Below are 57,671 nucleotides of genomic sequence, written 5' to 3'. Positions count from 1 at the left end.
CGCGGAGCGATTCCCATGAAGATACAGGCAACAGGAGGCCATCCTGCCAAGCGTACTTTCCAGGCGATTCGTATAGAACTGAATAAAGAACTGGATGTATTGAGAGATTCTCTGGATGGTATGATCGATCTTCTGAATGATGGAGGAAGGATCTGCATTATCACCTTCCATTCTCTGGAAGACAGGATCGTTAAGACCATATTCAGAAAGAATGAAAATCCATGTACATGTCCACCGGATTTTCCGGTATGTGTATGTGGAAAAAAATCAAAGGGACAAGTGATCACAAGAAAGCCTATTCTTCCAAGTGAGGAAGAGATGGAAGAGAATCCACGTTCCAAAAGTGCAAAGCTGCGGATTTTTGAGCGAAGCAGAAGTTAGTCAGACAGTAAGTTAGAGGGGAAATAAAATGGCGGCAAACAGACCTACTACAGCAAGAAGAAATATGAATAGCGCCAGAAATCCCAGAGGGGTATATATAGACGGAAGTGCAGCACGCAAGCTTCAGGAAGTGCCAGAGCGGAGATATTATCCTCCGGCACAGTGTCCTGCAAGGCAGCCTGCCAAAGTGGCAGCAAGCCCCCGAACTCAGGAAAGGCAGCGTACACTTAGTAAAGAGGCAAAGAAGAACAGGGCAAAAGCAATGAGCATGAACCGGAAGTTTGTTGTTTTCATTGCGGTTGTATCCACAGCAGTCCTGTTTTGCTGTATCAATTATCTGAGGCTGAAGTCAGATTATACAAGGAAGATCAGTCAGGTAGCATCTCTGGAATCAGAACTGGCTCAGTTGAAAGAGGATAATGATGCTTACTACAGTGAGGTTACTTCCAATGTAGACCTGGATAAGATCAAGAAGATTGCCATCGGACGACTTGGAATGAAAAATCCGTCTGATGATCAGGTGATGACTTATAGTGTTGAGGGGGGAAGCTATGTACGGCAATATCAGGATGTGCCTTAACAGGCGCTTCCTAGTACAGTGAAAATTAAGACAAGTCAATATGGTGGTTACTTAATATTCGCTGTACTGGTATCCAACTGATTAGAAAGCAAGGCAGGTGATCTATTGAGCAGCATGGACAAAAGAAGGAAAAAAAGGCCAGAGAAAAAAATTAATTATGTTATGCGGAAGAAGCTGATATTACTGTTTGCAATAGTGATAGGAGCTTTTTTTGCATTAGCAATGAGAATCACATACATTAATGCAACAAGCGGGAACAAATACAAAAAACAGGTACTAAGCCAGGCACAGCAAAAATATGAAAGCAGGGTGATGCCTGCAAAGCGAGGAGATATCTACGACCGGAACGGGAATATCCTGGCTACCAGTAATAAGGTTTACAATGTGATCCTGGATTGCAAGGCAGTAAATGAAAATGAGGATTATGTGGAACCCACCGTTCGTGCACTGACCAGCGTGCTTGGGATTGAAGAGGGAGAGATCCGTACCCGTCTTACAGCAGAAAGTACCAAGAACAGCCAGTATCAGATCATTAAGAAGCAGATTTCCATGGATGATAAAAAGGCTTTTGAGGACTACAAATCCATTCCTGAGGAAAGTGATCTTTCGAAAGAGCAGATCCAGGAAAAAAATAATGTACAGGGCGTATGGTTTGAAGAGGATTATCTGAGAATTTATCCATATAATGAATCTGCCTGCGATACTATTGGATTTACATTGGAAAGGGATGTGGCAGACAGCGGCATCGAGGGCTACTACAACAGTACCCTGAATGGGGTAGACGGCCGTCAATATGGCTATTTTAATAGCAGCTCCGATGTGGAACAAACCATTATTGAGCCTAGCAATGGCAACAGTTTGGATCTTAGTCTGGACATGGGAGCACAGCAGATCGTGGAAAAATATGTGAATGCTTTCAATGAACGGATGGGAGCAAAGAATGTAGGCGTGATCGTGGAAGATCCTTCCAACGGAGAAATCCTTGCCATGGACGGTGGAGACCGGTATGATCTGAACGAGCCCAGAGATCTTTCCCAGCTTTATACCAAGGACGAGATCAAAGGAATGAATGATGAAGAGACGGTAGAGGCATTAAATGCCATGTGGAGTAATTTCTGCGTAACAGATGCTTATGAGCCCGGTTCTGTTATAAAGCCTATAGTTATGGCTTCAGCACTGGAAAAAGGCAAGATCAGCACTTCGGATACTTTTATATGTGATGGAGGCCAGGCCTTTGGTACAGATACTTTTATTAAGTGTGCGGTATGGCCGAATGCCCACGGTACAGAGACGCTGGCAGATGTTATTGCAAACTCCTGTAATGACGGTATGATGCAGATCGCTGCAGCTATGGGCAGTGAGCAGTTTATCAAAGCACAAAGTGTATTTAATTTTGGATCCAGGACAGGCATTGACCTGCCAAACGAAGGAACAGGTATTATCCATACTACAGATACGATGGGCGAGACTGAACTTGCCTGCTCTGCATTCGGACAAGGATTTACCTGTACCATGCTTCAGGAGATCAATGCTATGTGCTCCGTTGTGAATGGTGGATATTATTATCAGCCTCATCTTGTGACAAAGATCAAGGACAGCAATGGAAGTGTGATAAAAACCGTGAACCCGGTTCTAATGAAACAGACCATTTCCTCTAATATTTCTACAGATATCCGCAGCTATATGCACCAGAGTGTGCTTCGTGGTACCAGTCAGACATCAAGGGTTCAGGGCTACAGTTCCGGTGGTAAGACAGGTACAGCAGAGAAGTTTCCCCGTGGAAATAAGAAGTACCTGGTTTCCTTTATAGGATTCGCCCCTGTGGATGATCCTGCGGTTGTGATCTACGTGGTTGTGGATGAGCCAAACGCAGAGGATCAGGCAACCAGTACCTATGCACAGTATATTGCACAGGGAATTCTTTCCGAGCTTCTTCCTTATCTGAACGTAGCACCGGATGAGACTTCTGATGGAGAAACACCGGTTACAGAACTGTGGGAAGGCTTTCAGGGATATCTTTCAAATAATACAGAAAGTTCTCTGGATGAAAATGGCAATCTTGTGGACGGTAATGGTAATCTGATCGACTGGGATGGCAACCGTATCGATGAAAATGGTTATCTTCTCAATGCAGATGGAAGCTATCAGATTGATGAGAATGGAGAATACATTAAGTCAGATAATCTTGATGGAGCAGGTGATGGCAGTGGTTTGCAGGAAGCTGTATCAGATACAAGCATTCCGGCGCCTCTTGACGGAGATTCTAAGACTGCACAGGACAATGACATGGAAAGCGAAGGACTGACCAACGAAGAGGCTGGTCTGGAATAAGAAAAGTGATAACCCTGCAAGGACAGTTCATATATTAATATGACAGTTCTGGCAGGGTTTTTCTATGTGCGGATATAGTGGTTACAATAGAACAGGGAAAACCCGGAAAGGATATTTGTGAAAAAAAGTCTGACTTTTCACAGGAAAAAAGTGTGGATGATCCTTGCCATCTGCAGTATTCTGTTGCTTGGACTGATGATACGTCTGGTGTGTCTAATGGGCTTTCAGTCAGATCATTATTACAGGAAAGCAGAGGAGCTTCATGAAAGAGAACGGGATATTAAGACAGAAAGGGGAAAGATCCTGGATGCAGCTGGAAAGGTACTGGCAGATAACCGGACAGTGTGTACCATTTCTGTGATCCACAGTCAGATCAAAGAACCGGAAAAGGTGATCCGGGTACTGGCAGAAAAGCTTTCCATGGATCCTGGTCAGGTACGGAAACAAGTGGAAAAGGTTTCTTCTATAGAAAGGATCCGTACAAATGTTGACAAGGAAACAGGGGATCAGATCCGTGAGTGCCAGCTGGAAGGAGTGAAGGTGGATGAGGATTACAAACGGTGGTACCCCTATGGAGATCTGGCTTCCAAAGTACTTGGCTTTACAGGTGGGGACAATCAGGGAATCATCGGGCTGGAAGTAAAATATGAGGATGTATTAAGGGGAGAAAATGGGAAAATTCTGACGGTTACAGATGCCAGGGGAGTGGAACTTACAGATAAAGGAGAAAAAAGAAAGGAACCGGTGGCAGGGCAGGATCTTCGGATCAGTCTGGATGCCAGCATCCAGGAATATGTGCAGCAGGCGGCACAAAAGGTGATGGAGGAAAAAAAGGCGGACAGGGTCTCCATCCTTTTGATGAATCCTCAGAACGGTGAAATCTATGCCTGTGTAAATGTGCCGGAATTTGATTTGAACCAGCCTTTTGAACTGAATACGGAACAGGATGCATCTGACCTTAGCCAGCAGGAAAAGCAGGATCTGTTGAACCAGATGTGGAGAAATCCATGCATGAATGATACTTATGAACCTGGTTCTACCTTTAAGATCATTACAATGGCAGCCGGACTGGAGGAAGGAGTCGTTACAGAAGAAGATTCCTTTTATTGCCCGGGATATAAGCTGGTAGATGACCGAAGGATCCACTGTGCCAACCGTAGAGGACATGGCTCACAGAATTTTGTTCAGGGAGCAGAAAATTCCTGCAACCCAGTTTTTATTGAAGTAGGCCTGCGGCTGGGAGTGGATAATTATTACAAATATTTCAAACAGTTTGGACTTTTGAAAAAAACAGGGATCGATCTGCCTGGTGAAGCAGGAACCATCATGCATCAGAAAAATAAAATGGGAAATGTGGAACTGGCTACAGTGTCCTTTGGACAGTCTTTTCAGATCACGCCCATTCAGCTGGCAGCAACGGTAAGTGGGATCATCAACGGTGGGAAAAGAGTGACTCCTCATTTTGCAGTGGCAGTACAAAGTCCGGATGGGAGAAATATCAAAGAGCTTTCTTATCCAGTGGAGCAGGGGATCCTGTCAGAGGAAACCTCCAAGCGGGTGCGGAACATTCTGGAAAAGGTGGTATCAGAAGGCTCCGGAAAAAATGCAAAGATTGAGGGCTATTCTATTGGAGGGAAAACAGCTACTTCACAGACTCTTCCAAGAAGTGCTAACCGATATATTTCTTCTTTTCTTGGCTTTGCACCAGCAGAAGAGCCTATTGTTCTGGGACTTTGCATTATTCACAATCCCCAGGGAATGTATTACGGAGGCACCATAGCCGCACCTGTGATCCGACGGATTTTTGAGAATGTTCTGCCCTATCTGGGTATAGAATGCAGCTACAGTCTTGATAAATAGGTGAAAAAGCCGTATACTATAAGTTGCTTTAAAAAAGACGAAAGAAATAAGAGGTGTGAAATGGATTTTCAAGTTGTGATTCCCGTGCTGATTTCTTTTGGAATCAGTGCAATATTAGGCCCTGTTGTGATCCCTTTTCTTAAAAAGCTGAAAATGGGTCAGACAGAAAGAGTAGAAGGCGTACAGTCCCATCTGAAGAAAGCAGGGACACCTACCATGGGAGGCGTGATGTTTCTTGTATCCACAGTGATCACGGCTCTGTTTTATGTAAAGGATTATCCCAAGATCATTCCTGTGCTGTTTCTTACATTAGGCTTTGGACTGATTGGATTTCTGGACGATTATCTGAAGGTTGTGCTCCGCAGGTCAGATGGACTTCTGGCATGGCAGAAGCTGCTTTTGCAGGTAGTTGTTACAGGGATATTTACATTCTATATTTTAAATTATACAGATATTTCACTGACTATGCGGATTCCGTTCTGGAGCGGACATTACCTGGACTTAGGCTGGCTGGCAGTGCCTCTTCTGTTCTTTGCAGTGATCGGTACTGTAAACGGGGTGAATTTTACAGACGGTGTTGACGGTCTGGCTTCCAGCGTTACACTGATCGTTGCAGTGTTTTTTACCGTTGTTTCCATTGGGCTGAAGTCCGGGATCGAGCCCTTTACCTGTGCGGTAGTGGGCGGCCTGATGGGATTTCTGCTTTACAATGTGTATCCTGCGAAGGTGTTTATGGGAGATACAGGTTCCCTTGCACTGGGCGGATTTGTGGCAGGCTGTGCTTACATGATGCAGATGCCTTTGTTTATTCTGATTGTAGGCCTGATCTATCTGGTAGAGGTTCTTTCAGTTATGATCCAGGTTACTTATTTTAAGGCAACTCACGGGAAGAGAATCTTCAGGATGACCCCGATCCACCATCATTTTGAACTTGGCGGATGGTCTGAAACCAGAGTTGTAGCAGTTTTTTCAATTATTACGGCAATTATGTGCCTGATCGGACTGCTGGCGCTTTAAGGAGGAGAAAGTCGTGGATTTAAAAGGAAAAAAAGTTCTTGTTTTCGGTACAGGAAAAAGCGGGATAGGAGCTGCGCAGCTTCTTGTAAAAGCAGGTGCTCTCCCAGTTATTTTTGATGGAAAAGCAGATATTGACAAAGAAGAGATCATACATAAAGTCGGAGCAGATACACCGGTGCAGGTGTATGCAGGAGAACTGCCTGGTGAAGTACAAAAGAGTCTGGATCTGGCTGTACTTAGTCCTGGGGTTCCTACTGACCTTCCCCTTGTAAAAAGCTTTTATGCACAGGGGCTGCCGGTATGGGGCGAGGTAGAACTGGCGTACCAGACAGGAAAAGGGCAGGTTCTTGCGATTACTGGCACTAATGGCAAAACCACTACCACTGCACTTCTGGGCAAGATTATGGCAGATGCCCGTCCTTCTGTTTTTGTTGTTGGAAATATTGGTACACCTTATACATTAAAAGCGCCAATGATGAAGGAAGATAGCATTACTGTAGCTGAGATCAGCAGCTTCCAGCTGGAGACGATCCAGGATTTTGCCCCTCATGTAAGTGCGATTCTGAATATTACTGAGGATCATCTGAACCGTCATCACACTATGGAAGAATATATCCGGGTGAAGGAGCTGATCACTAAGAATCAGGGACCAAAGGATGTATGCGTACTGAATTATGAGGATCCGGTCCTTCGTAAGTTTGGCGAAAACATTGTACCGGAGGTGGTTTATTTCTCCAGTGTGAGAAAGCTTTCAAAGGGTATCTACCTGGATGGGGATATGATCACACTTCGTACAGACAAAGAAGAGATCCAGGTTGTAAAAACAGGAGACCTGAAGCTTTTGGGACAACATAATTTTGAAAATGTGATGGCAGCAGTTGCTATGGCATGGTATGACGGCGTAGATATTGACAGTATCCGTAAGAGTGTGTGTGAGTTTACTGCAGTTCCTCACAGGATTGAATATGTGACTGAGAAAAACGGTGTTGCATATTATAATGATTCCAAGGGAACTAATCCGGACGCTGCCATTCGTGGGATCAGGGCGATGAACCGTCCAACATTGCTGATCGGCGGCGGCTATGATAAAGGTTCTACGTATGATGAATGGATCCAGGCGTTTGATGGTAAAGTGAAGTACCTGGTACTGATCGGACAGACAAAGGAGAAGATCAAAGAGGCTGCAAACAAGAATGGTTTCCATCAGATCATCCTGTGTGAAGACCTGAAGGAAGCGGTTCAGGTATGTGCACAAAAGGCAGAGCCAGGTGATGCAGTGCTTCTTTCACCTGCCTGTGCAAGCTGGGGGCAGTTTGATAATTATGAGCAGAGAGGTGACATATTTAAGGAGCTTGTTTCATATCTTTAAATAAAAGAATGATCCAGGAGATTTTATGGCATCCGGAAAGAAACAGGGCTATTTAGAAGCAGACGGGATTTTACTTACGTTGGTGCTGATCCTTGCGGTCTTTGGATTGACCATGCTTTTCTCAACCAGTGAATATAATGGCAGAGTACGTTTCGGCGACTCTGCCTATTATTTTAAGAAACAGTTATTTGCTATGTTCCTGGGGCTTCTGACTATGTTTCTGGTTGCAGGAATGGACTATCACTTTTTTGTCCGCCTGGCACCGGCAGCCTATGGAGCCTCCTTAGGTCTGTCAGCTGCAGTGTTGGTGGTGGGACAAGAGATCAATGGTTCCAGGCGGTGGCTGAATCTGGGACCATTGTCTTTTCAGCCTTCAGAGTTTGCAAAAGTGGCAGTGATCCTTTTTTTGGTTTGGCAGATCCAGCAAACCAAAAGCAGCACTTCTGGTTTGTGGTTTATGGGACGGACCCTTGTATCACTTCTTCCGGTGATAGGACTTGTGGGCTCCAATAATCTGAGCACAGCCATTATTATCCTTGGAATCGGAGTGGCGCTGATTTTTGCGTCAAACTCCAGATATGCCTGCTTTCTTGGTATAGGTGCTGCAGGCGTGGCAGTTGCCGTGTTGTTTCTGGCAGCAGAAAGCTATCGGCTGGAACGTCTGGCTATCTGGCGGGATCCGGAAAAATACGAAAAAGGTTTTCAGACTATTCAGGGGCTGTATGCTATTGGAAGCGGAGGACTGTTTGGCAGAGGGCTGGGAAGCAGTATACAAAAACTGGGATTTGTGCCGGAAGCCCAGAATGATATGATTTTTTCTATTATTTGCGAAGAACTGGGGCTTACCGGGGCATTGATATTGATTTTGATTTTCGGATTGCTGATCTGGAGACTATGTGTGATCGCCACTCGGTGTACGGATCTGGCAGGAACTTTGATCTGCACCGGGATTATGGCCCATATGGCTATTCAGGTGATCCTGAATATTGCTGTAGTAACAAATACCATTCCAAACACAGGCATTACACTGCCCTTTGTCAGCTATGGAGGAACCTCTGTGGTTTTTCTGATGGGAGAAATGGGGCTGGCTCTTAGCGTAAGCAGTCACAAACAGCAGTTCTTTACATATACTAAAGGGTAAGAGGCTCTTTAGGAGTGAAAAGTTTGGATGACTACATCTGTATCGTGGGTGGTAAGCCATTAAAAGGAACCATTTCTGTACAGGGATCAAAGAATGCGGCGCTTCCCATGATGGCAGCGTCCCTGCTGCACAGAGGCGTAAGTGTTCTTAAGACATGTCCCAGGATCGCAGATGTTTTTTGTATGGAGAAGATCCTTCAGGCATTGGGAGCAGCTACCTGGTGGGAGGATCATGATCTATATATGGACTGCACAAATGCAGACAAAGAAGAAATACCGGAAATGTATACAGGACGTATGCGGTCATCAGTTATTCTGCTTGGAGCCATGCTTGCCAGGAATGGTAAAGGAAAGCTTGGGTATCCGGGAGGCTGCGTAATTGGCAGCAGGCCTATAGACCTGCATTTTTATGCACTAAGACAGCTTGGGGCTGTGATCCAAAAAGATCAGGTGATCCAGGGAACTGCTCCGTCAGGCCTTTGGGGAAATCAGATATTGTTCCCAAAAAGAAGTGTGGGTGCTACACAACAGGCTATTCTGGCTGCTGTGCTTGCAAAGGGAAATACAATTATAAAAAATTCTGCCAGGGAACCGGAAATTCTTTGGCTTTGCAGATATTTAAAAACAATGGGAGCGCAGATCACAGGAGAGGGAACAGACTGTATTTTTATAGAGGGAAGGGATGAATTAGGAGCCGGATGTATGAAGATTCCTCCGGACCGGATCGTTGCAGGAACTTATATTTGTGCCGCAGCAGCCACAAGAAGTGAGATCACACTGGAAAATGTACCGGAAGGTGAGCTGGATGCCTTTCTGGATGTATATTGCAAAATGGGTGGACAATATAAAGGGAAGAGTGGTAAACTAATAGTCAATGGACAGAACATCCACTGTCCGGTAAAGCTTCTTAAGACAGATGTTTATCCTGGATTTCCTACAGACCTGCAATCACAGGTTATGTCAGTTCTGACTACAGTGACCGGGAAAAGCCTGATCCGGGAACAGATTTTTGAGGATCGTTATAAGGCTGCAGGAGAACTGGTGAAGATGGGAGCACATATAAACATCTGCGGCAGGGAAGCTTATATAGAAGGTGGATATCCATTATATGGCAGGCAGGTAACTGCCAGGGAGCTTCGGGGCGGTGCCGCTTTGGTGATTGCTGCCTTGTGTGCCAAAGGTACTACAAAGATCAGTGGATATTCATTCATCAGCAGAGGCTATGAGCATATCTGTCAGGATCTTGCTGGCGCAGGTGCCAGGATCAGCCTGGGCAGAGCTACAGACAGCCAAGGCATTCTTGAATATTAAAGGATGGATTATGGGAACTGGAGATAACGGAGAAACGTTTGTGTTTGATAAAAAAACAAAAAAAATAATCTGGGGAACCCTGGCGGCAGTGCTGCTGACAGGCATTATCTTTTTCTTTTCCTTTTTCCGGGTCAGGACCATTGAAGTTATGGGCAGTACTCATTATACCCAGGATCAGGTAAAGGAGATGGCTCTGCAGGGTTCCTTCATGAGCAATACGGTGCTGGCTTCTTTTTTTCATAAAAATGAGCAGGTCAGCGATATGCCTTTTGTAGAAGGATACAGTGTTTCTATGACTGGCAGGGATACCATCTGTATCAGTGTAAAAGAAAAGAAAGTAGTAGGCTGCATCCCTTATCTGGATAATTATATTTACTTTGACAGAAACGGAGTCTTTGTTGAAGGCCTGAAGACCAGAGATGAGAAGGTACCTTTTTTTGATGGGATCCAGGTAGATAAGGTAGTTTTGAATGAAAAGCTTCCACTGAAAGGGAAAACAATTCTGAATACTGCTGTAGCACTTGCAACTATTTTTCAGAAGAATGACACAGTGCCGGATCACATCCAGATTGATGATAAGTCCAGGATCAGTCTGATTTATGGGGATGTTACCGTCATACTTGGGGAGGACAGGCTGCTAGAGGACAAGATGACAAGGGCGATTGCCATCCTGCCAAAGCTTTCCGGACAAAAAGGGATCCTTCATATGGAGAATATTACCGAGACTGAAAAGAATTGTACCTTCGAAGCAGAGGTAGAACCGGTAACTGCTGAGAACTGGACCGGCGGTTATAATGAAAATGGAGAATATACCGGTGATGGGGAATATGACGAAAATGGCAAGTATGTAGGGGCAAAGCCCAAAAGTGAACTGGATTATGCCCTTGAAAACTGGCATGGCGGATATGACGGAGAGGGAGATTATACTGGCGAGGGCGAGTATGATGCCAACTGGAATTATGTGGGGTCTAAGCCTACCGAAGAAAGTATAGCAGCCAATGGAGACTGGCATGGTGGGTATCTGGAAGACGGAAGTTATACAGGAACTGGTGAATATGACCATGACGGCAACTATGTAGGTTCTAATCCCAATGCAGGGAATGACGAATATTCGTGAAAAAAGTATAAAAAAACAAAATTAGTAGTTGATTAATTCAAAAAAAAAATATATGATATATCTATATGTAGCTTGATACAAATAAACTTGACTTGAATATCAGGTATAGAAATAAAGGAGGAAGTACATTGTTAGAGATTATGTCAAATGAGGCAGAGTCATCTGCGAAGATTATTGTAATCGGCGTAGGTGGAGCTGGTAATAATGCAGTGAACAGAATGGTGGAAGAAGCCATTGGCGGGGTAGAGTTTGTAGGTGTGAATACCGATAAACAGGCTTTAACTCTGTGCAAAGCTCCAACTGTACTTCAGATTGGCGAGAAGATTACCAAAGGTCTTGGTGCAGGTGCACAGCCAGAGGTTGGACAGAAGGCAGCAGAGGAAAGTATAGAAGAAGTGAAGCAGATCATGGAAGGAGCAGATATGGTTTTCGTTACCTGCGGTATGGGTGGCGGTACCGGTACAGGAGCTGCTCCGGTTATTGCAGCAGCAGCAAAGGAGATGGGTATCCTTACCGTTGGTGTTGTTACAAAGCCTTTCCGCTTTGAAGCAAAGACCCGTATGAACAATGCACTTGCAGGTATTGAGAATCTGAAGAAAGCAGTGGATACACTGATCGTGATCCCGAATGATAAATTACTGGAGATCGTTGACCGTCGGACTACTATGCCGGAGGCACTGCGTAAAGCTGATGAAGTACTTCAGCAGGCAGTTCAGGGTATTACAGACCTGATCAATCTGCCGGCACTGATCAATCTTGACTTTGCAGATGTACAGACCGTTATGACAGATAAGGGTATTGCACACATCGGTATTGGTGAGGCCAGAGGCGATGATAAGGCTATGGAGGCTGTACAGCAGGCTGTTTCTTCTCCTCTGCTTGAGACTACCATTAAAGGTGCTACACACGTTATCATTAATATTTCCGGTGATATTTCCCTTATGGATGCCAATGATGCAGCTAGCTATGTACAGGAGCTTACAGGAGAGGATGCAAATATCATCTTTGGTGCAATGTATGATGATTCAGTTGCTGATTATGCAAGAATCACTGTTATTGCTACAGGCCTTAGTGATGCAGCACAGAATACCAGTCCTTTTGGTAACAGAAGCAGTAATGCATCTTTTAATGCAAAAAGACCGGCAGCACAGACAAGCACAACATCTTCTTTTAAGATGCCAAGCTTTAGTATGCCTACTATGAATGCTACACCATTTACTGCGAAGACACCTTCCAGTACAGTGCAGAAGAAGGATATCCAGATTCCGGATTTCCTTAAGAACCGTTAATCAATTTTTTGTGAAATATCAGGGCTGCGACACAGCAGGAAATTACTCTCTGCTGTGCTGCAGCCTTTTTACTTTACATCTTAACATTTACAGGCAAAGGTTCCGCATTTGGTTTCATGGCAGCACTGTGCCCTGGAACCATCTACATCAATGGCTGCTGCTGTACATTTGCAATTGTCGTTGTATGCGCAGTTGTGGGCTTTACATTCAATCTGGATCTTTTCGCAGCCACGGTGGCATTCCATACCATTTGTTGCTGCATCAGATTTTTCCTGAAAGCTTCCACAGCAGGTTTCATCTGCAATGCGGGCGCTTTCGCCCATAACATTGATCTCACCTCTGGAACACTGATGGGCATCATTATAAACACAGTTGGCAGCTGAACATTTCAAAATAGTCATGATCATTCCTCCTTTTATTAGATGCAGGGCATCTTTGTATATACAATGATAGTGTCTGCGTTTTGCTATGTAATATGTATGGGAAATTATGGTAAAATTATTGCAAAGCCATCTATGCTGCGCTATAATATGAGCATGAAAAAGGGGAGCTGGTGAAAACCGGCTGAGAGGAAACGTGATTCCGTTTTGACCCGTAACCTGATTTGGATAATGCCAACGTAGGGAAGAGGATGAGTAGTCTCTGCTTTTAGTATGGCAGAGGCTTTTTTTATGGAGGAAAAGAGATTGAAAAATTATACCACACAGATGGACGCGGCAAGGAAAGGCATTGTCACAAAAGAAATGGAGATTGTGGCAAAAAAGGAACATATGACAACAGATGCATTAAGAAAGCTGGTTGGGGAAGGCAAGGTTGCGATCTGTGCAAATAAGAATCACAAATGTCTTGATCCGGAAGGCGTGGGAAGCATGCTCCGCACAAAGATCAATGTCAATCTGGGAGTGTCCCGCGACTGTAAAGACTATGATATTGAGATGGAAAAGGTAATGAGTGCTGTAAAGCTGGGGGCAGAGGCAATTATGGATCTGTCAAGCCATGGTAATACTCAGCCATTCCGTCAGAAACTGACTCAGGAATGTCCTGTTATGATCGGAACTGTTCCTGTATATGACAGCGTGATCCATTACCAAAGGGATCTGGCGACTTTGACAGCCAAGGATTTTATTGATGTGGTAAGGCTTCATGCCCAGGACGGTGTGGATTTTGTAACGCTGCACTGCGGGATTACCAGGAAAACTATTGAGCAGATACGGAATCACAAAAGAAAAATGAATATTGTAAGCCGTGGCGGAAGCTTGGTTTTTGCATGGATGAGCATGACAGGAGAAGAGAATCCATTTTATGAGTATTTTGATGAAATTCTTGATATCTGTGAGGAATATGATGTTACCATTTCCCTTGGGGATGCCTGTCGTCCAGGATGTCTGGCAGATGCAACCGACGTATGTCAGATCGAGGAACTTGTCCGCCTTGGAGAATTGACCAAGCGTGCATGGGCGCATAATGTACAGGTTATGGTGGAAGGACCTGGACATGTACCGCTGGATCAGGTGGCAGCCAATATGAAAGTACAGCAGACCATTTGTATGGGCGCTCCTTTTTATGTACTTGGACCTCTTGTAACAGATATTGCACCTGGATATGACCATATTACTGCAGCTATCGGCGGAGCAGTGGCAGCTATGAGCGGAGCTGCTTTCCTTTGCTACGTAACGCCTGCAGAGCATCTGGCTCTTCCTAACGTGGATGATGTTAAGCAGGGGATCATTGCTTCCAAGATTGCAGCCCATGCAGCTGATATTGCCAAGGGTATTCCGGGAGCAAGAGATATTGATGACCGTATGGCAGATGCACGGCAGAAACTTGATTGGGAAGCTCAGTATGCATGTGCCCTTGATCCTGAGACTGCAAGGCAGATCCGTGACAGTCGTAAGCCGGAAGATGACCACAGTGATACCTGCAGTATGTGCGGTAAATTCTGTGCAGTCCGCAGCATGAATAAGGCCCTGGCAGGGGAGTATATTGATATATTATAAAATAATTATTAAAAAGTCCTTGACTTCTAAGGGAAAACATGGTATTCTGTCTGAGTACGTGAGAAAACAAAGCAGAGTTACACTCTCACCTTAGCGCAGTCAGGCGACTTGGGTTAATATTGCACAGCTTATATTTAAAGATGTGATTTGTGTAATAGGTGAAGTGTGGATTCTGTCCGCACTTTTTTCATGTTTAAGGCAGAAGGTTTCCCGGAGAGAAATTGGGAAGCTGGCGGGTGATTTAGTATTTATCTATCAGGTATGGAGGTGCACTACAATTAGCAGTTTAATGATTAACGAACAAATCAGGGACAGAGAAGTACGCTTGATTGGCCCGGACGGAGCACAGCTCGGTATTATGTCCGCAAAGGAAGCAATGTTCAAGGCTCAGGAGGCAGGGCTTGATCTGGTAAAGATTGCCCCCCAGGCTAAACCGCCGGTATGCAAGATCATTGATTACGGTAAATACCGTTACGAACTTGCTAGAAAAGAAAAAGAAGCCAAGAAAAAACAGAAAACGATTGATGTTAAAGAAGTGCGGCTTTCACCGAATATCGATACAAACGACCTTATGACAAAAGTCAATGCAGCAAAGAAGTTTCTTTCAAAGGGCGATAGGGTGAAGGTAACTCTCAGATTTCGCGGAAGAGAGATGGCTCATATGTCAGCCAGCAAGCATGTGCTTGATGATTTCGCAGATATGTTGAAAGAAGTGGCTAATGTGGAGAAAGCACCTAAAGTGGAAGGCAGAAGCATGACCATGTTCTTAGCTCAGAAAAAATAAATTCAGCAGCATTTATGCCGCAGGGCAGTTCATAATACGAAAATTAAGGAGGAAACTATAATGCCAAAAATTAAAACATGTAGAGCAGCAGCAAAGCGCTTCAAAAAGACAGGTACAGGAAAATTAATGAGAAATAAAGCTTACAAGAGTCATATCTTAACCAAAAAATCTCAGAAGAGAAAAAGAAATCTGAGAAAATCTACTGTTGTTGATTCTACAAATGTTAAGAGCATGAAGAAAGCATTACCATATTTATAAGATACAGATAGAAGACGACGAACAGGAGGAAAATAAGAGATGGCAAGAATTAAAGGCGGATTAAACGCAAAGAAGAAACATAACCGTGTATTAAAACTGGCAAAAGGCTACAGAGGAGCCCGTTCCAAACAGTATAGAATTGCAAAACAGTCTGTAATGAGAGCACTTACAAGCTCTTATGCAGGAAGAAAACAGAAAAAACGTCAGTTCAGAAGTCTGTGGATCGCTCGTATCAACGCTGCAGCAAGAATGAACGGATTATCCTACAGCAAGATGATGCATGGCCTGAAGGTTGCTAATGTTGACATCAACAGAAAGATGCTTGCAGATCTGGCTGTTAATGATGCTGAAGGCTTCAAAGCATTAGCTGAAGTTGCAAAAGCTGCAATCGCATAAGTAGTATCAATTCTGGAATCCAGGGAAAATAATTTCCCTGGATTCTTTTGATTTTTGTATAAAATATCACTTGCAATCAAAATAATGTGATGCTATAATTACTACATTGAAGTAGTAAAGAGGAAAAGTCATTAGGGAGCCAAAGCCGGCTGGATGGACCAGTGGGCTTTTTGACTATATATGAGATATACATGATCCGGTTTTCCCGCTGGCTTCTTCCTTAAAATCTAAGGAGGAGATTTTATTATGAGAAATCTGAAAAAAGTACTCAGTATCACAGCAGCTGCAGCGATGGCAGTTACATCCATTGCACCTGTATCTGTATTTGCAGATGACGAGGAGACTTTTAAGATTGGTGTGATCGGACCTATGACCGGTGATTACGCACAGTATGGTACCGGTGTTTACAACGCAGCTAAGATCGCAGCGGATGAGATCAATGAGAATGGTGGATTCAATGGATATAAGGTAGAGATCCTGGACGCAGGTGATGATCAGGGTGATCCTGATAAAGCCATCCATGCATATGATGATCTTCTTGACAAGGGTATGCAGATGCTTTGCGGAACAGTTACATCCGGTGCTTGTATCGCTGTTGCCAGTGAAGCAGCTGACAGCACATTCCTGTTTACACCTTCTGCTACAGCAGTAGAGAGTATTGAGGGAGGCGACAATGAATTCCGTATGTGCTTTACCGATCCTATGCAGGGTACCAAATCAGCAGAGTACATTTCTGAGAAAGGTCTTGCTACAAAGGTAGCTACACTGTATGATTCAGCAGCAGATTACAATGTAGGTGTTCACGATGCATTTGTTGAAGCTTGTGATGAATACGGTCTTGAGCTTGTAGATGATCAGAAATACACCACAGATAGTAATCAGGACTTCTCAGCACAGCTTCAGAGCATTAAGAAGAGCGGTGCAGAGCTTCTGTTCCTTCCTAATTATTACTCTGACAATGCACTGATTCTTCAGCAGGCAAGCGATATCGGTCTTGATATCAAATTCTTCGGAGTTGACGGTATGGACGGTATCCTGAATGTTGAGAACTTTGATACATCCCTTGCAGAGGGCGTTATGCTTCTGACACCTTTCGCTGCTACAGGTGAGGATGAGGCTACCAAGAACTTTGTAAAAGCATATGGTGATGCTAATAACGGTGAGGTTCCGAACCAGTTCGCAGCTGATGCATATGATGTGATCTATGCTATGAAGGCAGCAGCAGATGATGCAAGTATCACACCGGATATGTCCAATGAGGATATCAGTGCAGCAATGTCTGAGTCCATGCTGAACATCACAATTGATGGTCTTACAGGAGAAGCAAAATGGACAGAGGATGGCGAATGCGATAAAGCACCAAAAGCATATGTGATCAAAGATGGTGTTTACGCATCCATGGATGAATAATCCTTTGAACAAAATACAGGGACATTTTCCTGGATATACAGGGAATGGCCGTTAAGCAAACGGGGAGACGGTTAAGATGATTGCCGTCTCCCTCTTGTTTAAGAAGATCCTGGTGATTTTCTTTAAAGTGACCTGGAGCGTGTCTGAAAATTTACTTCCGAAAAGACTAAGACTTTAGACTATTTACATTCGGGAATGAATTTTCAAGCACGCTCATAAAATACAAATCATTCATATTACGAGGTGGGTTATGAGTTTTTTGGTATATTTAAAAGACGGGATAAACCTTGGAAGTATCTACGCAATGATCGCACTTGGTTATACTATGGTGTATGGAATTGCAAAGATGCTGAATTTTGCCCATGGCGATGTAATCATGGTTGGTGCTTTTGTGATCCTTACCGCTATCACAAAAGCCGGACTGTCACCTGCAGTGGCAATTCTTTTATCTGTTGTGATCTGTACATTGATGGGTGTTGTGATCGAGGCAGTTGCATATCGTCCTCTCCGTAAAGCATCATCTAATCTGGCAGTTCTGATTACTGCCATTGGTGTCAGCTATCTTCTGCAGAACCTGGCCCTTTTGGTTTTTGGTGCTGATGCGAAGAGCTTTGTTACAGTGATCGATCTTCCGTCTCTGTCTTTGTTTGGTGGAGAACTGGTGATCAAGGGGATGACGATCCTGACCATTGTTGCATGCATTGTGATCATGGTTGGATTACAGCTTTTTGTTAAGAAGACGAAGCCTGGACGTGCCATGCAGGCAGTTTCCGAGGATCGGGATGCTGCACAGCTGATGGGTGTTAATGTAAATGCAACCATCTCCCTTACTTTTGCTATTGGTTCTGGGCTGGCTGCGATTGCAGGTCTTTTCATGTGCTCTGCATACCCAACTCTTTCTCCTTACACAGGTGCTATGCCTGGTATCAAGGCTTTTGTAGCTGCTGTATTTGGAGGCATAGGATCCATTCCAGGTGCGATGATCGGCGGACTTCTCCTTGGTGTGATTGAGATCTTCAGTAAAGCATATATTTCTTCTCAGGTTGCAGACGCTATTGTGTTTGGAGTCCTGATTATTGTACTCCTTGTAAAACCGGCAGGATTATTCGGTAAGAATATCCAGGAGAAAGTGTGAGGTGGACAAGATGAAGAAAGGTATGAACAAAACATCAAAAAACAATTTTATTACATATGGCATGGTGCTTGTGATCTTTGCTGTTGCACAGACGCTTTCTTCCACAGGAAATCTGTCCAGGCTTCTGACAGGTCTTCTTGTTCCAATCTGTGTATATGTAATTGCAGCCATTTCCCTGAACCTGGTTGTAGGTTATTCTGGTGAATTGAGCCTTGGACATGCAGGCTTTATGTGCGTGGGCGCATATGCAAGTGCAGTATTTTCTCATGTTGCAAGCGATGCGATCCCCTCTGTACCAAGACTGATCATTGCGATTCTCATCGGGGCAGCAGTAGCTGCACTCCTTGGTTTCCTGATCGGCATTCCGGTACTTCGTCTTCGGGGGGACTATCTTGCTATCGTAACACTTGCTTTTGGCGAGATCATTAAGAATCTGATCAATATTTTGTATGTGGGTGTGGACAGCAAAGGCCTTCATGTTGCTACAAGCTCCGGTGCGCTTCAGCTGGAGCCGGGCGGAAAGCAGATCATTAAGGGGGCGCTTGGTATTTCCAAGACAGCTACACTTTATAAAGACATTAAAGATTACTTTTTCCTGATCGGTGTGATTCTGGTACTGGTGTCTCTGTTTGTTGTACAGAACCTGGTAAATTCCAGAAGCGGACGTGCCATTACGGCTACCAGGGATAATCGTATTGCTGCAGAATCCATTGGCATCAATGTAACCAAGAACAAATTGCTTGCTTTTACCATTTCAGCAGCGATTGCAGGTGTGGCAGGTGTGCTTTATGCACATAACCTTTCCATGCTGAAGGTTTCCGTTTTTGACTATAACCTGTCTATTACATTCCTGGTTTACGTGATCCTTGGCGGTATTGGTAATCTTCGTGGTTCCATCATTGCTACTATTATCCTGTATGCCCTTCCGGAGCTGCTTCGTGGATTCTCCACATACCGTATGCTGATCTATGCAATTATTATGATCGTTATGATGCTGTTTAACTGGGCTCCTGCAGCAAGGGATTTCAGAAGCAGAGTAGCTGATAAATTTAAAAAACATGGAAAAGAAAAGGAGGCGGCTTGATCATGGCTATTTTAGAGGTAAAAAACCTGTCCATTCAGTTTGGCGGCCTTCATGCAGTTGATAATTTTAATATTCAGATCAACCAGGGGGAATTATACGGCCTGATCGGACCTAACGGAGCAGGAAAAACAACTGTATTCAATCTTCTTACCGGTGTATATAAGCCTACTGAGGGGATCATCAAGCTGGACGGTGTTGATATTACAGGTAAAAATCCTATAGAGATCAATAAAGCAGGTGTTGCAAGAACTTTCCAGAATATCCGTCTGTTTAAGGATATGACAGTGCTGGACAATGTAAAAGCAGGTCTGCACAACAATTATAAGTATTCTACCTTTACAGGTGTATTCAGACTTCCAAAATATTTTAAAGTTGAGAAGCAGATGAATGAAAAAGCTATGGAGCTTCTGAAAGTGTTCGGCCTTGATGCTTTTGCAGATTATCTTGCAAGCAACCTGCCTTACGGTGAACAGCGTAAGCTGGAGATTGCCAGAGCACTTGCTACAGAACCCAAGCTGCTGCTTCTGGATGAGCCTGCAGCAGGTATGAACCCTAATGAGACTCAGGAACTGATGGATATGATCCGTTTTGTACGTGACCATTTCAATATGACGATCCTGCTGATCGAGCATGATATGAAGCTGGTAGGCGGTATCTGTGAGGAACTGACTGTTCTGAACTTTGGTCAGGTCCTTTGCCAGGGCAAGACAGCACAGGTGCTGAAAGACCCGGCCGTTATCACAGCATATCTGGGAGAGTAAGGAGGAAACGAAAATGGCAATGTTAGAAGTAAAAGATTTGCACGTATATTATGGTGTGATCCATGCATTGAAGGGGATTTCCTTTGAAGTAAACCAGGGAGAGGTTATTGCACTGATCGGCGCCAATGGCGCAGGAAAAACCACCACCCTTCAGACATTGACAGGTCTTCTTAGCGCAAAAGAAGGATCCATCACTTTTGAGGGCAAGGATATTACAAAGATTCCAGCCCATAAGATCGTGGAACTTGGAATTGCCCATGTACCGGAAGGGCGAAGGGTGTTTTCTGATCTGAGTGTTTATGAGAATCTGATCATGGGAGCTTACACAAGAAAGGATAAGGCTGAGATCCAGGAAAGCCTTGCCGGTATTTATAAGCGCTTCCCCAGACTGGAAGAGCGTAAAGGGCAAAGAGCAGGTACCTTATCAGGTGGTGAGCAGCAGATGCTTGCCATGGGTCGTGCACTGATGAGCAAACCAAAGCTGATCGTTATGGATGAGCCCTCTATGGGTCTTTCTCCTATATTTGTTAATGAGATCTTCGATATTATACGTGTAGTAAGTGAGAGCGGTACAACCGTTCTTCTTGTAGAACAGAATGCTAAGAAGGCTCTTACCATTGCAGACCGTGCATACGTGCTGGAAACCGGAAGAATCAGCATGAGCGGCAAAGCCAGTGATCTGCTTAATGATAAGGCTGTGCAGAAGGCATATCTGGGAGAATAAGGAGGGACGACATGAGTAATTATGTGATTACCATTGCAAGACAGTATGGCAGTGGCGGCCGTACAGTAGGCGAAATGCTTTCCAAGAAGCTGGGGATTTCCTATTATGATAAGGACATTATCCGTATGGCTTCTGATGACAGTGGGATCCATGAAACACTTTTTGGAAGAGTGGATGAGTACAGTAGTGCCAAGCCGCCTCTTTTCAAAAAAGAAAGCATTTATACAGGAGATCTGATCCCACCACACAGCAAAGAATTTACATCCGATGAGAATCTTTTTAATTATCAGGCCAAAACGATCCGTCATCTGGCAGAGACGGAGTCCTGTGTGATCATTGGACGTTGTTCCAATTATGTGCTGAAGGATTATCCCAATGTTTTAAGTGTGTTTATTCATGCATCCTGGGAATTCCGTATGGAGAAGGCAGCAGAGAAGCTGAGCAAAACACCAAGGGAGATTGAGAAATTCCTTCAGAAGGATGATAAACGCAAGTTTGAATATTGCCGCAGATTTACAGGCAAAGAGTGGACAGATGCTACTAATTACGATCTGTGTCTTGACAGCAGCAAGCTTGGCTACGATAAGTGCGTAGAGGAAATCGAACACAGGCTGGCACTTCTTCGGGAGAAGCTTAACTAAATCTGTGAGCACAAAATTACAATAATAAGGTATGCAGGCAGCGGGGACTTCAGGGTTCCCGCTGTCGTTTTATATCAGCTGTGAGAAGATATACCGGTGTTTCCAATAGTCTATTCAGAGGAAATCTGCATATAGTATAGGAAAAGGCGGAGTGGATTTCAAAATGGGGAAGAACTGGATCAAAAAGATCAGAACGATAGCAGCTGCACTTACATGGAGTCTGTTCCTGGCAGCAGTAGGAGTGGGGGCTGGAGCTTTCAATCGGGAAAAAAGGCAGATCATCCAGGTGATACAGATAGAGAAGCCAAAAGTTGCCCTTACCTTTGACGACGGTCCAAACAAAAAGTATACACCGGCTCTATTAAATGAATTAGGAAAAAGAGGAATCCATGCCTCTTTTTTTCTTATGGGTAAAAACATCCCGGGAAATGAAAAGCTGGTGCAACAGATGCAAAAGGAAGGACATCTGTTGGGAAACCATACTTATAATCATGTAGAACTGGATAAAATCCCTGTTGCCCAGGCTAGAACTGAGGTAGAAAGAACCAGTAATGAGATATACAAGATCACTGGAGTGTATCCTCAGTATGTACGTCCTCCCTTTGGAGCCTGGCCGAAAAATTTTGACCTTTTGGTGACTATGTTCCCGGTTCTTTGGGATGTGGACACATTGGACTGGAAAAGTAAAAATGTGGATTGCATTATGAGACTGGTACGATCTCAGGTAAAAGACGGCTCAATCATCCTGATGCATGACGGCTACCAGACTTCTGTGGATGCAGCCGTGCAGATCATGGATGAACTGCTGGAGCGAGGCTATGAATTTGTGACTGTGGATCAGCTGCTGATCATGTAAAAACTGGGAACATATGTACTTTTACTAATTTTTCTGTTATAATTCCAATCATGAGGCAGATGAAATGTGAACAACAAGGACATAGTTCTTCAGATGGGAGTTACAGATATATGGATTTATTTGAATATGCGAAATCAAAAACAATGGAAAGAGAGTCCCCGCTTGCGTCTAGACTTCGCCCAAGGACTCTGGATGAGGTGGTGGGGCAGCAGCATATTGTGGGTAAGGACAAGCTGCTTTACCGGGCAATCAAGGCTGACAAGCTGACTTCAGTTATATTCTACGGACCGCCGGGAACAGGTAAAACCACGTTAGCAAAGGTGATTGCCAATACTACAAGTGCCAACTTTACACAGATCAATGCCACAGTGGCAGGGAAGAAAGATATGGAAGAGGTTGTCAAGCAGGCACAGGATACTCTTGGTATGTACGGTAAGAAAACGATCCTGTTCATTGACGAGATTCATCGTTTTAACAAAAGTCAGCAGGACTATCTGCTTCCTTTTGTGGAGGATGGAACAGTCATTCTGATCGGTGCCACTACAGAGAATCCCTATTTTGAGGTGAACGGTGCTCTTTTATCCAGATCTATTGTATTTGAACTGAAGGCCTTGGAAATACCGGAGATCAAGGAACTGATCCTAAGGGCTGTCCAGGATACAGAAAGAGGAATGGGCAGCTACCAGGCTATGATCGATGAGGATGCCCTGGATTTCCTGGCTGATATGGCAGGGGGAGATGCAAGAAGTGCATTGAACGCCATTGAATTGGGGATCCTTACTACACCAAGGGGAGAGGATGGGAAGATCCATATTACTCTTGAAGTGGCTTCTGAGTGCATCCAGAAGCGGGTGGTACGTTATGACAAGGACGGGGATAATCATTATGATATTATTTCTGCTTTCATTAAAAGTATGCGGGGATCAGATCCAGATGCTGCCGTTTATTATCTTGCAAAAATGCTGTATGCAGGAGAAGATGTGAAATTTATTGCAAGAAGGATTATGATCCTGGCTTCGGAGGATATTGGAAATGCAGATCCCCAGGCGATTCAGGTAGCTGTGGCAGCAGCCCAGGCTGTGGAGCGTGTAGGCATGCCGGAGTCACAGATCATTCTGGCCCAGGCAGCAGCTTACATGGCATGCGCCCCCAAAAGTAATTCAGCAGTGAATGCAATTTTTGCAGCTATGGATTCTGTAAAACATAAGCGCACAACAGTGCCTGCCCATTTGCAGGATGCCCATTATGGCGGTCATGAGAAGCTTGGCCATGGCATCGGCTATAAGTATGCACACGATTTTCCCAATCATTATGTGGAGCAGCAGTATCTGCCTTCTGAGATCCTTGGGGAAACTTTTTATGAATTAAGTGATATGGGATATGAGAAAAAACTGAAAGAACATATGGAGAAGATCCGGGAGCAGGCTTAAGAAGACCATATTCTGCCGGAGTATAGAGAAACAGATATAAAAGTGGAGGGGCTTATAACAGCTCCTCCATTAATTTATCATAGATTTTCTGATATTTTAAAGGCCAGGCCTTACATACCGCTTCCGCAGCTTCCAGTGTGGGAACGGAAATATTCAGGTCGATCAGGGATACGTTTTTCTCAAGAAGCTGACAGCGTACAGAGTAGTTTCCCTGGGATGTGATATAATAATCAGCAGGGGTAACAATGGAATTCTGTACTTCATAACCGGCTGTTTTTAGAAATTCGGATACATCTTTACGAATCTCAGGTGAAAGGTCAGATTCAAAAAAAGAAAGGGTGCTTGCACCATCAGAGGTGATCTGGTAATAAGAGGAATTGGACTTTACCCGCTTGTAGACCAGTCCTGCCTCCACAAGCTCGGAGATAGCCTGCTGAAGATGAAAATAATTGGTATAATCCCGGTCAAGGATAAATTCAGAAAGCTGAGAATTGGTAAGTTCCGTGTCTGAATGGGACAGCATGTACAAAATAATAAGCTTATATACTGTAAATGGTGTTTCCATACGATCAACCTCCTAAAATTGTATTTATACTTGGGTAAAGGCTTTGCCCTGATAGCTGCCCTGCTCTTTCATCTGGTGATGGAGAAGATTCAGCACTTCCCGTTTCCTGGAAGCCCACAAAGGAGCAATCAGCAGATCTTTGGGACCATCTCCTGTTACCCTGTGAATCACTATGGAAGGATCCAGATGTTCCAGACAGCGGATCACCAGATCAATGTATTCTTCACGGTCCAGTACGGAAAACTTCCCAGCCTGGTAATCAGCAGCCAAATCTGTACCGGAAAGTACATGGAGAAGCTGAAGCTTGATCCCCTGGATCTGACAAGCGTTCAGGTACTTCATGGTGTCAAGCACATCCCTGGAGGTCTCCCCCGGAAGTCCCAGAATGGTATGTACGATCACATCCAGGCCTGCCTGATGAAGGCTTTGCATGGCCTGGTCAAAACAGGAAAGAGGATAACCTCTGCGGATATATCTGGCAGTGTGCTCGTGGATGGTCTGAAGACCAAGTTCTACCCACACAGGCTTGATCTGATTCAGCCTGGAAAGCAGCCGAATCACAGGCTCTTCCAGACAGTCCGGTCTGGTGCCGATGGATATGGCACAGATATCCGGGTTTTGGATGGCTTCGGTGAATATTCTCTCCAAATATTCTACAGGAGCATAGGTATTGGTGTAAGCCTGAAAATAGGCAATGTATTTATGAATCGGGCGTTTGTCAGACAACATCTGGATCTGTTGCCGGATCTGCTCCGTAATGGAAAGGGAAGCACTGGCAGCAAAATCACCACTGCCTCCTGCACTGCAGAAAATACAGCCTCTTTCCCCAATCTTACCGTCACGGTTGGGACAGGTCATGCCGCCATTCAGTGTAACCTTGTATATCTTTTCTCCGAACATCTGCCGAAGCATATAGTCAAGGGAATGATAAGGCTTACCGTTCCAACTGGTCATGAACCGGATACCTGGGAGTCATTTCCCTGTTCCTGTTGGCCTTCCTCTGCCAGTGTGTTTTCCTTTGGAATATAGTTATCAAAAATCTTCACAAAAAAGTGTGAATTGATATAAGCAATAGTGGCAAAACCAATAAGAACAAAAAGCATAAGCACCAGGGATTGAACCTTAAATGTAGGAATATACAGGATGGCAACCGGCAGTGCTGTGATTAGAAGCATCAAAAGAGTATATGGAAGATGACGGATCGCCATCAGGAATGCGTTGATAAAGGTATTCTTAGTGGTGTTGTAAAACTTGGCAAGTACTGGGTAAATATAAATAAATACCATTACGTAAAGCAGCAGGATCATCATGAAGATTACAGAAAGTGCCTTACCAGGAAGGCCGCTCATGCTTTTTGCAATGGTCAGGTCAAAATACAGAAGTGCGCCTGTTACCAGCATGATCAGGTTGATGATAATAGACTGTTTTAAATTCTGTTTGAATGACTTGAAGAAACTTTTGGCAATGTAGGCTTCTTCATTGCGTACCATCTTCAGGGTAACGTAGAACATAGCGGTAATGGATGCACCTGCTGTGACAATAGGGAGACAGCAGAGTATGCATAGCAGGTTCAGGATGATCAGGTCGCTGACTCTGCTCATAAAAGTAAAAAACCTATTATCCATATCAAAAAAACGTCCCATATAAACAAACCTCCTAAAATATCAATATGGTATAGTATGATTGACAGTGTCAAAACACAAAAATTATGATTACACGGATAGTTTCGTGTTTTGTACTCCGCATTGTAATCATAGTATAACGAATCTGTGGGTAAAAAGCAATTGGAAGATTGGATGTGTTTTAGGTCAAAAATGTCTTTGATGAATGGGAGAATTTTGGTATAATATGAAAAAAAGGTTTGCCAGGTGTGGATGAGGGGAGTTTTGCGTATGGAAAACAGACACAGGATAGGCAGACAGGTGTGTCTGATGGTGGCTGCAGTACTGGTTGCTATTCTTTTTATTTTTTTTATCTCTTCTTATTATAATACAATCATGGAAAATGCAGGAGCCATGTCAGAAGAACTGAATCAGATTTATAAATATCAGTATGAAATGATCGTTGACAGTCGAAATGAAACCTTCTGGCAGGACGTATACAAGAATGCAAGAAAAGAAGCACTGGCTAACAGCGCAGTGCTGGAACTGAAAAGTGCTGAGAACGGCGGCGATTATACCAAAATGGACTATATGGATATGAGTATTGCCGCACAGGTAGACGGGATCATCCTGGAGTACAATGGAGAAAAGGGTATGCAGGAAAAGATCGATGAGGCAGTGGAAAAGGGAATCCCTGTGGTGATTATTGCCAATGATGCCACAAAGAGTACCAGACAGTCCTTTGTAGGGATCAATGATTATCAGCTGGGGCAGGTATATGGAGAACAGGTGGCAAAGCTGATAGATTCTTCCACTTCCAGGGTGATGCTTCTTTTGAACCGGGAACAGGAGCTTGGACAGAATCAGATTTATGCTCAGATCTACAGTGCCATTGAGAAGAAGGCAGGCAATGACCAGCGGATCAAAATACAGACCCGCAATATTTTGTCTTATAGTCGGTTTGATACGGAAGAAGAAATTCGCAGTATTTTCCAGGCACCAGAAGGACCGCCTCAGATCCTGCTTTGTCTGGATGAGGTGACGACCAAATGTGCGTATCAGGCCATGATCGATTACAACATGGTAGGAGATGTGAAGATCATTGGATATTATACATCCAGAAGTATTATGGAGGCTGTTAAGAAAGGACTGATCCCTGTGACCATTAGCATGAATGTGGAGCAGATCGGAAAATACAGTATTGAAGCTCTCACAGAATATTGGGAAGAAGGCAGAACAAATGCCTATTATAATGTGGATCTGGATGTGATTGCCAGTACAAAGGACGAAACGATGTACTAGCTTAAGGACAGGGGAATAGTAATGAATAAAACAAGAAAAAAACTAAGATGGAAGGATCTTTCCCTTGCAGTAAAGGTTTTGATACAGGTAATAATTGTGGCTGTGATTCTTTTTGGTACAAACACACTTCTATATTGGCAGATGAACCGTACCATGCAGACACTGGATGCTGTATATGCCAGTAATGTGGATATTACAGAGCTTGCCCAGTCCCTGGAAAAGGTTCAGATCGGCATGTACGATTATCTTACAGTGAAGTCTTCAGATACATTGGAGGATTATTACCGTTATGAGGAGAATTATAGGAAGCTTCTGGAGAAGCTGAATGAACAGGTAATGGAGAATCCGGTAAAGCTTCTGGAACGTAATATACGGAATATGTCAGAAACCTATCTGGCTTATACGGCAGAGACAGTACAGGCAAAGCGTGGGCGGAATGTGGAGAAGTATAAGGACTCTTATGGGGAAGCCCTGCAGGTATATCATTATCTGAATACTTACATCGGAGAACTGAATGGACAGCAGTTTCTGAATAACTCTTCAAGCTACCAGGCTCTCCAAAGCGCTATTTGGTATCTGGAGATCGTAAGTTCTGTGCTTCTTATTATGGTTATGGGGATCTGCATGCTGATGCTGTATCTGATGGTAAAGAGTGTATCTGCTCCCCTTACAAGACTGGCAGCTACGGTAAAGCTGGTAGGACAGGCCAATTTTAATGTAAAAATGCCTTCCACAGATGCAGGAGATGAGGTTGGTGTACTGACAAGAACTTTTAATTCTATGGTATCAAGTCTGGAAGAATATGTGAATCTTACCAAGGAAAATATGGTAAAAGAACAGAAAATGATGGAGCGGGAACTTCTTATGACGAATCACCTGAAGGAAGCTCAGTTAAAGTATCTGCAGTCACAGATCAATCCTCATTTTCTTTTCAACTCCCTGAATGCAGGGGCGCAGCTGGCTATGATGGAGGATGCAGAGAAAACCAGTGTTTTTGTGGAGAAGATGGCAGATTTTTTTCGCTACAATGTAAAAAAAGGCAGTGAAGATGCTACACTTCGGGAGGAAGTGGAGGCTGTGGAGAACTATATCTACATTTTGAATGTACGCTTTTCTGGGGAAATTCATTATACAACAGATGTGGATGAATCTGTGCTTGACTGCAGGATCCCCAGCATGATCTTACAGCCGATCGTGGAAAATGCTGTGAATCATGGTATCCGGAATATTGACTGGGAGGGCCGGATCCATCTGTGTATCAGACGAAAAGAAGAGTATATACAGATCAGTGTAAAAGATAACGGAAAAGGTATTTCCAGGGAACGGATCCGGCAGATATTGAACGGAGAGATCACCAGCGAGGAGGAAGCAGGGGATTCCACAGGTGTAGGTATGAACAATGTGATCAGCAGGCTGGAATTGTATTATGGAGAAAAAGGACTGTTGTCCGTCCAAAGCCAGGGAGAAGATCTGGGAACTGAAGTGATCATACAGATTCCGGACAGTACCAGATGCTAAAGCGCTTCATGGAAGCAGGGAAGGGAAAAGAAAATGTATAGGATATTAATCGCAGATGATGAAGGGATCATGGTGGAATCCCTTAAAACTATTATTACCAGCAGTTTTGGGGATGAATGTGAGATTGCCTGCGCAAAAACCGGAAGGGCAGTGGTAGAACAGGCAGAAAGCTTTCGGCCGGATATTGCGCTTGTGGATATTCAGATGCCGGGTCTGAACGGGATCCAGGCTATTAAAGAGGTTCGAAAGTTTAACCAGAACACTATTTTTATTATTATTTCGGCATATGACAAATTTCATTATGCACAGGAAGCCATTAATCTTGGGGTTCTGGAATATCTGATGAAGCCTGTGAATAAGAAGAAGATCCTGGAAGTCTGCACAAAGGCTATGCAGCTGGTGGATGAGACAAGGAAGAAGCGGAGTGATGACCTAAAGATCCGTGAAAAGCTGGAGATCGTAGTGCCTGTGATCGAGTCTGGTTATATATACAATCTTCTGCTTCTTGACGAATTCCATACATATCAGAGCAATTATCAGGTTCTGCTGAATATTACACAGGAATATGCTTTTATGGTGGTAGTGGAATTTGGCGACAGTGTGGAGAATGGCGTGCTTACCAATGCAGTAGGAGCCAGTGTAAAGGCCAATAAATTCTATACAGAGTTTCGGGAGATCGCCAAAAGCTTTCTGGATTGTCTGGTAGGGCCTGTGATGGGAAACCGCATCATCCTTCTTGTGCCATATCAGACGGGGAGCGTAGAGTATGAAGAACGTGTGGAGATCCTTACCCGGATGCGCAATATGCTCCATCGTCTGGAAAACAGGATCGATTGTAAGTTCAGAGGTGGGATTGGCAGAGTTAAGTCCTGGGAAAATGTGAAAGATTCTTACACTGAGGCTTTACGTGCACTGCGTGAAGGAGACAGCCATGTGGTACATATTAATGATATTCCCATTGTAAAGGATTATGACGGAGAATACCCACTGGAATTGGAAAATCGTTTTCTTCAAAGAGCAATGGAACCGGATTATGCAGGGGCAATGGATACAGCCAACCGGTTTTTTGAGTGGATGCTGGAGCATTACCAGGAGTACAGGGAAGACATTGAGATCAAAGTGCTGGAGCTGGTAATGAGGATTGAGCATACAGCGTTTTTTAAGGGCGGAGTGAAGTATGGTTTTCGCTACAGGGAGAACTACCTGAAAGAGATTCATGGATGCAGGGACTATGAAGAATTACGGAACTGGTTTTTGGAGAAAACAGCCCACGTATGCCAGGGCATGGCAACTACAAAGGAAAAGGAATCCGAGTCTGTAGTTGCAAAAGCCAGGAACTATATTGATGAAAATTATAATAAGGATATTTCTCTTGATGAGGTTTCCAGAATGGTGGATATCAGTCCATATTATTTCAGTAAGTTATTTAAGCAGGAACAAGGCGAGGGCTTTGTGGAGTATCTGACCAGGATCAGGATGACAAATGCCAGACAGCTTCTAAAGAACCAGAAGTACAGTATTAAAGAAATCTGCAGCATGTGCGGGTACAGTGATCCCAATTATTTCAGCAGGATCTTTAAACGTTATGAAGGGGTAACCCCCAGTGAATTCAGAGAAAGATTAGGATAGTGTTAAACGATCTGGGAAAGATTCGGCAAAACAAAACACTCAGATGAAGATGAGGGTAGGAGAAGCAATATGAAGAAACGGAAAAAAGTAATATGCCTGTTTTTGTGTATATGTGTTCTTGGAGTTGGATGTGGAAGTAAAACTTCAGAAAGAACACAGGACAGTGGGAGTGGGCAGCAGGCAGAAGAAAATAATAACAAAGATAATCAGGAAGTAAAGATAGGGTTTAGTTTTGATTCCTTTGTGATCGAACGTTGGATCCGTGACAGGGATGTATTTGTTTCCACAGCTAAAAAGCTGGGAGCTTCTGTGAACGTGCAGAATGCAAATGGCAGTGTGCAGGAACAGATTTCCCAGATCCAGTATCTGATCGATAAAAATGTGGATGTTCTTGCAGTGGTGGCTGCAGACTGTGCGGCTTTGTCTGATGTGATGCATGCGGCAAAGGAAAAAGGGATCAAAACTATCAGCTATGACCGTCTGATCCTGAATGGAGATTCAGATCTGTATGTTTCTTTTAATAACAAAGCAGTAGGCACTTTAATGGGAAAGGAACTGAAACGTGATCTGCCGGATGGGGGACAGATCATTATGATTCAGGGAGCTGAAGAAGATAATAATGTGAAGCTGGTGTATCAGGGCTTTATGGAGGAATTGGAAGGCAGCAATCTGGAAGTGGTTTATGAAGCACATTGTAAAGGATGGAGAGCAGAGCTGGCTGTGGATTATCTGGATGAAGCATTGGAAAAATATCCGGATGTAAGCGGGATCATGTGTGGGAATGATGATATAGCAGCTCAGGTAGTACGTGTTCTGGCAGAACACAGACTTGCCGGAAAAGTACAGGTGGTAGGACAGGACGGAGATCTGGCTGCCTGCCAGAGGATCGTGGAAGGCACCCAGACAATGACAGCTTTTAAATCAGTTGAGCTTCTGGCAAAGGTTGCAGCCAGGTATGCAGTCAGTATGGCAAAGGGAGAAAAGCTGTCCAGGATTAACAGCAGTATAAATGATGGCTCTGGGGATATTCCATTTTGTATGCTTCAGCCTATTTCCGTTACCAGCCGGAATATGGATGAGATCATTATTGACGGTGGCTATCATTCCGTAGAAGATGTGTATCTGAATGTTCCCAGGGAGGACTGACTGAAATAAAAAGTCAATAGGATTTTTTTGTAGCAAAAATGTCTTGCTTATGGCAGGACATTTTTTGTTTTCCGTAAATAATCCGATATTTTGACAACTATGTCCTGTATTGCCCGTGCTAAGATAACATCATCAAAAATGAATGTACCGAGAAGGTATGAGATTAAAGGGAGGATTTACAAAATGAAAAGAAAATTATTTGCTGCAACTCTTTGTGCATCAATGGTAGCTGGTCTGGTAGTAGTTCCTACAGTTGCACACGCTGATGAAAGCAAGGGACTGATCGGTGTTGCAATGCCTACCCAGGATCTTCAGAGATGGAACCAGGACGGCGAGAACATGAAGAAAGAGCTGGAAGCAAAAGGCTATGAGGTAGATCTGCAGTATGCAGGAAATGAAGTCAGCACACAGGTTTCCCAGGTTGAGAATATGATCGCTAACGGAGATGAGCTCCTTGTGGTTGCTTCCATCGAAGGTGATTCTCTTGGAACCGTTCTTGCTCAGGCAAAAGAAAATAATATCCCGGTTATCTCCTATGACCGTCTGATCATGAACACAGATGCAATTTCCTACTATGCAACATTTGATAACTATCTTGTTGGTAAGACACAGGGCCAGTTCCTGGTAGATGCTCTGGATCTGGACAATACAGATGGACCTTACAACATTGAGTTCGTTACAGGTGATCCTGGTGACAACAATGTAAACTTCTTCTTCGGCGGTGCTATGGATGTTCTTCAGCCATACATTGATGAAGGAAAACTGGTTGTTCCGTCCGGACAGATGACAAAGGATGAGGTTGCTACAGCAAACTGGTCAACAGAAACTGCACAGTCCAGATTTGAGAATATCCTTTCTTCCTACTATGCAGATGGCACAAATCTTGACGCTGTTCTTGCATCCAATGACTCCACAGCACTTGGTGTAGAGAATGCTCTTGCAGCAAACTACACAGGCGAATATCCGATCATCACAGGTCAGGACTGTGACATTGCAAACATGCCGAATATCATTGATGGAAAACAGGCTATGTCCGTATTCAAAGATACACGTACACTGGCTTCCAAGGTTGTTGAAATGGTTGATGCTATCATGCAGGGTGGCGAGGCTCCTGTAAACGATACAGAGACATATGACAACGGCACAGGCGTTATTCCTTCATTCCTTTGCGAGCCTGTAGTATGCACAGCTGACAACTACAAAGAACTTCTTGTTGATTCCGGATATTACACAGAGGATCAGTTGAAATAATCAGTTTCATATGAACTGACATAATAAGTAATAATTTTGAGGCTGCCGCATAAAAGGTCTTCTGGCTGTTTGTGCGACAGCCCCAGTTTTAAAAATATTGGTTTCTGGATTAAATTGGGAAAGTCTGGAGGGAAAAATTTTGGCAAAGATACTGTTGGAAATGAAGAATATCACCAAAACATTCCCCGGTGTGAAAGCGCTAGATAACGTAAATCTACAGGTAGAGCAGGGCGAGATCCATGCGCTGGTAGGAGAAAACGGTGCCGGGAAATCGACTTTGATGAATGTTCTTTCGGGAATTTATCCTCATGGTTCTTATGAAGGCGATATCATTTATGACGGAGAAATCTGTAATTTCCATGATATTAAAGACAGTGAGGCAAAAGGAATTGTAATTATCCATCAGGAACTGGCTCTGATACCATATATGACCATCGGAGAAAATATGTTCCTTGGAAATGAGCGTGGAAAAAAAGCTGCCATCAACTGGGATGAGACATACCGGCTGGCAGAGAAATATACAAAACAGGTAGGTCTTACAGATTCTGTAAGGACTTATATCAAAGACATTGGAGTAGGCAAGCAGCAGCTGGTAGAGATTGCAAAGGCTCTGGCTAAGAATGCTAAGCTTCTGATTCTGGATGAGCCTACTTCATCTTTGAACGAGGCGGATTCCCAGGCACTTCTGGATCTGCTTCTTAAATTAAAAAAAGAAGGGCTGACATCCATCATTATTTCACATAAGCTGAATGAGGTTTCCTATGTGGCAGATAAGATCACTGTGATCCGTGACGGCTCTACCATTGAAACACTGACAAAGGGCGTGGATGATTTCTCAGAGGAGAGGATCATTAAAGGTATGGTAGGCCGTGAGATCGCTGACCGTTTCCCAAAACGGCCAGGGGTAAAGATCGGTGATGTGCGTATGGAAGTTAAGAACTGGAATGTGTACCATCCACTGTATAATGAGCGAAAAGTTGTGGACAATGTATCCCTGAATGTGCGTAAAGGCGAGGTTGTAGGTATTTCTGGATTGATGGGAGCAGGACGAACAGAGCTTGCCATGAGTATTTTCGGAAAAAGTTATGGGACCAATATCAGTGGACAGCTTTTTATTAACGGAAAAGAAGTTCATCTGAAAAGTGCCAGGGATGCCATCGAGCACAAGCTGGCCTATGTGACAGAGGACAGAAAAGGCGATGGTCTGATCCTCAGTAATTCCATCAAGAATAATACCAGTCTGGCAAATCTGGCAGGTATCAGTAATCATGGGGTCATTGACCAGGACAAAGAGTATGCTGTAGCAGTGGAATATAAGGATAAGCTGAAAACCAAATGTCCTACAGTTGAACAAAATGTGGGTAACCTAAGCGGTGGAAACCAGCAGAAGGTGCTTCTTGCAAAATGGATGTTTGCAGATCCGGACATCCTGATCCTGGATGAGCCTACCCGAGGGATTGATGTTGGTGCAAAGTATGAGATTTACTGCATCATTAATAGTCTTGTGGCAGAAGGCAAATCTGTGATCATGATTTCCTCTGAGCTTCCTGAAGTTCTTGGAATGTCAGACAGGATCTATGTAATGAATGAAGGCAGAATTGCAGGAGAATTATCTTCAGAAGAAGCTTCCCAGGAAGTGATCATGACCTGCATTATGCAGTCAAGCAAAGGAGAGTAAAAATGGATAAGACAAAGTTTAAAGAAGGTTTTCAGAAATATACAATGATCATTGTCCTGGTGCTTGTAACTATATTTTTCGCATGGGGAACACAGGGCAAGATTCTTCTTCCTCAGAATATTAACAATCTGATCTCACAAAATGCATACGTATTTGTACTGGCTACAGGTATGCTGCTGTGTATCCTGACAGGAGGAAACATCGACCTTTCTGTTGGATCCGTAGTATGTTTTGTAGGTGCCCTGTGCGGCATTTTTATGGAAAATATGAACCTTCCAGATGGAGTAGCCATTATTCTGGCACTTCTTATCGGTACACTCATCGGAGCATGGCAGGCATTCTGGATCGCTTATGTAAGAATCCCTCCTTTTATTGTTACACTGGCAGGAATGCTGATGTTCCGTGGGTTGTCCAACGTGGTTCTTCAGGGAAAAACATTGCCTATCAAATCTGAGATTTTCGTAAAACTGTTTGGCGGCGGTGCAAACTGTTATATTCCGGATTTTCTCGGCGGAGAGGACGGATTTAATAAAGTCGCTCTTGCTGTAGGAATTATTGCATGTGCGATCTATGTGATCCTTACCATCAGAACTTACATGAATCGTAAGAAAAACGGTTATGATGCAGGAAGTGCTGTGGCTGTATACGGAAAAATGATCTTGATCGTAGCAGTGATCATGGCTGTATGTATAAAACTGGCGCAGTACAAAGGTGTTCCTACTTCTCTTGTATGGGTTATTCTGGTGGTAATTGTTTATGGCTATATTACCAGTAAAACAACCGTTGGACGTCATTTCTATGCAGTTGGCGGTAATGAGAAAGCAACTAAGCTTTCCGGTATTAATACAAACAGAGTTTACTTCATTGCTTATGCAAATATGGGCTTCCTTGCAGGTCTTGCAGGTCTTCTTACAGTTGCACGTATGACATCTGCTCAGCCTACATATGGACAGAACTATGAAATGGATGCAATTGGCTCCTGCTTTATCGGTGGTGCATCTGCTTACGGTGGAACAGGTACTGTACCTGGAGTTATTGTAGGTGCTGTGCTGATGGGTATTATCAACCAGGGCATGAGTATCATGGGTACTGACCAGAATATGCAGAAGGTTGTAAAAGGTGCGGTGCTTCTGGCTGCAGTTATCTTTGATGTAGTAAGTAAGAGAAAGTCCTTTATTGCGAAATAAGGGCAGAGAAACAGGTCTCTCAAGCATTAGTTGTTAAAATAATATTCTCTCGAGACGCAGAACAGGATATTGTCTTTGGACAGTATCCTTGTTTTGCTTTCCTGAAAAAATGTGTTATACTATGAAGACTGACAGGAAATCAGGAGGAGTGAGAAGATTATGGAATACAATTTCGAAGCTGATCTGCACACACATACCATTGCCAGTGGACATGCTTACAATACGATTCGTGAAATGGCACGGGCAGCAGCAGATAAAGGACTGAAAGCACTGGGGATCACGGAGCATGCTCCTAAGCTGCCGGGAACCTGCCACAGGTTCTATTTTGATAATCTGAAGATTGTTTCAAGAGAAATGTATGGGATCCGGCTTTTTCTTGGAAGTGAGGTAAATATTATGGATAGCCGGGGAACCCTGGACATGTCAGATAAGCTGCTTAATTCTATGGATATTGTGATCGCAAGCCTTCATATTGCCTGCACAGAGCCTGGGACAGTGGAGGAGAATACACAGGCTTACCTGAATGTGATTAAAAATCCATATGTAGATATTATCGGTCATCCGGATGACGGACGTTTTCCTGTGGATTACCAGGCAGTGGTGCAGGCGGCCAAGGACTATGGCAAGGTTCTGGAGTTAAATAATCATTCCCTGGATCCGGCCGGCTGCAGAGAGAATGCATGGGAGAATGACCGTAAAATGTTAAAGCTATGCAAGGAGTATCAGGTACCTATTGTGGTAGACAGTGATGCTCATTTTGATGAACTGATCGGCAGATTTGAGTATGCAATACGACTTTTGAATGAAATGGATTTTCCAAAGGAATTGGTGCTGAATCGTTCTTATGAGCTGCTTTGCCAGTATTTGGAAAGGTAAGCCTGACAGGAATATCTGGGAAATTACTGAAAAATCTCTTGCTTATCACAGTTTAGCGTGTTAAAATAATAAAAGATAATGCCATTCAGTAATGTATTGGAAAAGGGAATGAATGGAAATAAAACATATGCAGCTGCAGTTGCTGTAAAGGAGTAAGACTATGGGAAAAAATATCAGAACAGAGGCAGTTGACCATCTTTTTGAGGCAATCCTGTGTTTGAAAGATAAGGAAGAATGCTACACATTTTTTGAGGATGTGTGTACCATCAATGAGCTTTTATCCTTATCACAGAGATTTGAAGTTGCGAAGATGCTGATGGATAAGCGCACATACCTGGACATTTCAGAGAAGACAGGAGCTTCCACTGCTACGATCAGCCGTGTGAATCGTTCATTGAATTATGGTAATGACGGTTATGAAATGGTATTTGCCAGAATGAAAGCAAAAGAAGAGCAAGAATAAAAACTGAAATATATCAGATGGCAACATATATGATCAAGAAAAGTTTCACGCAAAAACAGACGGCTGTCAGATTCAGCCGTCTGTTTTTTTGGAAGATTTTTTACGCTCTTTTTTGGTATCACCAGGAGCCATCTGGTCGATCAGCTTTTCGATGATCATTTTTTTGATGTATACGTCAAAGCTTAATTCACATATAAAGGAAAACTTTCGGAGAAATTCCTGATCCTGGGGATCTGCATCCTGAAAAGTCTTGGATGAAACAGAAAAATCCCGAAGAAGATTCTTCTCCATCTGCTCAATATGGTTTTTCTCCATTCCGAAAACTTCATTATAAATATAAGCCATATCTTTGCCGTCAGAACCTTTAAAATACTTTTCTGTGATAGGCTGAAAAAGGGTCTGGATGTCATTGATGGACAGAATATTTTTGAAGTAATATATAAAAATAAGCACAAGAAGATGATCCCTGGAATATTTCTTCTTTTCAGGTGAGGGTAGAAGAGAGTTCTTGGCATAATTGTTGATCATGGTCTTGGTGAGAACTTTGTCCTCAGGATAGCGCTTGGTAGAAGCCAGTTGCCCCTCCATAAAGGTAGTTACCTGATCCATATAAAGATCAATATTGGGAAGATCTTCTGGTTTAATATAACTTAAACTGGATATATTCTGCAGAATACTATTTAAAATGTCTTTGTTATCAATTGTCATGTTTTATCACCTCATAATCCTTATTATATAGTTTTCAATACTACTTGTAAATAATTTTTTGGATTTTTCAATATAATTTCTTCGTCCTGATTCAGGTGTACTTGTGGCAAATAGGAATATCATGTATAATTCAAAGAGTAGTTTTTTGATGCTAAGGTAACTTAAGTACTGAATAATTTATAGTATTTTCTGAGATATTGATTTCAGTTTGAAAGGAAAAGCAAGAATGAGTATATATGACAGTTTAAATCCTATGCAAAGGCAGGCCGTTTTTCATACAGAAGGCCCATTGCTGATCCTTGCAGGTGCAGGATCAGGAAAAACCCGGGTGCTGACACATAGGATCGCATATCTGATCCAGGAAAAAGAAGTGAATCCATGGAATATTCTGGCAATCACTTTTACCAATAAAGCAGCGCAGGAGATGAGGGAAAGGGTAGACCGGATCGCAGGTTTTGGCTCAGATGCAATATGGGTATCTACCTTTCATTCCACCTGTGCAAGGATTTTAAGAAGGCATATTGACAATCTGGGATATGACACTAATTTTACTATTTATGATACAGATGACCAGAAGTCAGTGATCAAAGATGTATGCCGCAGGCTGAATGTGGATACAAAGATATTTAAAGAAAGGGCACTGTTGTCCCAGATCTCCCATGCAAAGGACAATCTGATTACTCCGGATCAGATGGAAATGGATGCGGCCGGTGATTTTAATCAGAAAAAAACAGCTATGGTATACAGGGAGTATCAGGCAGCCCTTCGTAAAAACAATGCGCTGGATTTTGATGATCTGATCGTAAAAACAGTAGAGTTGTTTCAGAATTGTGATCGTGTACTGGAATATTATCAGGAACGGTTTAAGTATATTATGGTGGATGAGTACCAGGATACCAATTATGCCCAGTTTAAATTTGTAAGTCTTTTGGCTTCCAGGTATGAGAATCTGTGCGTGGTTGGAGATGATGACCAGTCTATTTACAAATTCCGGGGAGCAAATATTGAGAATATTTTGGGATATGAGCGGGTTTTTCCAAATGCGGCTGTGATACGTTTGGAGCAGAATTATCGTTCCACCCAGAATATCCTGAATGCTGCCAACCATGTGATCGCAAATAATGCAGAGCGTAAAGAAAAAACCTTATGGACAGAGAACGAAGAAGGGCCAAAGATCCATTTCAGGCAGTTTATGAACGGATTTGAGGAGGCAGAGTACATAGCAGGAGAGATCAGCAAGGCCCACAGGGAAGGGCTTTGCCAGTATAGGGATTGTGCCATCCTGTACAGGACCAATGCCCAGTCACGTTTATTTGAGGAGAAATTTATCAATGCCAATATACCTTATAAGATCGTAGGCGGAGTGAATTTTTATGCCAGAAAAGAGATCAAGGATCTGCTTTGTTATCTGAAAACCGTGGATAATGCAAGAGATGATCTGGCTGTACAGAGGATCATCAATGTGCCAAAGCGTGGGATCGGCGCTACCACGCTAGGTCGTGTCCAGGATTATGCAGATAAAATGGGCATCAGTCTTTATGAAGCACTTCGAGTAGCTGAAGAAGTGCCGTCTATAGGCAGAAGCTTATCCAAGATAGATGGCTTTGTTACTTTTATCCAGATGCTGAAAAGCAAGGCTCAGGCTTACACAGTGGAGGATCTGTTAAAGGAGATCATTGAACTTACCGGGTATGTGAAGGAACTGGAAGCTGAGGATACAGAAGAAGCAAGGGCAAGGATTGAAAATATTGACGAATTGATCAGTAAAACAGTTACGTATCAGCAAACTATGGAAGAGCAGGATCAGCCAGCTACTCTTGCAGGATTCCTGGAGGAAGTGGCACTGGTGGCAGATATTGACACAGTGGATCCGGAGCAGGATTATGTACTTCTGATGACCCTGCATAGTGCAAAGGGACTGGAATTCCCCAGGGTTTTCATGGCTGGTATGGAAACCGGGATTTTCCCAAGCTATATGTCCATTAATTACGGAGATGGTTCAGAACTGGAAGAAGAGAGAAGGCTGTGCTATGTGGGGATCACCCGTGCCATGAAGGAGCTGACCATGACCTGTGCAAGACAACGGATGGTGAGAGGTGAAACGCAGTATAACAAGGTGTCACAGTTTGTTCAGGAAATTCCAAGAGATCTGGTAGATCTGGGACACACCATACAGGAAAAGAAACCAAAGATGGAACAGGTATTCTCTTCTGACAGCAAATATTCCCAGATGAAGCAGATTTTTCAGACAAGAGCCTACAAGCCAAAAGAATTTAAAGTGACAAAAGCGGATGCCCTGGATTACCAGGTAGGTGATACTGTGCGACATATGAAATTCGGCGTTGGCATAGTGAAAGCCATTGCAGAAGGCGGCAGGGATTATGAAGTTACTGTAGATTTTGATAAAGTAGGCGTTAAAAAAATGTTTGCCAGCTTTGCAAAGCTGAAAAAAATATAACTGCTAGGGATACTGTCTGCTGAATGTATATAAAAGAATGTTGATTTGTGGTTGCTGTGAGCAGTTTGAATGATTTGCATGATCTTTTTTATCTTGGATATGGTAAAAAGACAGAATTGGTGGTATAATACCGAATATGAATGATGTTGGGACGTATGGTGTTTTTCTCAGTATCAGCATTATGGGTGTTATCAGAAAAAGAGAGGATGGTATTGATCATGAATATTAAAATGGATAAGATCGAAGAATTATTGTCAACCTTAAAGAAAAAAGAAGATGAGAAGCAGAAGAATACAGTCCTCTGGGTACTGGCGATCATTGGAGCTGTAGCAGCTATCGCAGGTATTGCTTTTGCAGTATATCGTTTCTTTGCACCGGATTACCTGGAAGATTTTGAAGAAGATTTCGATGATGATTTCGATGATTATTTTGAGGATGAAGAAGAGTAAATAAGACAAACTGAAAAAGCTGTTGCATTAAACCATTTTCTACTGCTTAATGCAACAGTTTTTTTATGTACCAGGAAATTACTTTGTAATGTTCCTATTACATAAAAACTCCGTCTGCAACAGGAGATTCTTTTGTAATGTACCTGTGCGATCGTAAAGACATTGTGAGAGGTAGACTATTATGAAAAAAGGTGAAATATATCAGGGAGTTATTGAAAAAATTGATTTTCCCAATAAAGGGATCGTGAATATCGATGGTGAAAAGGTAATTGTAAAAAACGGGATCCCAGGGCAGAAAGTTCGCTTTATGATCAATAAGAAGCGTTCTGGAAGAGCTGAAGGACGATTGCTTGAGGTATTGGAAAAGTCCCCATTGGAAACAAGAGATCCGGTATGTCCTGTTTTTCCCCAGTGTGGCGGCTGCATGTACCAGACTATGTCCTATGAGGAACAGCTGAAAATGAAAGAAACCCAAGTGAAAGAGCTTCTCACCCAGGCAGCAGGAGAAGATATCCACTGGGAAGGGATACATGGAAGTCCAAGAGAATTTGAATACAGAAATAAAATGGAATTTTCATTTGGGGATGAATATAAGGACGGACCTCTTTCCCTTGGCCTTCATAAAAAAGGCAGTACCTACGATATACTGACAGCAGATCACTGCAGGCTGGTACATCCGGATATGAACAAGATCCTCCGGTGCGTGCTGGATTTCTTCACAGAATTGGGAGCTGTGCATTATCGCAAAATGCAGCATACCGGTTATCTGCGCCATCTACTACTTCGCAGAGGCGTAACAACAGGAGAGATTCTGGTGCATGTGATCACAACCAGCCAGGCAGAATATGATTATGCTCCGCTAGTGACAAGACTTCTGGCACTTCCGCTGGAAGGCAGGATCGTAGGAATCATGCATATTATCAATGATTCTCTTTCAGATGTGGTTCAAAGTGATGAAACCAGGCTTTTGTACGGACAGGATTACTTCTACGAAACTCTTTTGGGACTTCGGTTTAAAATCAGCCCGTTTTCCTTTTTTCAGCCCAATTCTCTGGCAGCGGAAGTGCTGTATTCCATTGTGCGGGAATATATTGGGGAAACTAAAGAAAAAGTAGTCTTCGATCTTTACAGTGGAACCGGAACTATTGCCCAGCTGCTTGCACCGGTAGCAAAAGAGGTGATTGGTGTGGAGATCGTGGAAGAGGCTGTGGAAGCTGCCAGAGAAAATGCAGCCTTTAATGGTCTGGAAAACTGTCATTTTATTGCCGGGGATGTGCTGAAGGTTCTGGATGATCTGACTGAAAAGCCGGATGTGATCGTGCTGGATCCCCCACGTGATGGGATCCATCCAAAGGCATTGCCCAAGATTCTGGACTATCAGGTCGACAAGATCATTTACATTTCCTGCAAGCCCACCAGCCTGGCAAGAGACCTGCCTGCATTCATTGATGCTGGATACCAGATCCAAAAGACCTGCAGCGTGGACCAGTTTTGTTCCACTGTTCATGTGGAGACGGTTGTTCTTTTGTCCCAACAAAAACCAGATGACACGATAGAGATCGACTTAGACCTGGACGAGCTGGATGCCACCAGTGCCGAGTTGAAAGCGACCTATCAGGAAATCAAAGATTATGTGCTGAAAGAATTTGGCTTGAAGGTTTCAAGTTTATATATTTCTCAGGTAAAACGCAAATGTGGAATTGAAGTGGGAGAAAACTATAATCTTCCAAAATCAGAAAATGCAAGAGTTCCACAATGCCCGAAAGAGAAGGAAGAAGCTATCAAGGCTGCCCTGAAATATTTTGCGATGATCTAAGGATATCGTTGATTTCAAGGAGGAATAACACATGAAAAGCACATTTGAAAAAATAGGTGGAACCTACACACTGGGAGTAGACGGAATTTACTATCCGAATCTTGTCAGTACAGATGAAGAACCGCATTATGGGAAATATGGAATAATGCGGAAAACGTATCTGAAAGAGCATCGTCCGGCAATGTATTCTCTGTATATGTTGGAAGACAGATTGACAGAACATCTGAATCTTGTCGACGATGAAGCGCAGGAGAGGATGGGTATTCTGGTGCGTCAGATGATGGAGAAGCAAGGTGTTACGGAAGAATTGAAAGCTCGTGATCAGATGGAATGGGTCAGGGCGGAAAATAATATCCGGAATGCTGCAGAAGAGATTGTGTGTAATGAACTAATTTATAGGTAATAACGGTGAAGGAGACTGTCACATAACGATAGTCTCTTTTTCTATTTTTATGAAAAATATTTTTGTATAACGAGAAAATGATGGTTTGGGACAAAAAACAAGCAAATATGTCCACTTCTATTGACTTAAATATAACAAATGTTATATATTATGTAGTATAATAATAGGAGGAGTGTATGTTTGCGAACCAGGTTAAAAATGTAAGAACACAATTAGAAATGAGTCAGAAAAAATTAGCGAATGCTTTGGGTGTAAGTTTTGCTACCATTAATAGGTGGGAAAATTCAAGAAATGAACCGAGTCAACTAGCTAAAAATTCTTTCTATGAATTTTGTGAAAGCAATTTTATTGATGTTAATGAATTGAAAAAGCTATGACGATTTTCTTGTTTATTTATAAAACTCGATTGGAGGATGTAAAATGGCCAGAGCAGATTTACTATGTGAATTAATTAAGGCAGGATTGCGAAAAGATGATATGACTTTCCGGAGAGCAACGCAGGCAATTTGTGCCGAAGAACGAACAAAACAACATGAGATATTAGCGAATAAAATAGAGCAGCTTCTAAAGGAAAACCCAGAACAGACAACTTATACGTCGAGAAATCCGAGTATGCATACTATAAATAGTATTAATAGTATTCCAAAGCATTTGTTTGAAGAAAAAATGCCAGAAAAAAGATTAGAGCAATTATTACTTCCGGATAATGTTGTTGAAACATGTAGAGCAATTATTGAAGAACAGATAAGAGCAGATTTGCTTAGATCTTATGGGTTGGAACCAAGAAATAAAATTTTGCTTATAGGTCCACCAGGAAATGGCAAGACATCCTTAGCGGAGGCAATTGCGGAAGCTCTTATGGTGCCACTTATTACGGTAAGATATGATACAATTATTGGAGCATATTTGGGGGAAACAGCCTCAAGGCTTTCAAAACTATTTGAATATGCTAGTACGAGGCAATGTGTGTTGTTTTTTGATGAGTTTGATACAATTGGAAAAGAACGAGGAGATCAACATGAGACAGGTGAAATAAAAAGAGTCGTTAGCTCGCTTCTTTTACAAATCGATTCATTGCCAAGTTATGTTGTTGCAATAGCAGCAACTAATCATGATGCTTTATTAGACCAAGCTGTTTGGAGAAGGTTCCAAATGAAATTGGAATTACCAAAACCGACACGAGCCAATCTAGAAAAGTGGTTTGTGTTATTTGAAAAACGTATGAACTTTTCCTTTGGACTTGCACCAAGTACCTTGGCAAAAAAATTATATGGAAAAAGCTATGCGGAGGCGGAGGAGTTTGCATTCTCTGTTTTTCGTCAATATATTTTGAATGGACCAAGTGTTAAAACAAAAAATATTACCAATACGCAACTTCGCCTTTGTGGATATCAGACGGAAGAAAAATAAGGAGGGATAAGTAATGCCAGAAAGACCATTAGTGTTGTTTGCAGCTCCAACGGTTGCTGATAAGGAAAGAAGATATGGTGGTGCACCCAAATATTATTTTCCATCACATTCACGACAGGTATCAAGACTAACACCTCAGTTTAACGTGCTACAGAATACAATGAATAGTGGAAGTATATATTTTACTAATTATGCTACAGGCGTTGATCCAGAATATACATTAGTATTTGAGACAGTAGGAGATCCACATGATTTTTACAAAGCGGTTGATAAATTAAAAGAGACCTACCCGACCGTTGAATGGTTAATGGAGTTATCGGATTCTAATTTGGATAATTCTGATGATTTTTATGTTATGAATAGTCAGTCAGTTCGTGATGATTCAAAAAAACTAACGACAAAATTATTTTGTATCATGACGAATCAAGTGGCATTGAGTGAAATCATATCGTTGTGGAAGCATTATCAAACTGATGAAAATTTTAAGTTTCCTAGAGGAATGACTGGTTTCAAGCAATTGTTCAGAACATTGTATGATGTGCATAAATGGGGAATTCAGGAAAGGTTAGAGGATACGGGACTAACAGAAATATGGAAAGAAGAATTGCAAGATGCATCGCTGGAAAAGGTAAAGGTTCAGATTGAATTATTTTTTCGTTCATCAATTTCAAAGCGTCAAGAAGTAGAAGATAATATTAAAAATATTGTTATTCAAGTGGGAGGAGAAATTTTTAGTTGTTCGGTCATACCAGAGATTGAGTATCATGCCATTTTAGCTGCTGTTCCTCGTGAATATGCTCAAAAAATTATAGATAGAGAAGAAGTGGCACTTGTAATAGCTGAACCAATTATGTTCTTAAAACCATGTGTTCAAGCAATATTTTCAAGTGATAATAATAACTTTTCGGATTCAAATAGTTTTAGTGTTCCAACCAATGTAATTGAGGATCCTATCATTGCTATGTTTGATGGCGCGCCTCAAGCCAACCATCCTCTGCTAAAAGGAATGTTGACGGTCGATGATCCAGATGGATTTGAAAGTTTTTATGAGGTACGTGAGCGTGTTCACGGGACTTCTATGGCATCACTTATATTGAGAGGACAGGATATGTCTACTATTGAGGAAAAAATAAGAAAAGTATATGTTCGTCCTATTATGAAACCGGAAACTTGGAATAATAAAGTTATGGAATATATTCCAGACGATTTTTTATTAGTAGATAAAATCCATGAAGCTGTTCGTAGATTATTCGAACCAGAAGCTGGACAAGTGGCTTCGAATGTTCGAATTATTAATTTATCAATTGGGATACGGTATAGAGAATTTTACAATATTATTAGTCCTTTGGCACGATTATTGGATTGGTTGAGTTATAAATATAGAGTTTTATTTATAGTGAGTGCTGGGAATCATCCAGACGAAATTGAGACAGGGATTGATTTTAATAATTTTAAAAATTTAAGTGATGAAGAAAAAGATTCAATAATTATTAAATTCATAGATCAGGATATTCGTAATAAGCGTTTGTTATCTCCGGCAGAAAGTATGAATGATTTGACGGTAGGAGCAATATTTGCTGATAATAATGATGAAAATCCAATTGGTTCTTTAGCAAAGTTGTGTTCTGATAATATACCTGCTGTTTATAGTTCATTTGGAAGTGGAATTAATAATGCAATTAAACCTGATATTTTCTTCCCGGGAGGAAGAAATTTTGTCCATGAAGATTATATGCATAGAGGTATGGTTAAATGGAGGGAAAGTTCAACAAGGGCACCTGGCATTTCTTCAGCAGCACCAGGATTAACGATGGGAGCAATTGTAAACAAAGCGTTTTCTTTTGGAACAAGTGATGCGACCGCACTTGTTACTAATAAAGCTCAGGAATGTTATGCTGTGCTGGATGAGATTTTCATGAAAGAGACAGGAATGGGAGTTCCTAATGAATATGTTGCTGTGTTAATAAAGGCAATGCTTGCCCATGGAGCATCTTGGAATGGCTGGGATAAAATGTTTCAGGGTGTCTTAAATATATCTGGTACTAATGCAAAGAATGCATTACATAGATATTTGGGATATGGAGAACCCGATGTTGATAAAGTTAAGGAATGCACAAAAGAGCAGGTAACCTTGATTGGATTTGGAGATATTGCCCAAGATAAAGCATTTATTTATTCAATACCTATACCTATTGAGTTTCACGAGAAAAGATTAAAAAGAAAATTGACAGTAACTCTTGCATATTTATCTCCTATACATCCTTCATCCATTAAATACAGAGAGAAACAAGTTTGGATGACAATAAATAATGGAAATAGTTTAATTGGTTCTAGAGTGGAATATGATTATCATGCTGTACAGAGAGGTACTCTTCAACATGAAATATTTGAAAATAATAGTATAGAGGTATGGGACATTGATGAGTCTATTGAATTAAAAATAAATTGTCGAGGATGTGCATCGGAGAATAACCCTGAAATGCTAATACCATACGCACTATTTGCAACATTTGAAATGGCACCAGATTGTGGAGTTGAGGTATATCAAAAAGTTGTTACTAAAGTTCAGACCAAGAATGCGATTAAAACTATGTAAGAGTATTTTTGAAGGTTTTTTTGGCAGAAATAGTATTGAGGAGAGAAAGAAAATTCTAATAATTAGTACAATAATAGCTTTTCAGTATATGATTATGAATAATGGTGTAGAAGAAATTATGTATACTAAAGTAATTTGAAAAATAGTGAAAGTTGAATAGACCTAAGATCTATTCAACTTTCATTACGTTATTGAAAGATATCTTTCTATAAAGAATCCAGTTTTTGGGTTATATCTCTAAATTATGCGATTTTTTCTTAGTTCGAGCAGGCTGATTTCGCCGCATTTCCTGTTCTCTCTGATATTTAAGTTCCCATGAACGATGGGAGAAAACATCAGGATCCTCCACATTGAGATAATCCACCTCATTGGCTGCAATATCACGGCGGTGATAGTCATAATACTTACCAAAAGTACCTTTGAGCTGCTCGATCAGCTTATCCCGGAAATCAGGACGTATCTGGATTCTGGTGTCCAGCAATTCTGTATACTGTTCAGGTTCAGGACGAAATTTTTCTTCCCGGAAAGCGGCGGCGTCTTTTTCAAGCTGTTTTTGGAGCGAGATGTCCTGAGAATCCAGGATATCAAGATTGTTATTCATCTGGTCATATTTCTTGGATAGATTTGTCATATCTTTATCGGTAGAGCATTGTGCCTGGAAGATTAGCTGCTCTTTCCTTGATTTCAGTTCTTCAATTTCTTCGGTAACAGTGGTAAGCTGCTGATTCAATTTTATATGCTGAATGGGATTCAAAATACTGGTTTTCTCTTTTTTTACATTCAGCTCTTTCCGTTCTGTAACTTTAGCTTTGAGTTTCTTTTTAACGGTGTTGTATTTATTCAGTATTGGATTAAAATGATTCATCCAGTCATGGATCACTTCTTTTTGCATCTCATTGTGGAGCAAATGATATTGTGTAAAAATCATGTGACTTCGGATTGCTTCCAATGTTTCTGCAATTATCGGAACAGATTTTTCTACAGCTTCAGCCAGTTTTGCTACATTTGCTTTTAATTCTTGGAGCATTTTGTTATCCGCACGAATCTGTCGGTTGATTTCACAGCGGTCTGCTATTATGCCTTTCTTTTCCATATTCTGGGCAATGTAGCCTTCATGGATGGTTGGCTGTTCGGTGATTCCCTGATCTGCAAAGCTGCGGTGATCAATGGTAGCATTTATCTGATTACGTGCAAGCATTTTATTTACGGCATCTGCCCAGTTTGCCCGCCAGATGCAAAGTTGTTCATCACTGTTCCATTGTTCGGAAATAGGATTCTGTCTGCCATATCGGCTGCTCTTGGGGTGTTTATCAATCCGTTCATATCCTTTTTCCTGTGCGGCAGAGGAAGTCAGATATTCTTTCTTTTTTCCAACTTTATAGCGATATTGCTTTTCCCATCCCTGTTTCTGAGCAGTTTTAAATTCAGAAGCAGTAAATCCTTTTTCTTCTCCATCTTTGATACAGAGATATTCTTTTTCTGTTTTATACTGCCATGTTCCATTTTCATTTAGTGGTCGGACAGTAAGAAGAATGTGTGCATGGGGATTGTGACCATCTGTATCGTGAATGGCAAAATCAGCACACATTCCCATATCTACAAAATTCTTTTTAATAAAATCCTGAAGAAGAGAAATATTGCTGTCTTTATCCAACTCAACAGGGAGTGCGACAACAAATTCTCTTGCCAGTCGGCTGTCTTTGGTCTTTTCGGTTTCTTCCACAGCATTCCAGAGTTGTTCCCGGTCAATCCATTTGGATGGAGCCATTGGAGGAAGCATCACTTCCTGATAGATCAGACCCTGCTTTCTGGTATAGTCATGCTGAATGCCATCGTAATCATTGTACATGCGGCTACAGCTCATATAAGCAGAAGCAGCAACAGCAGACCGACCGGAACCACGGCTGACGACTTTGGCTTGCATATGATAAATTGCCATATCTGGCACCTCCTTTCGATGTTGCCTGCAGCAGTGGATAAAGCCCTCGGCAGAGCGCACGAGCCCCGAAGGGGATACCACTGCCTGATTTATCAGGTGGTGAGTAAGTGCGCCCTTCGGGAGTAGAACTTGTGCGTTTACATTCCCCGTAGCCGGATCATCAGCTCCCGTTTCAGGGAATCTAAATCCATTTCTTTAATATGGGGAACAATACTTTCCAGAATGGCTCCTTCCTGGACTAATCGGTGTGTTCTGGCATCACGTTCTTTTTTGCGATTTCTTGCTTCGGCTTCTTCCTGGCGGTGTCTTGCCTGTAAAAGTGCTTTTTCTTCCGGTGTCATGATTCTTTTATCTGCCATATCTGGCACCTCCTTTTTATGCCCGTATCCGGGCAGTTTTGGTTTTAAAATCTTTTGGTTTGGTACTATGGTTTTAGATAACTGACAGTGGCATATTTCTGGTAATAAATGAGGAAAGAAAGTAGTACCACTGTCAGTGAAAAGTAATCATTGTGTTATACTTCTTCGAGTCAATTCTGGTTCGGAGCATGATTGTTCAACAGGATTTTTTTCGCCTGTTTTAAATTAGCTGTTGCATTGTCCTGACGAATATTCCGGTTATTGATACGGACAGGAATACATCTCTCCAGAATACGGTCATAAATTCGTTTGTGTGCGATATCAGCGGCGTTATTCAGCTCGGATAAAGTGAGATTGGTCGTTATGATCAGAGGCTTTTTACTGCGGTAACGACTGTCGATCACATTGAATACCTGTTCCAGTGCAAAGTCAGAGTTCCGCTCAATTCCGAGATCATCAATAATCAGAAGACTGTAGCGGTTTAAGCTGTTGATGAACTGGTTTCTGTCTTCAAAATGCATTCCGGTAAGGGTATTCAGAATCCGGGAAAAGTTGGTCATCAGTACAGGAACGCCTTTTTCCAGAAGGGCATTGGCAATGCAGCCTGCAAAAAAAGATTTTCCAGTACCGACATCACCCCAGATGAGAAGTCCGGAAGCGTTTGCTTTCATCTCTTCCCAGTTGCTTACATAATTGTGTGCCAGTTTTATTTCCGGATTGATGCCGTTATCCCTGGCAAAAGTGTAGTCATAGAGTGCTTTGTCCTGTAAGCCGCTGGTTTTAAGATGCTCTATTTCCATTTGTTTTTCATGAAGTTTTCTCTGGGCCTCTTCCTGCTCAAAGATTTCCTGCTGGCATTTACAGCGGATGGAAGGAATAAGAACCTTTCCCTGTAATTCATGCCGGCATTGTCTTGGCGTATTGCATTTGGAACAGTAGATCAGGTGGTCTGTTTCGTTAAAATATTCATCAGGCTGAAGTTCTCTGTTTGGTGTTATAGCATTTTCTTTTTCTGTAAATCTTGTCATAGTGTTTCGTATTCCTCACTTTCGTAATTCCTTTGCCGGGAAGCAGGATGATCCTGTCTTGCCCAACTGATGATGGTAGCTGCATGGTTCTGATATTGCTTTCCGGTAGAAGCCATATAACCGGATAAGCGTTCAATATAATCCTGCCAGTCAGGGATTGTCTGCCGGATATCTTCAAGCTCTTTTTCTGACAGAAAAACATTTTGAAATTTTCCATAGGGTGAGAGTGGATCCTTACTCCCTCTTTTTTCTAAATTGTTCTTTTTTATCTCTTTCTTATTACCAGACAGTTTTCTGTCTGTATCAGGGAAAGAATCCTGTCTGTCAATAGGACAGTTTTCTGTCTGTCTTAGGGAAAGAAATCTGTCTGTATAGTGGATGGTTTCTTTTGGGAGTTTTACATAAATCCGATTAGGCTGTCCGGGTCCCTGCCGTTTTCGGAAGATAAGCTCCTGTTTTTCCAGTACTGCCAGAGCAGTTTTAACAGTCATCTGGCTTTTGTGGAGAACTTCTGCCAGTGCTTCAATCGTAAAGTAAATGAACACATGACCATCTGTATCTGACCAGCCCTCATTTTTCTGGGAAAGCCTTGCCCGGTCGAGCAGGATAATATAAAGCATTTTGGCAGTTTCGTTTATTTCCATGTCCAGAAGGAAACGGGGAAACATCATATAAGATGGCAGGTTGGTGTCTGCTGTCAGAAAGTCAGTCATGTGTTCACCTCCAATCAAAAGGGTTTATTCTCCAAGAAAATCCCAGTCTACATCACTATCTGGCTGTGAATTTTCAGGTGCTGGAAAGGACGCCCTGATTTGGGGCTCCCTTTGCACCATGCCTGCAGTCAGTCCGGAAAGAAAAAGTGGCAATGCCTGTTTCAGACTGTTTTCCACTGCATCTACAATCTGTTTCACAAAAAGTTCTTCCCGTTCTCTTGTTTCCAGATAAGGATCAGCCTGTGTGCGATAGTAGCGGTCAAAATAATCTACCAGTGCAAGAGAGATTACCTGACTGTAAGATTTAAAATCCTGCCTGTCCATCGTCTGTAAATATTCCCAGGCTCTCCGCTGCTGTTCTTTGTCCAGATTAAAGCGCAGGTTTGTGTTGCGGATATTGTTCTGCATAGTTTATCCCCTCCTTTTCAGGCTCATATAAGCCAGAGATTCGTAACCTTTGGCAGTGGCGCAGATGTCATCAATGATGGTGACTCGTGATTTGTCATACGTTCCGAAGTTACGGATCAGGCATCCACCGCCGCCAACCACATACAGGCGCATCAGGTCAGGATTGTATTCATATTTGCGGAGCGTGGAAAAAAGTTCTGCCACATACTGTCTGGCAATAGAACTGATACAATCCAGATATGGTGCTGAAATGTCAGCTGTTCCAAACCGCAGAATCTGTTCTACTGTGGATTCTTCAATTTTCACTCCGAATTTGTCCAGAACAGCGTTCTTTGCGGCAATCATGCACTGGTTTACACCAAGTTTTTCTGTCCAGCATCGGCTCTCCTGCGCTTTCTTATTGTTGACATACAGAATGTTCATGGTTCCGTTTCCGATATCTGCAAGGAGATTGGTTCCCTTGAAATTTCCTAGTTGGTTTACGATAGCCGGATACCCCTGTGGGTAAAGGCTGCATCCCACAAAGCGGAGATGATACTCTTTGCCGTTAAAAAGGTAATGGACTTCTGGATTCTGGAGCAGATAGGAACGAAAAGCTTCTCTTTGATTTCTGATCCATGTGAGAGGAAGTCCGGCAGCCAGATGAACATCTGCTTCACGGATGGAAAAGACATTCAGTTCCCTTGCAATAGCCATTAGTGTCAGAAGATAATATTCTTCGTCCATAGCTTTATCCGGGATAAATTCTTTGTGTCCTTCGCCGATCCGGTAGTAAATGCCGTTGTATTCCAAAATATTCCCGGTGAAGATCGGTTCAGTTTCATAGGCTTTGATGCCGGTTGGGGTGACGGTGTTTGCTGTTTTCATATTGCCGTAGCCATGATCTACAGCAATGATTTTTGTGTTTCTGAGTTCTCGCATAAAAAATACCTCCGTTTTCGTATTGATTGATTCAGCAGGTCGTACCGGTGTGGTACTGCTCTGCTGTGGGATAAGCATACGAAAATCGGAGGAAAAAGGCATTGAGGGGAAATTGAGCTGGAATTGAGAAAAAATAAACTTTTTATTGATAAATAAGTTTAGATACTAACTCTTTTGTCGTTTTGGTTGTTAATTATATTAAAAGTAGAAATATTTTGATAATGAAAGTGTGGGAGAGAAAATGAACAAAAGAAGATACAGCAATCGTAGAAGAAAGAATATTTTACGAGTATTCATTCTTTTAATGACTATCATAATAACCGTTGTAATGTGGAGAACAATAAAAATCGATGTGCAGGTTGGAGAATTAACATTACCGAAAATTTTGCAGTCAGAAAAGTCCTTTGCAGACACTTCGGGTGAATGGAATCTTATTTTGGTCGATCGAAATCATTATATTCCAAATAATTATCAAGTAGAATTGACAGAATTATCGAATGGTAAAAAAGTAGATTCACGGATTTATCCAGAATTACAACAAATGTTTAATGATGCAAGAGCTGAGGGGCTGGCACTGTTTGTTAGAGAAGGATATCGAACAACAGAAGAACAACAAAAAATTATGGACGAGAAAATCAATGAATATGAAAAACAAGGATATTCTGCGAAAGAAGCAAAAAAAAGAGCCGAGAAATATGTTGCAATTCCCGATACAAGCGAACACCAATTAGGACTGAGTGTTGATATTAATGCGGATACCGACAAATGTTCTTCTGAAAAAGTATATCAATGGTTAGACGAAAATGCATATAAATATGGGTTTGTAAAACGTTACCCAGAAGATAAAACGGATATAACAGGAATTAGTAATGAACCATGGCATTACCGTTATGTTGGAACGACTGTCGCTAAAATAATGAAAGAAGAAAATTTATGTTTGGAAGAATATTTAGAAAAATATAAATAAAAACAAAAGAAAATCCTAACTTTTTTTATAGTAGGATTGTTATATTATTTAGAAAACAGAGGGAGGCAAATTTGCGAATGGAATACAAAACTGATTCTTTGTTAGTACATCTAGCAAGAGCAGGAGATGAAGATGCGTGTGAAAAACTGGTCAAAAAATATTACTCAAGTATATATCAATATTGTTTGCTACATATCAATGATCCCTATGAGGCAGAGGATTTGACACAAGAAGTGTTTACACGTTTCTTTTCCAATTTATATAGATATAAAGAATATGGAAAAGTTAAGAATTATCTTTATACAATTGCCGGAAATACCGTTAAAAATTATTACAAAAAGAAAAAAGATATTCCATCAGAGGAACTGCTAAAATCAGAGGACTGTAGTAAAAATCATGTAGAAGAGCTAGGAGTCCGATTAACTATTGAACAGGCAGTGAGAAAGTTACCGGAAGAAATTAGAGAAACGGCAGTTTTATATTTTTTTCAGGAATTGAAGCAAAGAGAAATTGCAGAATTACTTCATATCAAACTTTCTCTTGTAAAATATCGAATCGGAAGAGCAAAAGAACTTTTAATGAAAGAGTTGGAGGTGAAAAAAGATGAAGAATTATAAGCAACAAATAAAGGAATATAAAGAGGAGATTGAAGAAAAGTATGTAAGGGCTGAAGCAGAGAACAAAACAGTAAAAGCATGTCAGAATATTTTGTCAGAGTCGGTTTTATCGAAACAATCGCATAGAACATCTTATTTTGAATTTTTGTATGAGCAGACAAAATTCATAAAAAAAAGATGGTGGATTTTACAAGGTTGTGTTCTTATGTGTCTATGGATATGGTTGAGTAATTATACGTCAGACATAAAAGATATGATGAGGATTATGGGAATATCTGCCACAATATTTGTGGTTCTGATTATCCCGGAAATTTGGAAAAACAGAAGAAATGGTGCGATTGAGATTGAGCAGGCGTCTTATTACACACTGCGTCAGATTTGTACAGCAAGAATGTTAATGTTTGGAGTAGTGGATCTGGTGATCGTTATGGTGTTTTTGGCAATTACATATCAAACAACAATACTCTCGTTAAGTGATTTGGTGGTTAATTTTTTGCTTCCGGTAAATGTTTCATGTTGTATATGTTTTCGTGTATTGTACAGCAGATGGGAAAAATCAGAATATATAGCAGTGCTTTCTTGTCTGGTATGGGTTGGTTTATGGATGATGATTGTTGCAAATGATGTTATTTATCAGAAAATTGTAACTCCGGTATGGGTGGTTATGCTGATATTGACTTTTGTATATTTTATTTTTTGTGTTCAGAAGTCATTGCTATTTGATGAAAAAATTTTGGAGGATTACACGTATGAAATTAGAATTTAAAAATGTAACAAAACAATACGGAGAAGTAAATGCTGTTAATAAAGTGAATTGTGTTATGGAAAAAGGAATTTATGGACTGCTTGGAGTAAATGGAGCAGGAAAGACCACATTAATGCGTATGCTTTGTACGATTGTTCAACCATCAGAAGGACAAATATTATGGAATGGTAAAGATATATGGAAACTAGGAGGTGAATACCGAGAAGTTCTGGGATATTTACCACAGGATTTTGGATATTATCCAGATTTGACCGTATATGATTACATGATGTACATTTCTTCTATAAAAGGGTTAAAAATACCGTTTGCCAGAAAAAAAGTGAAGCAATTGTTAAATCAAGTAGGAATGGAAAAATCCAGTAAAAGAAAAATGAAGAATTTGTCTGGAGGAATGGTTAGACGTGTAGGAATAGCACAGGCGATGTTAAACGATCCGCAAATTCTTGTCCTGGACGAACCTACCGCTGGATTAGACCCGAATGAAAGAATACGTTTTCGTAATTTAATTAGTGAATTGTCGGAAGAACGTTTGGTGCTCTTGTCTACACATATTGTATCGGATATTGAGTACATTGCGAATAATATTATGTTAATGAAAGATGGAGAACTTTTTTATGCAGGTACCGCGGAAGAATTAGTATCTTCTATGAAAGAAAAGGTATGGCAATGTAATGTTTCGAGAAGTATGATAGACAAATATATGAGTGAATATTTGGTTGGAAATATAAAAACAACAAAAACCGGAGCAGAGCTTAGAATTATTTCAATAGAAAAGCCAACAGAAGATGCTGTGGCTGTAGAAAAAAATCTGGAAGATGCATTTCTATTTTATTTTGGAGAAAAATCGGAGGAAAAACAAGATGCTTAAATTAGAATTAAAACGAATTTTTTCAAAGAAAATTAATGTATTTGCAATCGGATTGGCATTGATACTTGCTGTCATTTTTAGCGGATTTGCAGTTACAAGTAATCGCTATGTGGATGAGAATGGAAATGCTAGTACTGGAATTATGGCAACAAGAAAACTTACAGATAACAGACGAGCATGGAAAGGTACATTGACAGAAGATGAACTTGGAAAAGTTATAGAACAAAATAAAAATGCGATGACACAATCCTCAGAAGAAAATGCGATTTACGGAACGACATTACAACCGATAGATGATATTAGGGGTTTTATAATATCGGTATTAACACCGGATGCAGAATATGATGAAAGTGTTCTGAATCAAATTACAGAGGAAAATGTGCAAGAGTTCTATGACACTTATCATAAAAATATGGAAAAGATGGCAGAAGAATATGGAAAGACTTCTGTACAGAAAAAATACTTGGAAAAGAAATATAATGAAATAAAATTACCAGTAGAATACGAATCTTATAGTTCATGGGATACTATGATTATGTATGTAGAAACGTATTCTATTATTCTGGCAATCATAGTTGGTTTTATTTGTGCTGGAATATTTGCAGATGATTTTCAGACAAAAGCAGATGCAGTATTTTTCTCTACAAAGTATGGACGTACAAAAGCTGTTAAAACAAAAATACTGGCAGGAATAGCTACGACAGTTATGATTTATTGTATGGGAATTATATTACTTAGTGTGATTTGTTTTGGAATTATGGGAACCAGTGGTATGAATACACCTTATCAAATGTATCAGGCGTATAGTATTTACATTATGTCATATGGACAATACTATTTGTTGACAGTTGTATGTGGATTTATAGCCAGTATGCTGGCGGCTGTAGTGTCTATGTTAGTAGCGGCTAAAATGCATACAATTAGTGTCGCTGTTTGCATTCCGTTCTTTTTATATTGCTTATTGCCATTTATAGGACGGGCACTTTCTGGGTATACAACGCTTTTCAATTTGATACCAACAATTTTGACAAATGTACAGGCAAGTGTAAAAGTCCCACTTATTTATCAGATTGGGAATTGTGTATTTCGACAAATTCCGCTTGTAATGGTAATGTATACAGTGATGGCAATAGCCTTACTGCCTTTTATTTATAAGAGTTTTCGCAGATACGGAAATAAGTAAAAATTGTATTCATACTCATAAAAAACAAAGTAAGTAAAATATTTTCTGGAAAAATCAAAGCATAATTTAAAGATTTACGGCGGGCAAGTTGCCCGCCGTAAATTATGCTTATTTTGTTAAAAGACCGGATAGATTTTTTCCAATGCAAAATCCAATCTGTGGATATAACTCCTGAATTTCCTGATATTTTGCTTCAATCATTTCTGGTTCATCAGCCCAGATCTTTTCATATATTTTGAAAGCTCTTTTAAAATGTGTTTTGGCTTGCGGAAGATTGGCAGTCATCAGATAAATGGTTCCAAGGGTTTCCTGTACTTTGGCATAATCCAGACAGTCATCGGAATGGTATTCCTTGATGATGCCGGATAATTTTTGTAATTCGGAGATTCCTCTTTCGGGTTCCTGCTGTTTTGTCAGGAACATTGCATAATTGGCAATCTGAGGTATGCTGTCATTTATATGAAGCAGGTTAAATTGGTCAAGCAGTGAGATACTTTTTTCCATGTGTTCTCTTGCAAGATCGGGATGAGCGTTCATGCGGTAAAGTCCACCGAGATTGGCATGAAGGTTGGAAACAAGGCGAGCATTGTCAGCAGTGATAGTTTCTATCTGGGCAAGTGCATCCTTTTCTAGTTTTATTGCTTTTTCAGGTTTGGTTTCAAGAGTTGCCTGAAAATCTAGTAATAATGCCCGGTCAGAGTCGGTTCCAATGTTTTTTGTCTTTAACAGCCCCGTCAGTTCCTGAATGATTCCATTCATACCTTTGTGGTAGTTATAGTTATCCATGTATGGAAATGCATTTTCCAGAAAAAGCAGATACTTTGGTATATCATCCTTTTCAATCAATTCTATGATATTTCCGATTGTTTGAAATAGCTTTTTGTAATAAGCTACTTCCATTCCATGCATTAAACATATTTTCTGTAAAGAATCCAGTAATATGTGACAGCTACTTACAGATGGTTTTGTCTCTGA

Annotated in this window: 55 protein-coding genes and 1 riboswitch (1 of these 56 running past the window's edge); of the genes, 43 read left to right on the top strand and 12 right to left on the bottom strand. The window is 41.8% G+C overall.

Going from position 1 to position 57,671, the window contains the following annotated elements; all coding sequences use genetic code 11:
• From rsmH to ftsZ, 10 genes are all read left to right on the top strand, one after another.
• Window positions 1-381: the 3' end of a 16S rRNA (cytosine(1402)-N(4))-methyltransferase RsmH gene (gene rsmH, locus AB5916_RS07290; RefSeq protein ID WP_158421845.1), read on the top strand. It extends 558 nt beyond the left edge of the window; 381 of the gene's 939 nt are visible here — the last part of the coding sequence; the start codon falls outside the window, past its left edge; it ends in the stop codon at window positions 379-381.
• Window positions 382-409: 28 nt separating this feature from the next.
• Window positions 410-961, top strand: coding sequence for a septum formation initiator family protein (locus tag AB5916_RS07285; RefSeq protein ID WP_368190001.1), 552 nt, complete (start codon window positions 410-412; stop codon window positions 959-961).
• 162 nt (window positions 962-1,123) lie between these two features.
• Window positions 1,124-3,292 (top strand): peptidoglycan D,D-transpeptidase FtsI family protein, encoded by a 2,169-nt coding sequence (locus AB5916_RS07280; protein WP_368189999.1) that lies wholly within the window; start codon window positions 1,124-1,126, stop codon window positions 3,290-3,292.
• A gap of 117 nt (window positions 3,293-3,409) precedes the next feature.
• Window positions 3,410-5,152 (top strand): peptidoglycan D,D-transpeptidase FtsI family protein, encoded by a 1,743-nt coding sequence (locus AB5916_RS07275; protein ID WP_368189997.1) that lies wholly within the window; start codon window positions 3,410-3,412, stop codon window positions 5,150-5,152.
• 60 nt (window positions 5,153-5,212) lie between these two features.
• Entirely contained in the window at window positions 5,213-6,169 is a 957-nt protein-coding gene (gene mraY / locus AB5916_RS07270; RefSeq protein WP_368189995.1) for a phospho-N-acetylmuramoyl-pentapeptide-transferase, read from the top strand.
• 13 nt (window positions 6,170-6,182) lie between these two features.
• Window positions 6,183-7,538 (top strand): UDP-N-acetylmuramoyl-L-alanine--D-glutamate ligase, encoded by a 1,356-nt coding sequence (gene murD, locus AB5916_RS07265; protein ID WP_368189993.1) that lies wholly within the window; start codon window positions 6,183-6,185, stop codon window positions 7,536-7,538.
• 25 nt (window positions 7,539-7,563) lie between these two features.
• Window positions 7,564-8,679 (top strand): FtsW/RodA/SpoVE family cell cycle protein, encoded by a 1,116-nt coding sequence (locus AB5916_RS07260; RefSeq protein ID WP_368189992.1) that lies wholly within the window; start codon window positions 7,564-7,566, stop codon window positions 8,677-8,679.
• Window positions 8,680-8,693: 14 nt separating this feature from the next.
• A complete protein-coding gene (gene murA / locus AB5916_RS07255) occupies window positions 8,694-9,989 on the top strand; it encodes a UDP-N-acetylglucosamine 1-carboxyvinyltransferase (protein WP_368189991.1) in 1,296 nt (431 codons plus the stop codon).
• A gap of 40 nt (window positions 9,990-10,029) precedes the next feature.
• Window positions 10,030-11,106, top strand: coding sequence for a cell division protein FtsQ/DivIB (locus AB5916_RS07250; protein WP_368189989.1), 1,077 nt, complete (start codon window positions 10,030-10,032; stop codon window positions 11,104-11,106).
• A gap of 140 nt (window positions 11,107-11,246) precedes the next feature.
• A complete protein-coding gene (gene ftsZ / locus AB5916_RS07245) occupies window positions 11,247-12,395 on the top strand; it encodes a cell division protein FtsZ (protein WP_158421880.1) in 1,149 nt (382 codons plus the stop codon).
• An 80-nt stretch (window positions 12,396-12,475) separates the two neighbouring features.
• On the opposite strand, the gene AB5916_RS07240 is transcribed toward ftsZ, so the two are convergent.
• Window positions 12,476-12,796 (bottom strand): DUF1540 domain-containing protein, encoded by a 321-nt coding sequence (locus tag AB5916_RS07240; RefSeq protein WP_368189988.1) that lies wholly within the window; start codon window positions 12,794-12,796, stop codon window positions 12,476-12,478.
• Between the two features lie 132 nt (window positions 12,797-12,928).
• Window positions 12,929-13,038: riboswitch (TPP riboswitch) on the top strand.
• 43 nt (window positions 13,039-13,081) lie between these two features.
• Here AB5916_RS07240 and thiC point away from each other — a divergent pair.
• From thiC to AB5916_RS07180, 12 genes are all read left to right on the top strand, one after another.
• Window positions 13,082-14,392, top strand: coding sequence for a phosphomethylpyrimidine synthase ThiC (gene thiC, locus AB5916_RS07235; RefSeq protein WP_368190101.1), 1,311 nt, complete (start codon window positions 13,082-13,084; stop codon window positions 14,390-14,392).
• A 289-nt stretch (window positions 14,393-14,681) separates the two neighbouring features.
• The gene (infC, locus tag AB5916_RS07230) at window positions 14,682-15,176 is read left to right on the top strand and encodes a translation initiation factor IF-3 (RefSeq protein ID WP_158421854.1); all 495 of its coding nucleotides are present in this window, start codon (window positions 14,682-14,684) and stop codon (window positions 15,174-15,176) included.
• Window positions 15,177-15,236: 60 nt separating this feature from the next.
• Window positions 15,237-15,434 carry a 50S ribosomal protein L35 gene (gene rpmI / locus AB5916_RS07225; protein ID WP_158421855.1) on the top strand — a complete coding sequence of 66 codons (198 nt, stop codon included), beginning with the start codon at window positions 15,237-15,239 and terminating at the stop codon, window positions 15,432-15,434.
• Window positions 15,435-15,473: 39 nt separating this feature from the next.
• Window positions 15,474-15,830 carry a 50S ribosomal protein L20 gene (gene rplT / locus AB5916_RS07220; protein WP_158421856.1) on the top strand — a complete coding sequence of 119 codons (357 nt, stop codon included), beginning with the start codon at window positions 15,474-15,476 and terminating at the stop codon, window positions 15,828-15,830.
• Window positions 15,831-16,076: 246 nt separating this feature from the next.
• Window positions 16,077-17,240, top strand: coding sequence for an ABC transporter substrate-binding protein (locus AB5916_RS07215; protein ID WP_368189986.1), 1,164 nt, complete (start codon window positions 16,077-16,079; stop codon window positions 17,238-17,240).
• A 250-nt stretch (window positions 17,241-17,490) separates the two neighbouring features.
• Window positions 17,491-18,375, top strand: coding sequence for a branched-chain amino acid ABC transporter permease (locus tag AB5916_RS07210; protein ID WP_158421858.1), 885 nt, complete (start codon window positions 17,491-17,493; stop codon window positions 18,373-18,375).
• 10 nt (window positions 18,376-18,385) lie between these two features.
• Window positions 18,386-19,459 carry a branched-chain amino acid ABC transporter permease gene (locus AB5916_RS07205; RefSeq protein WP_368190100.1) on the top strand — a complete coding sequence of 358 codons (1,074 nt, stop codon included), beginning with the start codon at window positions 18,386-18,388 and terminating at the stop codon, window positions 19,457-19,459.
• 2 nt (window positions 19,460-19,461) lie between these two features.
• On the top strand, window positions 19,462-20,220 hold the full coding sequence (locus AB5916_RS07200; RefSeq protein ID WP_173727633.1) for an ABC transporter ATP-binding protein: 759 nt from the start codon (window positions 19,462-19,464) through the stop codon (window positions 20,218-20,220).
• 13 nt (window positions 20,221-20,233) lie between these two features.
• On the top strand, window positions 20,234-20,944 hold the full coding sequence (locus AB5916_RS07195; RefSeq protein ID WP_158421861.1) for an ABC transporter ATP-binding protein: 711 nt from the start codon (window positions 20,234-20,236) through the stop codon (window positions 20,942-20,944).
• Window positions 20,945-20,955: 11 nt separating this feature from the next.
• Entirely contained in the window at window positions 20,956-21,585 is a 630-nt protein-coding gene (locus AB5916_RS07190; RefSeq protein ID WP_158421862.1) for an AAA family ATPase, read from the top strand.
• Between the two features lie 151 nt (window positions 21,586-21,736).
• Entirely contained in the window at window positions 21,737-22,441 is a 705-nt protein-coding gene (locus tag AB5916_RS07185) for a polysaccharide deacetylase family protein (RefSeq protein ID WP_368189983.1), read from the top strand.
• Between the two features lie 110 nt (window positions 22,442-22,551).
• Window positions 22,552-23,871, top strand: coding sequence for a replication-associated recombination protein A (locus AB5916_RS07180; RefSeq protein WP_368189981.1), 1,320 nt, complete (start codon window positions 22,552-22,554; stop codon window positions 23,869-23,871).
• 52 nt (window positions 23,872-23,923) lie between these two features.
• Here AB5916_RS07180 and AB5916_RS07175 read toward each other — a convergent pair whose 3' ends face one another.
• The 3 genes from AB5916_RS07175 to AB5916_RS07165 are packed head-to-tail and all read right to left on the bottom strand — an operon-like array spanning window position 23,924 to window position 26,079.
• Window positions 23,924-24,436: a DUF4364 family protein gene (locus AB5916_RS07175; RefSeq protein ID WP_368189980.1), complete on the bottom strand. Its 513-nt coding sequence runs from the start codon at window positions 24,434-24,436 to the stop codon at window positions 23,924-23,926.
• 24 nt (window positions 24,437-24,460) lie between these two features.
• The gene (locus AB5916_RS07170; protein ID WP_368189978.1) at window positions 24,461-25,390 is read right to left on the bottom strand and encodes a TIGR01212 family radical SAM protein; all 930 of its coding nucleotides are present in this window, start codon (window positions 25,388-25,390) and stop codon (window positions 24,461-24,463) included.
• The gene (locus AB5916_RS07165) at window positions 25,387-26,079 is read right to left on the bottom strand and encodes a YesL family protein (RefSeq protein ID WP_158421866.1); all 693 of its coding nucleotides are present in this window, start codon (window positions 26,077-26,079) and stop codon (window positions 25,387-25,389) included. The genes AB5916_RS07170 and AB5916_RS07165 overlap by 4 nt, the downstream gene beginning before the upstream one ends.
• 249 nt (window positions 26,080-26,328) lie before the next feature.
• On the opposite strand from AB5916_RS07165, the gene AB5916_RS07160 reads away from it, so the two are divergent.
• The 9 genes from AB5916_RS07160 (at window position 26,329) to AB5916_RS07120 (ending at window position 37,087) form a co-directional block, all read left to right on the top strand.
• The gene (locus AB5916_RS07160) at window positions 26,329-27,339 is read left to right on the top strand and encodes a substrate-binding domain-containing protein (protein ID WP_368189976.1); all 1,011 of its coding nucleotides are present in this window, start codon (window positions 26,329-26,331) and stop codon (window positions 27,337-27,339) included.
• A 21-nt stretch (window positions 27,340-27,360) separates the two neighbouring features.
• Window positions 27,361-28,857 carry a sensor histidine kinase gene (locus tag AB5916_RS07155; RefSeq protein WP_368189975.1) on the top strand — a complete coding sequence of 499 codons (1,497 nt, stop codon included), beginning with the start codon at window positions 27,361-27,363 and terminating at the stop codon, window positions 28,855-28,857.
• Window positions 28,858-28,890: 33 nt separating this feature from the next.
• Window positions 28,891-30,486 (top strand): helix-turn-helix domain-containing protein, encoded by a 1,596-nt coding sequence (locus AB5916_RS07150; RefSeq protein ID WP_368189973.1) that lies wholly within the window; start codon window positions 28,891-28,893, stop codon window positions 30,484-30,486.
• 69 nt (window positions 30,487-30,555) lie between these two features.
• Entirely contained in the window at window positions 30,556-31,632 is a 1,077-nt protein-coding gene (locus tag AB5916_RS07145; protein ID WP_368189971.1) for a sugar ABC transporter substrate-binding protein, read from the top strand.
• A gap of 222 nt (window positions 31,633-31,854) precedes the next feature.
• A complete protein-coding gene (chvE, locus tag AB5916_RS07140; protein WP_244092953.1) occupies window positions 31,855-32,883 on the top strand; it encodes a multiple monosaccharide ABC transporter substrate-binding protein in 1,029 nt (342 codons plus the stop codon).
• Window positions 32,884-33,022: 139 nt separating this feature from the next.
• Window positions 33,023-34,561, top strand: coding sequence for a multiple monosaccharide ABC transporter ATP-binding protein (gene mmsA, locus AB5916_RS07135; protein WP_158421871.1), 1,539 nt, complete (start codon window positions 33,023-33,025; stop codon window positions 34,559-34,561).
• Window positions 34,562-34,563: 2 nt separating this feature from the next.
• Window positions 34,564-35,748 (top strand): multiple monosaccharide ABC transporter permease, encoded by a 1,185-nt coding sequence (gene mmsB, locus AB5916_RS07130; protein ID WP_158421872.1) that lies wholly within the window; start codon window positions 34,564-34,566, stop codon window positions 35,746-35,748.
• 159 nt (window positions 35,749-35,907) lie between these two features.
• Window positions 35,908-36,624: a phosphatase gene (locus AB5916_RS07125; RefSeq protein WP_368189969.1), complete on the top strand. Its 717-nt coding sequence runs from the start codon at window positions 35,908-35,910 to the stop codon at window positions 36,622-36,624.
• Window positions 36,625-36,784: 160 nt separating this feature from the next.
• Entirely contained in the window at window positions 36,785-37,087 is a 303-nt protein-coding gene (locus AB5916_RS07120; RefSeq protein WP_158421874.1) for a YerC/YecD family TrpR-related protein, read from the top strand.
• A gap of 72 nt (window positions 37,088-37,159) precedes the next feature.
• Here AB5916_RS07120 and AB5916_RS07115 read toward each other — a convergent pair whose 3' ends face one another.
• Window positions 37,160-37,795, bottom strand: a complete 636-nt coding sequence (locus AB5916_RS07115; RefSeq protein ID WP_158421875.1) for a DUF1836 domain-containing protein — start codon at window positions 37,793-37,795, stop codon at window positions 37,160-37,162.
• 226 nt (window positions 37,796-38,021) lie between these two features.
• On the opposite strand from AB5916_RS07115, the gene pcrA reads away from it, so the two are divergent.
• From pcrA to AB5916_RS07080, 7 genes are all read left to right on the top strand, one after another.
• Window positions 38,022-40,253 (top strand): DNA helicase PcrA, encoded by a 2,232-nt coding sequence (pcrA, locus tag AB5916_RS07110; RefSeq protein WP_173727622.1) that lies wholly within the window; start codon window positions 38,022-38,024, stop codon window positions 40,251-40,253.
• 218 nt (window positions 40,254-40,471) lie between these two features.
• Complete coding sequence (locus AB5916_RS07105) at window positions 40,472-40,702, top strand: hypothetical protein (protein WP_173727620.1); 231 nt, start codon at window positions 40,472-40,474, stop codon at window positions 40,700-40,702.
• Between the two features lie 181 nt (window positions 40,703-40,883).
• The gene (rlmD, locus tag AB5916_RS07100) at window positions 40,884-42,518 is read left to right on the top strand and encodes a 23S rRNA (uracil(1939)-C(5))-methyltransferase RlmD (RefSeq protein WP_368189967.1); all 1,635 of its coding nucleotides are present in this window, start codon (window positions 40,884-40,886) and stop codon (window positions 42,516-42,518) included.
• Between the two features lie 31 nt (window positions 42,519-42,549).
• Complete coding sequence (locus AB5916_RS07095; RefSeq protein ID WP_173866163.1) at window positions 42,550-42,921, top strand: TnpV protein; 372 nt, start codon at window positions 42,550-42,552, stop codon at window positions 42,919-42,921.
• 176 nt (window positions 42,922-43,097) lie between these two features.
• Window positions 43,098-43,298 carry a DNA-binding transcriptional regulator gene (locus AB5916_RS07090; RefSeq protein WP_118011948.1) on the top strand — a complete coding sequence of 67 codons (201 nt, stop codon included), beginning with the start codon at window positions 43,098-43,100 and terminating at the stop codon, window positions 43,296-43,298.
• A 43-nt stretch (window positions 43,299-43,341) separates the two neighbouring features.
• Entirely contained in the window at window positions 43,342-44,331 is a 990-nt protein-coding gene (locus tag AB5916_RS07085) for an ATP-binding protein (RefSeq protein WP_118011951.1), read from the top strand.
• A 13-nt stretch (window positions 44,332-44,344) separates the two neighbouring features.
• Window positions 44,345-46,927 (top strand): S8 family peptidase, encoded by a 2,583-nt coding sequence (locus AB5916_RS07080; protein ID WP_368189964.1) that lies wholly within the window; start codon window positions 44,345-44,347, stop codon window positions 46,925-46,927.
• A 229-nt stretch (window positions 46,928-47,156) separates the two neighbouring features.
• Here AB5916_RS07080 and mobQ read toward each other — a convergent pair whose 3' ends face one another.
• The 6 genes from mobQ to AB5916_RS07050 form a co-directional block, all read right to left on the bottom strand.
• Window positions 47,157-48,866: a MobQ family relaxase gene (gene mobQ / locus AB5916_RS07075; protein ID WP_227597492.1), complete on the bottom strand. Its 1,710-nt coding sequence runs from the start codon at window positions 48,864-48,866 to the stop codon at window positions 47,157-47,159.
• 137 nt (window positions 48,867-49,003) lie between these two features.
• Window positions 49,004-49,225 carry a DUF3847 domain-containing protein gene (locus AB5916_RS07070; protein ID WP_005362330.1) on the bottom strand — a complete coding sequence of 74 codons (222 nt, stop codon included), beginning with the start codon at window positions 49,223-49,225 and terminating at the stop codon, window positions 49,004-49,006.
• 170 nt (window positions 49,226-49,395) lie between these two features.
• On the bottom strand, window positions 49,396-50,253 hold the full coding sequence (locus AB5916_RS07065; protein ID WP_117549571.1) for an ATP-binding protein: 858 nt from the start codon (window positions 50,251-50,253) through the stop codon (window positions 49,396-49,398).
• Window positions 50,250-50,966 carry a replication initiator protein A gene (locus tag AB5916_RS07060; protein WP_101870921.1) on the bottom strand — a complete coding sequence of 239 codons (717 nt, stop codon included), beginning with the start codon at window positions 50,964-50,966 and terminating at the stop codon, window positions 50,250-50,252. The genes AB5916_RS07065 and AB5916_RS07060 overlap by 4 nt, the downstream gene beginning before the upstream one ends.
• A 24-nt stretch (window positions 50,967-50,990) precedes the next feature.
• Window positions 50,991-51,374, bottom strand: coding sequence for an adenylate cyclase (locus tag AB5916_RS07055; RefSeq protein WP_117549567.1), 384 nt, complete (start codon window positions 51,372-51,374; stop codon window positions 50,991-50,993).
• 3 nt (window positions 51,375-51,377) lie between these two features.
• Window positions 51,378-52,295, bottom strand: coding sequence for a ParM/StbA family protein (locus tag AB5916_RS07050; RefSeq protein ID WP_024853918.1), 918 nt, complete (start codon window positions 52,293-52,295; stop codon window positions 51,378-51,380).
• 241 nt (window positions 52,296-52,536) lie between these two features.
• Between AB5916_RS07050 and AB5916_RS07045 the strand changes: the two genes are divergently transcribed.
• From AB5916_RS07045 to AB5916_RS07025, 5 genes are all read left to right on the top strand, one after another.
• Entirely contained in the window at window positions 52,537-53,262 is a 726-nt protein-coding gene (locus AB5916_RS07045; protein WP_226911820.1) for a D-alanyl-D-alanine carboxypeptidase family protein, read from the top strand.
• Window positions 53,263-53,339: 77 nt separating this feature from the next.
• Window positions 53,340-53,879 carry an RNA polymerase sigma factor gene (locus AB5916_RS07040; RefSeq protein ID WP_005348545.1) on the top strand — a complete coding sequence of 180 codons (540 nt, stop codon included), beginning with the start codon at window positions 53,340-53,342 and terminating at the stop codon, window positions 53,877-53,879.
• Window positions 53,866-54,645: a hypothetical protein gene (locus AB5916_RS07035; protein WP_117602491.1), complete on the top strand. Its 780-nt coding sequence runs from the start codon at window positions 53,866-53,868 to the stop codon at window positions 54,643-54,645. Before AB5916_RS07040 ends, AB5916_RS07035 begins: the two co-directional genes overlap by 14 nt.
• Window positions 54,629-55,513: an ABC transporter ATP-binding protein gene (locus AB5916_RS07030; RefSeq protein ID WP_368189960.1), complete on the top strand. Its 885-nt coding sequence runs from the start codon at window positions 54,629-54,631 to the stop codon at window positions 55,511-55,513. Before AB5916_RS07035 ends, AB5916_RS07030 begins: the two co-directional genes overlap by 17 nt.
• Window positions 55,506-56,696 (top strand): ABC transporter permease, encoded by a 1,191-nt coding sequence (locus tag AB5916_RS07025; protein WP_028088002.1) that lies wholly within the window; start codon window positions 55,506-55,508, stop codon window positions 56,694-56,696. Before AB5916_RS07030 ends, AB5916_RS07025 begins: the two co-directional genes overlap by 8 nt.
• Window positions 56,697-56,804: 108 nt before the next feature.
• On the opposite strand, the gene AB5916_RS07020 is transcribed toward AB5916_RS07025, so the two are convergent.
• On the bottom strand, window positions 56,805-57,671 hold an 867-nt coding region (locus AB5916_RS07020), incomplete at its 5' end, for a tetratricopeptide repeat protein (RefSeq protein WP_368189958.1).

Source organism: Blautia sp. 1033sp1_1033st1_G9_1033SCRN_220408, assembly GCF_040929965.1.
GTDB lineage: Bacteria > Bacillota > Clostridia > Lachnospirales > Lachnospiraceae > Blautia_A > Blautia_A ammoniilytica.
The sequence above is the reverse complement of the archived record's forward strand: the minus strand, read 5'-3'. Positions and strand labels throughout refer to the sequence as shown.

Bases quoted from the DNA above. Each gene is read 5' to 3' on its own strand.
- pcrA (WP_173727622.1), top strand. From the start codon at position 38,022: ATGAGTATATATGACAGTTTAAATCCTATGCAAAGGCAGGCCGTTTTT.
- AB5916_RS07125 (WP_368189969.1), top strand. From the start codon at position 35,908: ATGGAATACAATTTCGAAGCTGATCTGCACACACATACCATTGCCAGT.
- rplT (WP_158421856.1), top strand. From the start codon at position 15,474: ATGGCAAGAATTAAAGGCGGATTAAACGCAAAGAAGAAACATAACCGT.
- AB5916_RS07280 (WP_368189999.1), top strand. From the start codon at position 1,124: ATGCGGAAGAAGCTGATATTACTGTTTGCAATAGTGATAGGAGCTTTT.
- AB5916_RS07055 (WP_117549567.1), bottom strand. From the start codon at position 51,374: ATGCAGAACAATATCCGCAACACAAACCTGCGCTTTAATCTGGACAAA.
- AB5916_RS07060 (WP_101870921.1), bottom strand. From the start codon at position 50,966: ATGACTGACTTTCTGACAGCAGACACCAACCTGCCATCTTATATGATG.
- AB5916_RS07050 (WP_024853918.1), bottom strand. From the start codon at position 52,295: ATGCGAGAACTCAGAAACACAAAAATCATTGCTGTAGATCATGGCTAC.
- AB5916_RS07085 (WP_118011951.1), top strand. From the start codon at position 43,342: ATGGCCAGAGCAGATTTACTATGTGAATTAATTAAGGCAGGATTGCGA.
- AB5916_RS07200 (WP_173727633.1), top strand. From the start codon at position 19,462: ATGGCTATTTTAGAGGTAAAAAACCTGTCCATTCAGTTTGGCGGCCTT.
- mobQ (WP_227597492.1), bottom strand. From the start codon at position 48,866: ATGGCAATTTATCATATGCAAGCCAAAGTCGTCAGCCGTGGTTCCGGT.
- AB5916_RS07045 (WP_226911820.1), top strand. From the start codon at position 52,537: ATGAACAAAAGAAGATACAGCAATCGTAGAAGAAAGAATATTTTACGA.
- AB5916_RS07165 (WP_158421866.1), bottom strand. From the start codon at position 26,079: ATGGGACGTTTTTTTGATATGGATAATAGGTTTTTTACTTTTATGAGC.
- AB5916_RS07090 (WP_118011948.1), top strand. From the start codon at position 43,098: ATGTTTGCGAACCAGGTTAAAAATGTAAGAACACAATTAGAAATGAGT.
- rpmI (WP_158421855.1), top strand. From the start codon at position 15,237: ATGCCAAAAATTAAAACATGTAGAGCAGCAGCAAAGCGCTTCAAAAAG.
- AB5916_RS07150 (WP_368189973.1), top strand. From the start codon at position 28,891: ATGTATAGGATATTAATCGCAGATGATGAAGGGATCATGGTGGAATCC.
- rlmD (WP_368189967.1), top strand. From the start codon at position 40,884: ATGAAAAAAGGTGAAATATATCAGGGAGTTATTGAAAAAATTGATTTT.
- AB5916_RS07285 (WP_368190001.1), top strand. From the start codon at position 410: ATGGCGGCAAACAGACCTACTACAGCAAGAAGAAATATGAATAGCGCC.
- chvE (WP_244092953.1), top strand. From the start codon at position 31,855: ATGGTAGCTGGTCTGGTAGTAGTTCCTACAGTTGCACACGCTGATGAA.
- AB5916_RS07260 (WP_368189992.1), top strand. From the start codon at position 7,564: ATGGCATCCGGAAAGAAACAGGGCTATTTAGAAGCAGACGGGATTTTA.
- mraY (WP_368189995.1), top strand. From the start codon at position 5,213: ATGGATTTTCAAGTTGTGATTCCCGTGCTGATTTCTTTTGGAATCAGT.
- ftsZ (WP_158421880.1), top strand. From the start codon at position 11,247: ATGTCAAATGAGGCAGAGTCATCTGCGAAGATTATTGTAATCGGCGTA.
- AB5916_RS07040 (WP_005348545.1), top strand. From the start codon at position 53,340: ATGGAATACAAAACTGATTCTTTGTTAGTACATCTAGCAAGAGCAGGA.
- infC (WP_158421854.1), top strand. From the start codon at position 14,682: ATGATTAACGAACAAATCAGGGACAGAGAAGTACGCTTGATTGGCCCG.
- AB5916_RS07070 (WP_005362330.1), bottom strand. From the start codon at position 49,225: ATGGCAGATAAAAGAATCATGACACCGGAAGAAAAAGCACTTTTACAG.
- AB5916_RS07025 (WP_028088002.1), top strand. From the start codon at position 55,506: ATGCTTAAATTAGAATTAAAACGAATTTTTTCAAAGAAAATTAATGTA.
- AB5916_RS07065 (WP_117549571.1), bottom strand. From the start codon at position 50,253: ATGACAAGATTTACAGAAAAAGAAAATGCTATAACACCAAACAGAGAA.
- AB5916_RS07035 (WP_117602491.1), top strand. From the start codon at position 53,866: ATGAAGAATTATAAGCAACAAATAAAGGAATATAAAGAGGAGATTGAA.
- AB5916_RS07120 (WP_158421874.1), top strand. From the start codon at position 36,785: ATGGGAAAAAATATCAGAACAGAGGCAGTTGACCATCTTTTTGAGGCA.
- AB5916_RS07175 (WP_368189980.1), bottom strand. From the start codon at position 24,436: ATGGAAACACCATTTACAGTATATAAGCTTATTATTTTGTACATGCTG.
- AB5916_RS07240 (WP_368189988.1), bottom strand. From the start codon at position 12,796: ATGACTATTTTGAAATGTTCAGCTGCCAACTGTGTTTATAATGATGCC.
- AB5916_RS07205 (WP_368190100.1), top strand. From the start codon at position 18,386: ATGAAGAAAGGTATGAACAAAACATCAAAAAACAATTTTATTACATAT.
- mmsB (WP_158421872.1), top strand. From the start codon at position 34,564: ATGGATAAGACAAAGTTTAAAGAAGGTTTTCAGAAATATACAATGATC.
- AB5916_RS07155 (WP_368189975.1), top strand. From the start codon at position 27,361: ATGAATAAAACAAGAAAAAAACTAAGATGGAAGGATCTTTCCCTTGCA.
- AB5916_RS07105 (WP_173727620.1), top strand. From the start codon at position 40,472: ATGAATATTAAAATGGATAAGATCGAAGAATTATTGTCAACCTTAAAG.
- AB5916_RS07190 (WP_158421862.1), top strand. From the start codon at position 20,956: ATGAGTAATTATGTGATTACCATTGCAAGACAGTATGGCAGTGGCGGC.
- AB5916_RS07195 (WP_158421861.1), top strand. From the start codon at position 20,234: ATGGCAATGTTAGAAGTAAAAGATTTGCACGTATATTATGGTGTGATC.
- AB5916_RS07080 (WP_368189964.1), top strand. From the start codon at position 44,345: ATGCCAGAAAGACCATTAGTGTTGTTTGCAGCTCCAACGGTTGCTGAT.
- AB5916_RS07160 (WP_368189976.1), top strand. From the start codon at position 26,329: ATGGAAAACAGACACAGGATAGGCAGACAGGTGTGTCTGATGGTGGCT.
- AB5916_RS07180 (WP_368189981.1), top strand. From the start codon at position 22,552: ATGGATTTATTTGAATATGCGAAATCAAAAACAATGGAAAGAGAGTCC.
- AB5916_RS07095 (WP_173866163.1), top strand. From the start codon at position 42,550: ATGAAAAGCACATTTGAAAAAATAGGTGGAACCTACACACTGGGAGTA.
- AB5916_RS07145 (WP_368189971.1), top strand. From the start codon at position 30,556: ATGAAGAAACGGAAAAAAGTAATATGCCTGTTTTTGTGTATATGTGTT.
- AB5916_RS07215 (WP_368189986.1), top strand. From the start codon at position 16,077: ATGAGAAATCTGAAAAAAGTACTCAGTATCACAGCAGCTGCAGCGATG.
- AB5916_RS07030 (WP_368189960.1), top strand. From the start codon at position 54,629: ATGAAATTAGAATTTAAAAATGTAACAAAACAATACGGAGAAGTAAAT.
- AB5916_RS07170 (WP_368189978.1), bottom strand. From the start codon at position 25,390: ATGACCAGTTGGAACGGTAAGCCTTATCATTCCCTTGACTATATGCTT.
- AB5916_RS07210 (WP_158421858.1), top strand. From the start codon at position 17,491: ATGAGTTTTTTGGTATATTTAAAAGACGGGATAAACCTTGGAAGTATC.
- AB5916_RS07115 (WP_158421875.1), bottom strand. From the start codon at position 37,795: ATGACAATTGATAACAAAGACATTTTAAATAGTATTCTGCAGAATATA.